The following is a 54,857-nucleotide window of genomic DNA, read 5'->3' as shown; positions in this document are numbered from 1 at the left end:
AACATCGATCGCGACAAACTGGCGATCGCGCTGAAGAGCGCCAACGAAGACGTCCGCGGCTTCTTTCTCGGCAACATGTCGTCACGCGCCGGCAAGATGCTGCTCGACGATATGGGCGCTCTCGGACCTGTCCGGCTGCGCGACGTCGACGAGGCGCAGGCGCTGCTCGTCAACCTCGCCAAGGATCTCGCCGCCAAGGGCGAAATCGTACTCACAAAGAACCGCGCCGACGACGAACTGGTGTATTGATGGCCGCTCCCGCGCAGAAATTCCTGTTCGACAACGATTTCGGGGCGCCCGACAAGGCGCGCGAAAAGGCTGCGGCAGCGGTCGAACTCGCGCAGCAGGTCGCCGCAGCCGAACAGCGCGGCTATCAGGCCGGCTTCGCCCAGGCGCAGCGTGAGGTGCAGGCCGAGGCCGAGCGGCGCAGTGCGGCCGCGCTGGAGCAGATCGCTCGGGCGATGCAGTCGATCTTTGCCGGCATCGGCGCCGTCGAAATTCGGATGGAAACCGAGGCCGTCGAAGTCGCAGTGGCGGCGGCGCGCAAGCTGTGCACCGAACTGATCGCCGCCGAGCCGCTCGCGGAAATCACCGCGCTGGTCGGCGAGTGTTTCCGGCAGTTGGTGTCGACGCCGCATTTGGTGGTTCGGATCAGCGACTCGCTCTACGAGGCCGCGCGTGAGCGCATCGAACTGCTGGCCAAGCAGAGCGGCTTCGCCGGGCGTCTGGTGCTGTTGTCCGATCCGGAAATCGCCGGCGGCGATTGCAAGATCGAATGGGCCGATGGCGGCGTGGTGCTGGAGCGCGCCGCGATCGAAGCCAAGATCGGGGAATTGGTCGGACGCTACATGGCGTCGCGCAACTAACAAGATCGAGGATTGAACATGGGTGAAAACGACGGCCAGGTGCCGCTTCCCGATCTGAACAGCGCCGATGCGCCGTTGCTCGCGGATGTCGGATACAACGAGGAAGAGCAGACGTCGCGCGTCGCCGCTGATCTCGAAGCGGTGTTCGACGTGCCGGTGCAGGTCTCGGCCGTCCTCGGCCGTTCCAAGATGGATGTCGGCGAGCTGCTCAAACTCGGGCCCGGCGCGGTGCTCGAACTGGACCGCCGGGTCGGCGAGGCGATCGACATCTACGTCAACAACCGCCTGGTGGCGCGCGGCGAAGTGGTGCTGGTGGAAGACAAGCTCGGCGTCACCATGACCGAAATCATCAAGGCGGAACGCAACTAATTCGCAGCCCGCGACGGCGCGGCAAGATACGGGATCACAGGAGCAAACCATGCGCCTTCTCATCGTTGGCACCCTGAAGGGCCAGCTCACCACGGCGACCAAGATCGCGATCGACAACGGCGCGGCGGTCACCCACGCCTCCGACAACGAGCAGGCGATGCGGGTGCTGCGAGGCGGCAAGGGTGCCGACCTGCTGCTGGTCGACGTTGCGATCGATATCCGCGATCTGGTGATGCGGCTCGAAGCCGAGCACATCCACGTCCCGATCGTGGCCTGCGGCATCGCCAGCGACGCCCGCGCCGCCGTCGCCGCAATCCATGCCGGCGCCAAGGAGTACATCCCGCTGCCGCCGGATCCGGAGCTGATCGCAGCGGTGCTGGCGGCGGTCGCCAACGATTCCCGCGAGCTGGTGTATCGCGACGAGGCGATGGCGAAGGTCGTCAAGCTGGCGCAGCAGATCGCCGGCTCCGACGCCTCGGTGATGATCACCGGCGAGAGCGGCACCGGCAAGGAAGTGCTGGCGCGCTACGTCCACACCCGCTCGCACCGGGCGAAGAAGCCGTTCATCAGCATCAACTGCGCAGCGATCCCCGAGCATCTGCTCGAATCGGAGTTGTTCGGCCACGAGAAGGGCGCCTTCACGGGAGCGATCGCGCGCCGCATCGGCAAGTTCGAGGAAGCGACCGGCGGCACGCTGCTGCTCGACGAAATTTCCGAGATGGACGTCCGGCTGCAGTCGAAGCTGCTGCGCGCGATCCAGGAGCGGGTGATCGACCGCGTCGGCGGCAGCCGTCCGGTGCCGGTCGATATTCGGATTCTCGCCACCTCGAACCGCAATCTGCAGGACGCCGTGCGCGCCGGCACCTTCCGCGAGGACCTGCTGTTCCGGCTCAACGTCGTCAATCTGAAGATCCCGCCGCTGCGCGAGCGGCCGGCCGACATTCTCGAATTGGCGCAGCATTTCGCCCGCAAATACGCAGAGGCCAACGGCGTGCCTGTCCGGCCGATCTCGGTCGACGCGCGGCGCGTCCTCACCACGAACCGCTGGCAGGGCAATGTCCGCGAGCTCGAGAACACCATTCACCGATCAGTGCTGATGGCGTCGGGCGACGAGATCGGCGCCGACGCGATCCTGACGCCGGACGGCGACCGGCTCGACCAGACCAAGACGCCGCCGGCGGTGGCGCACGCCACCTTCGCCGCCGAGCAGGTCACCCGCGCGCTGGTCGGCCGCACCGTCGCCGACGTCGAGCGCGATTTGATCCTGGAAACGCTGAAGCACTGCCTCGGCAACCGCACCCACGCCGCCAACATCCTCGGCATCTCGATCCGCACGCTGCGCAACAAGCTCAACGAATACGCCGACGGCGGCCTGCCGATCCCCGCCGCTGGCGGTGGCGAGGCGCGGGCCTTTGTGCAAACGGCGTGACGGGCGAGCCGTCACCCAGGTGGGAGCATGTCGTCATGCCCCTTTGCGCATCCTACGACGCCGGTGCCTGCAGCGACCTCATCACGAATATTTCGGCGCGTCGGGATTGCGGAAAATCTTGATCGGCTCGCCGGGCGTGAGCTTCGGCGCGGTCAGCACCGAATAGGCGTACAGCGCGAGATAGGCGCAGGCGAGCGCGCCGACGCAATAGAACAGCCAGATTGCCACACGCCGCATTCCGCCGATCCTTCATCCGCGACAGATGGCGATATCATAGAGGAAATCAAACGCGCATCAGAGTGTTTTCGGGCGGAGTGGGCGCCGGTCCGCGGATCGCAGCATGATCCGAAAAGCGGATACTGGTTGGATCTGCTCTATCGGAAATCGATGCTGCGCAGGATGACTCCGGCGGGATTGCCTTCGAGTTCTGCATGGACGAATTTGTGTTCGGCGCGTTGCTCGATGCTGGCGCGCAGCCGCATGAACTGCTGTTCGCGCTGCGCCGCTGGAGTCCGCTTGGCGCCGTCGAGGAAATCCATCGCGTCGGAGCTGATCGCGCAGGGCACCTCGGTGTAATCGTCCATCATCGAAAACAGCACGACCGACCGGTCGCCGTCATAGCCGCGAAATTTGCCGCTCGTGAATGTCATGCGGATGATCCTCGTGTTGGGCAGGCGCTGCGCCGCGGGTTACGGCTGGTTGGCGCTGGCCTCGGCTTGACGCGCGTCGCGAACGGTTTCGGGGTCGATCGCGACCATTTCGATCGCGTTCTGATGCGGCGGCGCGCAGGGCAGGGTGATCATCGTCGCGACGCGCCGGAACACCGGGAACGACAGGCCTTCGATGAGTTCTTCGTCGGTGACGACGTCATAAGCACCGGCCGGCAATTCGCGGTCGATGCCGCGCAGCCGGAACGGTTGGTGGAAGACGATCGTTTCGCGGCGCGTTCTGGTGGTCATGGACGCCTTCCTGCATCCGGCCTGCACGCTCTTTGATCAGGCGATGATCAGGCGGTCTGTCAGCGCCTGGCTTGCATGGTCTCACGCGGCCGTCGCTACGGCGCGGCCTCACAGCCAGCGCGATCATCCGCGATGCTGCGCCTTTTCACCCACGATAGCCACTGAATTCTCCGCAGCTTTGACAGGGCCGCTCACAACATCTTGTTTTCCGGGTCTCAATCGCCATCTATCAAATGCGGCCGGCGATCACTTCCGATCATGCCCAACGGCGCGATTGCAGAGATCCAGATTCATGAAACTCCGTGTCGGCTACGAGATCACCTACGATTTTCCGCAGCCGACGCCGATGCTGATCGTTTTGGGGACGCATTTCACCCGTGCGTCCGACGTTATCGTGCCGGATTACCTGACCGTGGATCCGCCAGTCCCGATCACGCCGTATCGCGACATGTTCGGCAATTGGTGCAGCCGCCTCGTCGCCCCTGCCGGCCGGACGCGGCTCGCGGCAGACGGTATCGTGCGCGACCTCGGCGTGCCCGACCCGGTAGCGCCGTTGGCGATCCAGCACGCTGTCGAAGATCTGCCCGCTGACACGATCGTCTATTTGCTCGGCAGCCGCTATTGCGAGACTGACCTGTTGTCGGACATCGCCTGGAAGATGTTCGAAACTACGCCGCCGGGCTGGCCGCGGGTGCAGGCGATCTGCGATTTCGTCCACAATCATATCGCGTTCGACTATCAGCACGCCCGCGCCACCCGTACCGCGCATGAAGCGTTCGACGAAGGCCGCGGCGTCTGCCGCGACTATGCGCATCTGGCGATCACGCTGTGTCGCTGCATGAACATTCCGGCGCGCTACTGCACCGGCTATCTCGGCGATATGGGCACGCCGAAGCCTTGGGCCGCGGGCGATTTCGCCGGCTGGTTCGAGGCTTATCTCGGCGGCCATTGGCACACCTTCGATCCGCGCAACAACGTTCCTCGGCTCGGACGGGTTCTGATCGCGCAGGGTCGCGACGCCGCCGACGTGCCGATCACCCAGACCTTCGGTCCCAACACGCTGGTCAGCTTCAAGGTCTGGACCGACGAAATCGACGACAGCGTCGCCGGATTGCGCTGAGCGCGCGAAACGCGAGAGCTTTTCCGGTTCTGATTGAATCCGAACCGGAGCCCTACCGTTTTGTCTGACTCGTTTTCTTCATGCGAACCGGTGCCCACTTCGCTCGAAAACGCTATAGCTTGCCGGCATCGAATCGCCGCGGGCTTCGTCCGCGTGCTGCGCCTGCGAGATCGCATGACCACCTTCACCCCGCATCAGGACGACGCGCTGAAAGCCGTCGGCGCCTGGCTGAAAGCGAAGCCCGGCCGAAACGGCACGCCGCTGGTGTTCCGGCTGTTCGGCTATGCCGGCACCGGCAAGACCACACTTGCGCGCGAGATCGCCGATGGCGTCAGCGGCGAGGTGAAATTCGCGGCCTTCACCGGCAAGGCGGCGCTGGTGATGCGCAACAAGGGTTGCGACGACGCCTCGACGATCCATTCGCTGATCTATCGCACCAAGGAGAGCGGCGTCGAGCAACCGAGTTTTGAGTTGTGGGACGACGCGCCGGCCTCGAAGGCCAAGCTGATCGTGATCGACGAGTGTTCGATGGTCGACGAGGAACTCGGCCGCGACCTGATGTCGTTCGACTGCCCGCTGCTGGTGCTCGGCGATCCGGCGCAATTGCCGCCGATCCAGGGCGGCGGCTTCTTCACCGATTGTGAGCCAGACGTGATGCTGACCGAGGTGCATCGGCAGGCGCAGGACGATCCGATCGTGCGGCTGTCGATGGACGTGCGCGAGGGCCGCGGACTCGAGATCGGCAGCTATGGCGAGACCGAAGTGGTGACGAAGGCCGCGCTCGATCCGCAGCGGGTGATGGACGCCGACCAGGTGCTGGTCGGCCGCAATAACACCCGCCGCGCCTACAATGCCCGCTTCCGCCAGCGTCTCAACATCGAGGACCCGCTGCCGGTCGGCGGCGACAAGCTGGTGTGCCTGCGCAACAACCGCAAGAAGGCGCTGTTCAACGGCGGGCTGTGGCGGGTGAAGTCGCGCGCGCCGACCAAGTCGAAGATCATCACGCTACGGGTGACGCCCGACGAGGATTTCGGCGGCCGGCTCACCAAAGTCTCGGTTCGCAACGAATGCTTCGCCGGCGGGATCGAGGATATTTCGTGGGATCAGCGCAAGCCCTACGATGAATTCGACTACGGCTATGTGCTGACGGTGCACAAGAGCCAGGGCTCGCAATGGGACGACGTCGTGCTGTTCGACGAGAGCTTCGCGTTCCAGGACAGCCGCGCCCGCTGGCTCTACACCGGCATCACCCGGGCGGCGAAACGGCTCAGCATCGTCGTGTGAGCCCGCTGCAGCGCTGCCGAGCGAACCAAGCTGATAGCCCGGTCGATCGAATTGGCCCGTGATTGTATGCCCTCGCCGGCCTGTGCCTACGCGGCGCGGCGATGGGCGACGAAGCTGCGGATGATCTGTTGCTGCGGCTCCGACAGGTCGAACTTCACCAACGTCCGATCGGGGTCGCTGGCGACGATCACACCGTGCAGCTTGCCGGGCAAGCCGTCGATGCCGAGTGTGACGGCGCAATCCGGGCCAAGCGCTTCGATCGCGTCGGCGAGCCGCGCGCCGGCTTCGGAAATATCCCGCACTTGCACGGCGTAAGTTCTGCCTCCGGCCTCGATCGTTCCGGGGCGCTCGATGTCGATCCGGGCGTGCGCGCGGCGATCGACGTCGGCGGTCGAGGTGCGGATCACGCGGGTGAGAACGCCGCGCAGATTGTCAATCCGGCTGGCGATTTCGACCGAACCGTCCTGAATCTCGACAGCGCGCCGTCCCGTTTTCACCGCTTCGCTCGAGACCGTGACGATCTGCGCCGCGACGTTGCGCGCCGCCTGTGAGGTCTCGGCGACGGCGCGAGCGATCTCGCGCGTGACCGTGCTCTGCTGATCGATCGAGGTCGCGATCACCGCCGATACCTGGTCGACATTGCGGATCGCATCGCCGATCGCGTTGATAGATTCGACCGAGTCGGATGTGGCCTGCTGGATCTCGTCGATCTGTTGCGAGATCTCGCCTGTGGCCTTGGCGGTCTGCTCAGCCAGCGACTTCACTTCCGCAGCGACCACGGCGAAACCGCGGCCGGCGTCGCCGGCGCGAGCCGCCTCGATGGTGGCGTTGAGCGCCAGAAGATTGGTCTGACCGGCGATCTCGCTGATCAGATTGGTAACCGCGCCGACCCGCGTCGCCGCTGCGGACAGCTTGGCGATCATCGTCTCGGCCTGGCTGGACGCATTGACGGCCCGGAGCGTCAGATTGCGCGACGACGTGACCTTGGCGGCAATCTCGTTGATCGACGCGCTCAGCTCGGACGAACTGGCGGCGACCATCTGCGATGTCGCCAGCGCCTGCTCGGCGGCTGCGGCGACGCCACTGCTCTGCTGGCCGAGCATTTCCGCGCCGGTGGTCATCAGCACTGCGCCACGGGCCATCAGGTCGGTGCGGCTGGCGACCTGGTCGACCGCAATCGCGGTCTCGCGCTCGACCGTATCGGCCATGTCGCGAAGCGCCTGCCGCTTGGCGTCTTCGGCGATGCGGCGGAGCTCCGCGTCGCGCGCGGTGTCGGCGCGGGCCTTTTCGATCGCCTTGACCTTGAATGCCTCGATCGCGCGCGCCATGTCGCCGAGTTCGTCGGAGCGATCGAGCCCCGGCAGCCTGATCTCGAAATCGCCGTCGCCCAACCGGGTCACCGCGGCCGACATCCCGCCGAGCGCTGACGACATCCGGCGAGCGATGAACAGCGTCACTGCGCCGAGCAGCACGATGATCAGTCCGGCTGCGACCATGACCCGCTCAATGCTGCTCCAGACCTGCGCCTCAAGATCATCAACATAGACGCCGGTGCCGATCACCCAGTTCCAGGGTTGAAAACCGGCGACATAGGAGATCTTCGGCTGCGGCCTGTCGGCGCCGGGCTTCGGCCATCGATAGTCGACGAAGCCGGCGCCGCTCGCTTTCACGGTATCGACGAACGCCACGAACAGGCGCTTGCCGGTCGGATCCTTTTCGTCGGACAGGTCTTTGCCGTTCAGCTCGGGCTTGACCGGATGCATCACCATCTTCGGACCGAGATCATTGATCCAGAAATAGTCGCCATTGCCGTAGCGCATCTTGGCGATCCGTTCCGCCGCGGTGATTTGTGCCTGCTGGTGGGTGACCAGGCCGCGGGTGGCGGCGTCGTGCTCGTCGCGGGCGATGCCGAGGGCGAGCTCAGTCATGTGCACCAACTCATTGTGGCGTTGCTCCCGCAGCGCGTCGTCAAGAGTATTAGCCTGCATGATCGCGAGGCCGATTAGGCCGCAGAAGCTGAGTGCAATAATCGAGTAGATCTGAAAACCGAGCGAAAGCCGGGGCAATTTCATTCGACACATCCTGGGGCGTGACGAGACTTAATCAATGGGGCGGACGATAGTGCCAAGTAGTCGATCGCAGTTGAGATGGTGTTAATCCGTTGCGACCACGGCGTATTCCACGGCGTGGGAAATCGCGCGCCGCCGCTCCACGCTGTCGCCAACTAATCGCGACGGTTCAGTTCGCGGGCCGCGCGATGAAGGTCATCCGCCATGGATTGTGGCCGATATTGACGTCTGCGCGGATCGCGGCGAATCCCGCGGCGGCGAGCTTGGCGAGAATCTCGGCTTCGCTGTAACGCTGAAGGCCGATTTTGGTCCGGAGCTGCCGGTAGTCGGACAGTGCGGTCCGTGCCAGCCCCCACAGCGCGTCCTGCAGGAAGCCGTGCTTTGCTGCGAGGCGCAACAGCGCGATCACGTCTCGGCTCATCCCGACGTGCGGCTGCAGGATGTCGCCGAGCACCAGCTTTCCACCGCGCCGCAATAGCCGGCGGATCAGCGTCAGCGTCTGATCCAACTCGGCCGGCGACATGTATTGCGCGACCGAATTTATCACCACGAGGTCCAGCGAGCCGTTCGGCATCGGCTGCAGATCGTCCAGCGAACGAACCTTGATGTTCGGATGATGAGCGAACCGTACGCTCAGCCGACCGCGCACCCCGGGTGCTGGTTCGGCCAGGATCAGCGTGCCGCAGGCCGCCGCAACCTTGGCGGCGGACAGCGCTTCGCCGCAGGAATAATCCAGTACCGTTGCGTCCGGGGCTCCGATGTAGCCGACGATATCTCGGGCGATCTCGTCGAAATGCACGTCGCGATGGCGCTTGCTGACATAGATCGTGTGCGTGGAGTCGTAATAGTCGATCCAGTCGTCCATCGAGGCCTCGAAGCCGGCGGGAAAGGCTCGAATCCGGGGTGTGTGACGCAGCGGCCGGATCGTCCTTCGGAGCGGAAGTCCGCGCCCGATTTTGTTCCAGCAACGGAACACGGCGGAATTTGGCGCGTTGGTAGGTGGTCTAACGCGTTTTGCGGGGCTGACCAACGAATACAGCCAAAAAATCCAAAAAATCATCGATGCGGGCTACCCGGTTTTCCGGGATTTCGCCGATCGCCCAGCTTAACCGACCATATCTCCATCACTGCAGGGAAAGCCGCCGTGACCAAAGTCAAATCAGCTTCCATCGCCCCCGAACTCGACACCCCGACTGATCTGCCGCAGCAGTCCGTCGACAAGATCTCCGCTACGCTCAACACGCTGCTCGCCGACGCCTTCGCGCTGTATCTGAAGACGAAGAACTTCCACTGGCATGTCAGCGGCCGGCATTTCCGCGACTATCATCTCTTGCTCGACGAGCAGTCCGAACAGATCTTCGCCACGACCGATGCGCTGGCGGAACGAGTCCGCAAGGTCGGCGGCGTGACGCTGCGTTCGATCGGCCACATCGCCAAGCTGCAAACGATCGAAGACAACAACGAGGACTACGTCCCGCCGCGCGAAATGCTGCGCGAGCTCATGAATGACAACAAGAAAATGGCAGCGGCGATGCGCAAGGCGCACAAGATCGTCGACGATTGCGAAGACGCTGCGAGCGCCGGGCTGCTGGAGAATTTTATCGACGAAACCGAGCGCCGGACCTGGTTCCTGTTCGAAGCCAGTCGCCAGGAAAGCAGCAACGAAACATAACTGAGTGATCCCGAAAGCGCTTCACCGCCAGCTCGGCGGTCTCGCGCTTTCGGTCCGTTCGCCCTACCACATCGTCTGGCCGGCGCGTTCCGGCCAGACCCGATCGTACTCGTCTCCACCGACGCGATTGTCTGTCATGGACGCGAGGATCTGGCCGGGCGTCGGCAGGGTCTCCGGATCGACATGCTTGACCGGATTCCACAAATCGGACCTGATAATCGCGCGGCCGCACTGAAAGTAGATTTCCTCGACCGTCATCACCATGACGGTGCGCGGCAATTTCCTCTGGACGCGAAACGATTCCAGCAATTCGGCATCGGCCGAAACAATGGCGCGCCCATTGATCCGCAGCGCATTTATCGAACCGGGGATCAGCAGCATCAGCGCCACGCGCGGATCGCGGACGACGTTGCGCAGCGAGTCGATCCGGTTATTGCCGCGCCGGTCGGGGAGCATCAGCGTTTTGTCGTCATGGATATGGAGGAAGCCGGGCAGGTCTCCGCGCGGCGAACAGTCGAGTCCCTCGGGGCCGCTGGTCGCGAGCGCCGCAAATGGCGACCGTTCGATCAGAATGCGATATTGCGGCGTGATCCGATCCGCGACCTTCTCGGTCGAGGCGTCGTTCGGGATGCCGTAGATCGTCTCGAGGTCCGCGACCGATGTAATCGCCGAAATCGTCAAAGCGCTGCTCACTTCTTGCCTGGCTCTTGATCGCGGATGATCTTCAGAAGCTCGCGGGCGTGATCGTCGCGGCCCGCGACATTCATGATCGTATAATCGGCATCGTTGCTACCGTCGACCGTTCGGCTCACACGGTCCGCAATGGTGCCGTCGCTGCTGCGCGCGCGCATCGCGATCCGGCTGGCGAGGACGTCTGCGGGGGCGGTCACCAGCACCACGATCACGTTCTCATAGGCCTGCCGGGCCTGGGCGATCACGGTGCGCGAGACGTTCGCCACCACGGTGCGGCCTGCGCGAATGTCGCTGTCGATCGTGCGTAGCAGGCCGTAGGAATGGCCGTGCGCCTGCCAGTGCAGCGCAAACTCGTCCGCGGTGACCATGTTCCGGAAAGCCTCGGGCGTGCTCTGCAGATTGTCTTCCGCCAGCGAGGGCTCGCGCGTAACGACGCGACGCGCAAAGGCTATGCCGCTCTCGCCGAGGCTGGCGGCCTTGGCGATGCCGAGCAGCGTGTCCTTGCCGGCGCCGCTCGGGCCGACCACCAGCACCAGCCGGCCTGGTCCAAGCCGGCTCTGCTGGGTGATCACGGTCGCGATCCCGGTCATGCCACGCGATGCCCCTCGCGCCAGACGCTACGCACCGCCGGCACGTCGTGGGCGACGTGGACGCGGATCAGATCGGCCCGCTTGCCGACCGCGATCTCGCCGCGATCGGGGAGCCCGACCGCTTCGGCGGGCGCCTTGGTGACGGTGCGCACCGCAGCGGCAAGATCGATCGCCGGCGCGCGCAGCGGCAATTGCAGCGCCGCCATCAGTAGACTCGAGGGGATGTAGTCCGACGACAGGATGTCCAACAGTCCCTCGCGCGCCAGATCGATCGCGGCGATGTTACCGGAATGCGAGCCGCCGCGCACCACGTTCGGCGCCCCCATCAGGATGTCGATTCCCGCTGCATGGAGTCCACGCGCGGCCTCGATCGTGGTCGGGAATTCGGCCACCGCCACCCGGTCGCGGATGGCGTCAACGACGTTCTCATCGGTGGTGTCGTCGTGGCTTGCCAGCGGAATCTCGTGCTGGTGCGCCAGCGCGACGATCGCCCGCATATTGGCCTCGGCGTAGGTTTCCTTGCAGTACAGCCTTCGCGCGAACATCGCGTCGAGCTCTGCGTCGGTCGTGCCGGCGCCCTTGCCACGGTAGTAGTCGCGCAGCTTCTCCTCATCGCGAAACTGGCGCTGACCCGGGGTATGATCCATCAGCGACATCAGCCGCACGTCGGGGCGGCCGATCAATTCCTTGGCCTCGGCGACCACATTCGGCATCGGGATTTCGCAGCGCAAATGCAGGAAGTGCTCGGTGCGGAGCAGGTTCGCGTCGCGCGCTGCCGAGATCGCTTCCGCCAGCACGCCGGCCTGTCCGTCGACGTCTTCCGCGCCTTCCTCACGCCAGACCCTCAGCGAATCCAGCACCGTGGTAATGCCGCAGGTCGCAAGCTGACTGTCGTAGGACACCACGGCCGCGATCGGATTCCACTGCACCTTCGGGCGAGGCATGTAGTGCGCCTCGAGATGATCGGTATGCAGCTCGATCAGGCCGGGGATCACCAGATCACCGCCCATATCGAGGCTGCCCGCGGGAACGCCGGTTTCGCCGATCTCGGCAATGCGGCCGTTCTCCATGGCGATCCAGCCGCGCTCGATGACGCGGTCGGCCAATACGATGCGGGCGTTGCGCAGAACGAGTTCTGAGTTGGTCGTCATCTACTTCTTCTTTCTTCAGGCCGCCGCGGCGAAGCTAGCGACATCGATCAACCGGTCGGCGATCCGTGCGCGCACCTCGTCGTCGTGGACGATGGCGATCATGGCGACGCCATCGCGCTTCTTTTCGTCGATCAGGCTCATCACCACCTCGCGATTGGCGGCGTCGAGCGACGCAGTCGGTTCGTCGAGCAGCAGGATCGGAAAATGCGCGATGAAGCCGCGGGCGATGTTCACGCGTTGCTGCTCGCCGCCCGAGAATGTCGCGGGCGGAAGCGTCCACAGCCGCTCGGCGATGTTCAGCCGTTTCAGCAGCTCGCCTGCGCGAGCACGCGCCTCGTCCTTGGCGACGCCGTTCGCGACGAGAGGCTCCGCCACCACGTCGACGGCCGCCACCCGCGGCACAGCGCGCAGGAACTGGCTGACATAGCCGATGGTGAAGCGGCGCAGCTCCAGCACCTGCCGGGGTTCGGCGGTGGCGAGATTGATTGTCGCACCGCCATGCAGAATGTCGATGCGGCCGGCGTCGCAGCGATAATTGCCGTAGACCATCTTCAGGATGGACGACTTGCCGGCGCCGGATGGGCCACCCAGCACCACGCATTCGCCAGCGTCGACGTGGAACGACACGCAGCGCACCACGGGAAGCCGCACGCCCCCTTGCAGATGCATGGTGAAGGCTTTTTCGGCATCGGTCAGTTGAATCATAGCGGACATTGGCGTGCTCATGGCGGTAGGATCGATGCGACAAGAAGCTGGGTGTAGGGCTCGCGCGGATCGTCGAGCACCTGATCGGTGAGGCCGGTCTCGATCACGCGACCGCCCTGCATCACCATCACGCGATGCGACAACAGCCGCGCCACTGCGAGGTCGTGGGTGACGACCACGGCGGCAAGGCCGAGGTCGGTGACGAGGCCGCGGAGCAGATCGAGAAGTCTCGCTTGCACCGAGACGTCGAGACCGCCGGTCGGCTCGTCCATGAACATCAGCCGCGGCTCGGTCACCAGATTGCGCGCAATCTGCAGCCGCTGCCTCATGCCGCCGGAATAGGTCCGCGGCGCGTCGTCGATGCGGTCGAGCGCGATCTCCACGCGTTGCAGCCACGACGAGGCGGTATCGCGGATTTGGCCGTAGTGATTCCAGCCCACGGCCATCAGTCGTTCGCCGACATTGGCGCCGGCCGACACCGCCATCCGCAATCCCTGCGCCGGGTCCTGGTGCACGTAGCTCCAGTCGGTGCGAAACAGAAACCGCCGCTCGGCTTCTCCGAGCTCCGCGAGATCGCGGAGCACGCCGTCACGCATCCGGTACGAGACCTGCCCGGTGCTCGGCGTGAGTTGCGCCGACAGCATTTGCAGCAGGGTCGACTTGCCGGACCCGGATTCGCCGACGATCGCCAGCACCTCGCCGGGGTAGAGCTTGAACGAGATGTCGCGGCAGGCTTGCAAACGACCGTAGGATTTCGAGAGGTTGTCCGCGACCAGCAGTGGCTGATCGGTCGGAGTCAAAGAGGTGCCATCAAGCATCGGCGCTCTCCGTTTGCGGCGCGCTCTCGCTGCCGCGATGCCCTTGCGCCTGCCGTGTCTCGCAATAGTCGGTGTCGGAGCAGACGAACATCCGCCCGCCACGATCGTCGGTGACGATCTCGTCGAGATAGGAATCCTCGGCGCCGCACAATGCGCAGGGCGCATCCTGCCGATACCGCGTGAATGGATGATCCTCGAAGTCGAGCGACACCACCTGCGTGTAAGGCGGGATCGCGTAGATCCGCTTCTCGCGGCCGGCGCCGAATAATTGCAGCGCCGGGCAGTCGTTCATCTTAGGATTGTCGAACTTCGGCGTCGGCGACGGATCCATCACATAGCGCGCATTGACCTTCACCGGATAGGCGTAGGACGTCGCGATGTGGCCGAACTTGGCGATGTCCTCGTACAGCTTGACGTGCATCAGCCCGTATTCGGCCAGTGCGTGCATCCTTCGCGTCTCGGTCTCGCGCGGCTCGAGGAAACGCAGCGGCTCCGGGATCGGCACCTGATAGACCAGCACCTGACCTTCGTGCAGCGGCGCTTCCGGAATCCGGTGCCGTGTCTGAATGACGCTGGCGTCCGCAGTGCTGGTGGTGGTGGCGACGCCCGCGGTCTTGGCGAAGAATTTCCGGATCGAGATCGCGTTGGTGGTGTCGTCGGAGCCCTGGTCGATCACCTTCAACACGTCGTCGGGCCCGAGGATCGCCGCCGTGACTTGAACGCCGCCGGTGCCCCAACCATAGGGCATCGGCATTTCGCGGCTGGCGAACGGCACCTGATAGCCGGGGATCGCGATCGCCTTCAGGATCGCGCGACGGATCATCCGCTTGGTCTGTTCGTCGAGATAGGCGAAGTTGTAGTGTGGCGCGTTCATTCCGCGGCCTCCCGTAATGCATCGGGTTGTTCGGCGGCATTGGCAAAGTCCTGCCGCAACCTTCGCACCAGACCGAGTTCGGACTGAAAGTCGACGTAGTGCGGCAGCTTGAGATGCTCGACGAAACCGGTCGCCTGCACATTGTCGGAATGTGACAGCACGAATTCCTCGTCTTGCGCCGGGGCCAACGCTTCCTCGCCGAGTTCGCGCGCGCGCAATGCGCGATCGACCAGCGCCATCGCCATGGTCTTGCGCTCGCTCTGTCCGAAAGCGAGTCCGTAGCCGCGGGTGAAGCAGGGCGGCTCGGTCGCCGAGCCCTTGAACTGATTCACCATCTGGCATTCGGTCAGCGCGATGCTGCCGAGCGGCACCGCGAAGCCGATGTCTTCGGCCACGAACTCCAACTCGACCTCGCCGAAACGGATTTCGCCGGCGAACGGATGGCTGCGGCCATAGCCGCGTTGCGTCGAGTATCCGAGCGCGAGCAGGAAACCTTCGTCTCCGCGCGCGAGATTCTGCAGCCGCAGATCGCGATCGGCCGGGAAATCCAGCGGCTCGCGGGTGAGATCGCCGACCGGCGCTTCAGCGTCCGATTCAGGCGAGGGTTCGATCAGGCCGTCACGGCCGAGGATGTCGGTGACGCGCGGCATCGCTTCCTTCGCAGCCGGCGCATTCGCGGGCTGATCCGGCTCACTGTGTTCGGCAAGTTGCGGATCGAGCAGCCGATGGGTGTAGTCGAAGGTGGGCCCGAGGATCTGTCCTCCGGGAATGTCCTTGAAGGTCGAGGACACCCTCCGCCGCACCGCCATCGCGCCGGTGTCGACCGGCTCGGTCGCGCCGAACCGCGGCAGCGTCGCGCGGAACGCGCGCAACAGAAAGATCGCCTCGATCAGATCGCCGCGCGCCTGCTTGATCGCCAGCGCCGCCAGTTCGCGGTCGTACAGGGAGCCTTCGACCATCACCCGGTCGACGCCGAGTGCGAGCTGTTCGGATATCTGCGCCAGCGTTACTTCCGGCACGGCGCGATCACCGCGCCGCTCATGAGCGAGCAGCCGGTGCGCGTTGTCGATGGCGCGTTCGCCACCCTTGACGGCGACATACATCAATTGCCTCCCTTGGCGAGGAGTCGCGTGGTCCGCGGGATCGCGACGATCCTGTCGCCTGCGACCAGGATCAGATCGATGCCGCACGGAAACAGCGCGTGATTGGTTTCGTGCAGCGACACAAGGTTGTCCGGTAGCGGCGCGCGCAGCATCACGGAGCCGCGGATCCCGGGACCTCTGAGTTCGAACGCCGCGCCTTGATCGAGGCTTTCGAGCTGCAGGATCAGCGTGGTCGAGCGATCCGGATAGTCGTTGCTGCCGAGCGCGAAGCGCTCAGGCGGCGGCATGGCGCGAGGATCTGCAATCAGCGCGAACGCCGCGGCGTCCGGCGCTTCGGTCAACGGCGCCGAGGTGTGAAAACGCAGCCACTGCGTCACGGCCGGCGTGTTTGCAGCGGCGTCGAGCCAGAGTGGGGTGTCATGGTCGAGCAGCGTCAGCGCGATCGCCGCGGTGGCGTGCGCCAGGGGCGCGGGCACAGCGCCAAGCTCGACATCGATCCTTTGAACGATGCCCGGCCGCGCCATCGCCTGCATCACCGAACGAAACGTCGCCTGCGCCGCCGTGACTTGATCGGCAAAGCCCGCCGAGAGTTGGACTGCTGGTGTCATCATCAACCCTCGCCCCGCACCAGCGTGTAGAAGTCGACCTTGGTCGCCGCGGTCTGCTCGGCCTTGCGCTGCCGCTCCGCCGCTTGCTCCGCCCGCAGCGGCGCCAGCACATTGGCCTCGATCGTCGCGGCGTAGTCGGCAGTCTGGATCAGCGCGTCGCACAGAGCGATCAGCCGCGCCTTGTCACGATCGCGGCCGAGCGTGTAGCCGAAGCCGCATTCGCCGCTGGCGAGCCGCACCGCCGCTCGCGTCACTGTCGCTTCGCCGAGATTGAATGCCGAGCCGTCGCCGCCGATTCGGCCGCGCACCATGACCAGGCCGTTCTCCGGCTCACGCAGAGCCATGCTGGCCGGCAGTTCGAGATCCGACAGTCGGGCTGCAATGTCGTCGGCCGCGGCATGAACCAGCACGGCCATGGCCGCCTGGCGGGTTTGCTGGATTGTTTCAGTGGGCATCATCTTGGCTATGGTCTGCCTGAAGTTGTATGTGATATTAGACAACTTCATAACGGTGCGCCATGACCTTTTGATGACGGCGTCACGAAATCCCGATGCTGCGAGTCGACCGGAGCGATAGAACCGATGACGATATTAGAGCCGGATTCAGGCGTCGCGCTGTGGCGAAAGGTGGCAGATTCGATCGAACGAAAGATCGCAGATGGCAGCTATGCGGCCGGCGAGAAACTGCCCGGTGAGGTCGACATCGCGCATTCCCATCGCGTCAATCGCCACACCGTGCGGCGGGCCCTGGCGGCGCTCGCGGAGCGTGGTCTGGTGCGGGCCGAGCGTGGCAGCGGCACCTATGTCGAGGCCTCGCGGATCGCCTATCCGCTACGTTCGCGTACGCGGTTCTCGGAAATCGTCGGCGCCGGCGGGCGCGAACCGCGCGGCCAATTACTGGCGGCGAGCCAAGAAGAGGCGACGCGAGAACTGGCCCGCCAACTCGACCTCAAACCCGGCGCTGCCTTGATCCGTATCGATGCGTTGCGGCTCGCCGACCGCGCGGCCATCTGCGTCGGCACCACCTGGCTTTCAGCCGACAGGTTTCCCGAAGCCGGCGAGCTGTATCGGCGCTTCAGTTCGATGACCAAGGTGTTGGCGCATTATGGCATCCGCGACTATCGCCGCGCTTCCACGCGTATCACCGCGGCGATCGCCGATGCCGGCGACGCGGCGCGGCTCAATCTCGGCATCGGTCGCCCCGTGCTGATCGTCGAGGGGCTCGACGTCGACAGCAAAGGGCGGCCGCTGCTCGCGATCCAGGCCCGCTTTGCCGCGGAACGCGTCGAGTTCGTGGTCGAGACCGAATAGGGCGATCGCCGTCAAGCGATGGCGCGACGGCCGATGATCGCAAAGCGCAGCCGGTTCGAGATCCAGTCGATTGCCGCCACCGCAATCAGGATCATCAGGATCAGGAACGACACCTTCTGCCATTCCAGCACGCGAATCTGCTCGGCGAGCTGCAGTCCGATGCCACCCGCGCCGACGATGCCGATGATCGTCGCTGAACGCGTGTTCGACTCGATGAAGTACAGCACCTGCCCGGCGATCACCGGCAGGACCTGAGGCAGCAACCCGAAGCGGATTTCGTGCAGTGCGCTGCCGCCGGAGGCGCGAACTCCTTCGACCTCCTTGCGATCAGCGGTTTCAATCGCTTCGGAAAACAGCTTTCCGAATGCGCCGAAATCCGCCACGGCGATGGCCAGCACGCCCGCAAATGGGCCGAGACCGACAACGTTGATCCAGACCAGGGCCCAGATCAGCGTGTCGACACCGCGGATTCCATCCAGAAAGCGCCGCACCGGGAATCGGATGAATTGCGTGGGAACGACGTTGCGTGCGGCGAGCAGGCTGACCGGCAGCGCGATCACTGCCGCCAGCGTGGTGCCCAGCAGCGCGATCGACAGCGTCTCGCCCATGGCGGCGAGATAGGCCGGCAAAGAGGAGCCCGGATCCGGCGGGACCATCAGAAGGGTAATCCATCCGAGTTGACTGAGGCCCGCCCAGATCCGCTGCGGTGAAAAGTCCAGCTCGATCAGGCCGAAGATCAGCAGCGCCAGCGCAGCGAGCGCGATTGCCGGAACGCCGAGCCGCGAGGCCGCAGGCGGACCGAAAGTTTCGGGATAGCGGGCTTTTAGTGTCTCCAGGTCGGGCCGCATCTGGTTGGTCATGTCCGTCCTCCGAACAGGCGACCGCGGATCCAGCCGGTCGAAATATCGATCAGGAACACAGTGACCACGATCATCAGCAGGATCGCGCTCACGTCGGAGTAATAGAATTTGCGGATCGCGACGACCAACTCCTGGCCGATGCCGCCGGCGCCGACGAATCCCATCACCGAGGCGCCGCGGACGTTGACCTCGAAGCGCAGCAAGGCGTAGCTGGCGAATCCCGCGATCGCTTGCGGCAGCACCGCAAAGCGCATGCACGCCATCCAGCCGGCGCCGGTCGAGCGGACGCCCTCGACGGGCTTCATGTCGATGTTCTCGACGATCTCCGCGAACAGTTTGCCGAGCGCGCCGGTCGTATGGATCGCGATCGCCAGGACGCCCGCCATCGGGCCGAGCCCGAAGGCGATGACGAACACCAGCGCGAACACGATATCGGGAACGGTGCGGCAAACTTCCATGAAGCGCCGCGTCACGAACAGCAGCCACGGATGTGGCGCTGTATTTTGGGCGGCGAGGAAGTTCAGCAGCAGCGCCAGCACAGCACCGATCAGCGTGCCGACATAGCTGATCAGAATGGTCTCGCCCAGCAGCGACAACCATTTCCGCCAGCCCCAGAACCATTCGGTAGGATCGGTCCACGCCCTGGCGCCGTTCTCGAGCCGGAAGATGCGATCGAAATAGCTGAAGAAGTTGCCGATCTTGCTGACCAACGTGCCGAGATCGACCTCTGCGCCGAACGCGGCTGTCAACAGCGCAAGGAGCCCAATGCCGAAGGCCAAAGCGGACCGTCGTCGGCGCCGAGACTTGGCATTCCGATAGGCCGTGTGCAGCGCGTCGAGTTGTGGATCGGGAAGCAGCGAAACGGCCAGCGCCATGTAATCGGGGCTTTCGGTACGCAAAAAACAGGGCCGGATCCCGAAGGATCCGGCCCGCGGGAAGTGCTGGGACTCAGGAGGCCTTCTTCTTACGCAACGCGTCGACGAACCGGATCAACTCGATGGTGCCGTCCCAATCCTTGGTGGTCGCAGCATGAAAGCCCTGCTTCTGGCCGTCCGAGAGGCGATCGAAAGCCGCCTTACCCTTGGTCGGTGCGTCGAGGAACGCCTTGGCGATCGCCGTCTTCAGGTCTTCCGGCAGATCCGCATTGTAGGCGTAAGGTCCGTTGATGACTGGTGCGGACTTGTGGACGATGCGGAAGTCTTCCTTCTTCATCGCGCTACCGTCGGCGTTCTTCAGCATGCCTTTGTTCAGCATCTGCGCCAGCGTCGAGTCGTTGTCGTTGGTCCACTGGTTGGCGGCGATGTCGACCGTGCCTTGCGCCAGCGCCAGGATTGCGTTTTCGTGGCTGCCGGTGAAGACGACCTTGCCGAAATAGCCCTCGGCATCGGAGATGCCCATCTTGTCGAGCTCGAACCGCGGCACGTTGTTGCCGGAGGTCGAATTCGGATCGACCAGACCGAGGTTCTTGCCCTTCATCTCGTCGATGCTCTTGTACGGGCTGCTCGCCTTGACGAAAAACACCGAATAGTAGCCGGTCGAACCGTCCTTGTTGATGTCGTTGGCGAAGGCTTCGGTCTTGACGCCGGTCAGCCGGGCTCGGGCGAAGGACGCCGAGCCGTAGCTGGCAAGCTGGATATTGCCGGCGCGCTGGCCCTCGATCACGGCAGCGTAGTCATTGGCGATCCGCAGATTGACCTTCACGCCGAGTTCCTTCGACAGGTAGGCGACGAAAGGTGACCATCGTTCCGTCACACCCGAAGCATTCTCGGCCGGCACGACCGCAAAGGTCAGCTCCGGATATTTGGACTTGTAGTCCTGCGCCGTCGCGGCGGACGCCGTGAAGGCCAGCGCGGCGGCGGTAAGAAGAACGGATCGACGGTTGATGGTCATCGTGACATCCCTGCTGTTGAAGAATCATACGGCCGTCTCGCCGCAGGCTGCCACCGCAGGCTGCGCGCGAGCGGGGCGTTTCAATCAGGCTGCGACCGTGCCCAGCTGAGGCACCAGTGCTCCGATCGGCGCATGAACGGGCGCCGATCCCATCACATCGTCGGCCTCGAGGTCGTAGAGTTCGCGCGCGATGCTGTCGGTCAGTTCCGCAGGCGCGCCGTCGAACACGATGCGGCCGTTGGCCATGCCGATCAGCCGGTCGCAATAGCTGCGCGCGAGGTCGAGCGAGTGCAAGTTGCACAGCACGGTGATTCCAAAGTGCTTGTTGATGCGTAGCAGCGCGTCCATCACGACTTTGGTGTTGCGCGGATCGAGCGAGGCGATCGGCTCGTCCGCCAGGATCAGATCGGGCTCCTGCACCAGCGCACGGGCGATGGCGACGCGTTGCTGCTGTCCGCCCGACAATTGGTCGGCGCGCTGCGCCGCGAGCGGCGCGATGTCGAACTGATCGAGCGCCGACATCGCCAGTGCGCGATCCTTCTCCGGCCACACCTGTGCGAGCGATCGCCAGGCGGGAACATGGGCGAGCCGGCCCATCAGCACATTGGTCAGCACGTCGAGCCGGCCGACCAGGTTGAACTGCTGGAAAATCATCGCCGAGCGTGCGCGCCATTGTCGCAATTCGCGACCCTGCAACGCAGTGACGTCGACGCCCTCGAACAGAATGCGGCCTTCGGAAGGTTCGGCGAGACGGTTCAACATCCGCAGCAGCGTCGATTTGCCGGCGCCGGATCGGCCGATGACGCCGACGAAGCTGCCGCGATCAATCGAGAACGATGCAGCGTCGACCGCGGCTTTGCTGCCGAACCGGCATGTGAGACCTTCAATAACCAGCATTCCCGACTCCCGACGCTCAATCGGCTGTATCGCTAACGCCGGTATTTTGCAGGCATATGACAATCGCTTACTTGGCAGTTATGCACAGTGCGCGCTCGTCATCGCGGCGTCACAACACTGTCACCAAGTCCGCCGAAGAACCTCTGCTTCGACAAACTGAACCCGGAAACCTGATAGTGGCGAAAATGCTCTCGGTCGAACCGACCGTCGATCCCACGGCGCAACTGCATGAGGTGAAGCTCGGCGCCTATTGCGAGGTCGGCGCGCGCACCATCCTTCACGAGGTGGCGATGGACGACTACTCCTACGTCGTCAACGATGCGCAAATCACCTACTCGACCATCGGCAAATTCTGCTCGATCGCGGCGATGACACGGATCAACCCCGGCAACCATCCGATGCAGCGGGTCACGCAGGCGCATTTCACCTATCGCGCCAGCGCTTACTTCGAAGGTGAAAGCGACGATGCGGAGTTCTTCGCATGGCGTCGGGCGCATCATGTCCATATCGGCCACGATGTCTGGATCGGGCATGGTGCGATCGTTCTGCCGGGCCGCAATATCGGCACCGGTGCGGTGGTCGCTGCGGGCGCGATCGTCACCCGCGACGTGCCGGCCTACACCATCGTCGCCGGCAACCCGGCGCGCTTGATCAAGCGGCGCTTTCCGGAGTTCGTCGCCAACCGGCTGGCGGATCTGACATGGTGGGATTGGGATCACGAGGCGCTGCGCAAGGCGCTGCCGGATTTTCGCAGATTGCCGGTGGAAGAGTTTCTTGACAAATATGAAGCCGAAGCTCGCACGCAGCCGCGCCGCAAGGAAGTGACGACATGATCGATATCCTGATCGAAGGTGGCCGCACGCTATTGGATGGCGATCTGAGCGAAGCTACGCTCCAGATCTCCGGCGGGGTGATCGAGGCGGCCGGCTCTGCCTTGCGCCCCGCGGCGACTCAGATTGACGCGAGCGGTCTGCTCGTGCTGCCCGGAATCGTCGATCTGCATGGCGACGCCTTTGAGCGGCAGATGATGCCGCGGCCGGGTGTCGATTTCCCGATCGACGTCGCGCTCGCGGAGAGCGATCGTCAGGCGATCGGCAATGGCATCACCACGATGTTCCACGCTGTGACATGGTCTTGGGAGCCGGGGCTGCGCAGTGCCGCCAATGCCCGGCGGATGCTCGATGCGATCGACCTGACCAGACCCATGCTCGCCGTCGACACGCGCATCCATCTTCGCCACGAAACGTTCAATCTCGACGCCGTCGACGAGATCTCGCGATGGATCGCTGAAGGCCGCATCGACCTGTTCGCGTTCAACGATCACATGGATGGGACGATAGCGGATCTTTCGCGTCCGCACCGGCGCGCCCGCATGGTCGAGCGCACCGGACTGTCCGACGAAGAGTTCGACAGGCTGGTCGAGCGCGTGGCGTCGCGCACCGCCGAAGTGCCGGGCGCCAATGCGCGCCTGGCCGCCTGCGCCCGCGCCGCCGGAGTGCCGATGCTGTCTCATGACGACGATACGCCGCAGATGCGTCGGGAATATCGCGCGCTCGGCGTCCGCATCGCCGAGTTCCCGACCACCGAAGACACCGCGCGCGAGGCGGCGGCAGCCGGAGATTTCATCGTTTTCGGCGCGCCCAATGTGGTGCGCGGCGGCAGCCACACCGGCTGGACCAAAGCCGCCGACATGATCGGCAAGGGGCTGTGCTCGGTGCTGGCGTCGGACTATTATTATCCCGCGCCGCTGCTGGCGGTGTTCCGACTGGTGCATGACGGCATTCTGCCGTTGCCGCAGGCCTGGCGGCTGATTTCGGAGTCGCCCGCTTGCGCCGCGGGACTGTCCGATCGTGGCGTGCTCGCCGTCGGCAAGCGCGCCGATATCCTGATCGTCGACGACCGGATCGCATTGCGGCCGCGGCTGGTCGCCGCGATCGCATGCGGGCGGCTCGTCTATCTCGATGAGCCGGAGCGCTTCGTGATGTCGCACAAGGCGGCGCGCCAGACGGTTGCCGTGGCCTGAGACGCGGCTATTCTGTCTGTGATGTCCAGCTTTCCCCGTTACGCCATCTATTTTCTCCCGCCGCCCGGCAGCGCGCTCGACCGGTTCGGGGCGACGCTGCTCGGCTACGACGTTTTCGCCGGTGCGGAGCTGTCGTTTCCGGACGAGATGGTGCGCGCCGTCCCGGATTGGGCCGAGATCACCGGCGATCCGCGCAAATACGGCTTCCATGCCACGATGAAGGCGCCGATGGCGTTGGCCGCCGGCCACAACGAGGCGGAGCTTCTGTGGGCGTGCGCCACCTTTGCGGAAACGCCGCGGGCGATCCCGATCATCGCGCCGGTGGTTCAATCGATCGGCAGCTTCATCGCGTTGGTGCCTTCGTTGCCCTCCGAAGAGCTCCTCCAATTGGCCGCCGACTGCGTGCGCAGCTTCGATCCCTTCCGCGCGCCGCTGACGCCGGAGGATCGGGCGCGCAGAAAACCCGCGCTGTTGACGTCTCGCCAGGTCGAGTATCTCGATGACTGGGGCTATCCCTACGTGATCGAGGAATTCCGCTTTCACATGACGCTGACCGGTTCGCTGGACCGCGCGCGGCACGGCGAACTGCTGGGCGTGCTGCGTGCGCAGTTCGATGCGCTTGGTCTGGAGACTATCGCGATCGACCGGATCGCGGTCTGCCGACAGGACAGCGCCACTGGAAAATTTCACAGCATCGGCCAGTTTCAACTCAGGCCGATGCTGTGAGACGTTTTGTAACGTGAGCCTCAGCTCACGCGGCGTTCGCGGTTTTCCCAATAGGGCTGGCGCAGCTCGCGCTTGAGGATCTTGCCGGCGCCGGACAGCGGCAGCGGCGTCTCCGTGATGTCGACGCTGCGCGGACATTTGTATCCGGCGATCAACGCCTTGCAGTGCGCGATTAGTTCGTCGGCGGTGACCGTCGCGCCCGCCTTGGTGACGACCACGGCGTGGACCTGCTCGCCCCAGGCTTCGTGCGGAATGCCGATCACCGCGCATTGCGCGACCGCAGGGTGCTGCGCCACGGCGTTCTCGACCTCGACCGAGTAGACGTTCTCACCTCCGGAAATGATCATGTCCTTGACGCGGTCGACGACGAAGACGAAGCCGTGCTCGTCCATGTAGCCGCCGTCGCCGGTGTGCATCCAGCCGCCGGCGAGGGCGCGGGCGGTCTCTTCCGGCCGCTCCCAATAGCCCATCATCACGTTGTCGCCGCGGACGCAGATTTCGCCGACCGTTCCGTGTGGCAGCGGGGTGTCGTCGGCATCGACGATCCGCACTTCGCAACCGAGTGCGGCGCGGCCGGCAGCGCGCTGCCGCCCCTTGGCCTTGCCTTCGCCGATATGCTCCTTCCAGTGCAGCAGCGTCGCGATCGGCGACAATTCGGTCATGCCGTAAGCCTGGGTGAACTGCACGTCGGGCAGCGCCGCGCTGGCGCGAGCGAGCACCGCCTCGCTGATCGGGGAGGCGCCGTAGGTGATGTTCTTCAGCGATGACAGGTCATAGGTTTTCAGCGCCGGGTGATCGACGAACATCTGGATCATCGTCGGCACCAGCAGCACGTCGGTGACGCGCTCGTTCTGGATCGTGGCCATCACCCCCTCGGGCGTGAACGCAGGCACCATCACGTTGGAGCCGCCGGACAGCAGCAGCGAATACATCGCCGCGCCGTTGGCGAGGTGGAACATCGGCGCAGCGTGGAGGTAAATCGACGTTCCCGGAAACAGCCCTTCTCCGAGGGCGTTGAGCGCATTGGCCATCAGATTGGTGTGGCTGAGCATCACGCCCTTGGATCGGCCGGTGGTGCCGCCGGTGTAGAAGATGCCGGCGAGATCGTCGCCCTTGCGCATCGCGTCCGGAATCGGCGCGCTCGATGCGATCAGGTCCTCGTAGCCTTGCATCCCCGCGGGCAGATCGCCATCGTCGGCATAGATCAGCGTGAGGCCCGGGATGGCCTGCGCGATCGCCGCGCCGGTCGCCGCGAAGGTCTTGTCGACCACCAGCGTCACCGCCCGGCAGTCGCGCAGCGCGTCCTCGTTCTCCAGCACGCTCCAGCGGATGTTGAGCGGCACGATGACGCCGCCGCACCAGCCGGCGGCGAGATAGAGCTCGAGATATCGGTCGGAATTCAGCGACAGCAAGGCGACTCGCTCGCCTTCCGCGACACCGCTGGCGCGCAGGCCTGCGGCGAGCCGCGCGACGCGCTCGCCGACCTCGCGCCAGTTGCGGCGTCGGCCGTTGAATACGGTCGCCAGTCCGTCCGGGTTGACTTGCAGCGCGCGCCGCAGGCCATGCGTGACATTCATCTATTCTCTCCCTTGGTTGGTTTTCTCGTGCGTGGAGCCGGCGCCGCTTCGGCGCTTGCTTTTTTGACCGATCGCCTGGCGAGGCCATCGGTCAGGCGAATGGCGAATTCATCGGCGATCGCATCCGGCGTCAGCGAGCCGCCGCGCTGATACCAATGGCCGATCCAGTTCAGAGAGCCTGCGATCGCGAAAGCGGCGAGCTTGGGATCACACGGCTTGATCGAGCCGTCAGCGATACCTTCCGCAATATAGCGCCGGAAGGTGAGGTCGATGCCGCGTTTGGCGGCGCGCACTTTCTCGGCGTTGTGCGGCTTCAGGTCGCGGGGGTCGAACCTCACCAGGCTGGCGCCGAAATCCGTCGCCATCGTCTCGGCATAAGCATGGACCAGCGCGCGCAACTTGCCGAGGCCGCTCTGGCGGCTGCGGTTGATCACGGCGATCAGATCGTCGACCTGTTCCTGGCCGAGCGCCCAGCACTCGAACAGGATCTCGTCCTTGCTGCGGAAGTAATTGTACAGCGCAGGCTTGGTGATGTTCAGCCGTTCGGCCACTTCATTCAGTGTGGCGCGATGATAGCCCTGTTCGAGAAACACCTGCACCGCCATTCGCAGCACGGCCTCGCGCTTTTCGTCGCGGGCGCGACGGCGATTCTCGAACGGCATCCAGGGTGATTGATCGTTGGCGGTGCGTTCGTCCGTCATGGTTTCCGTGGAGGCTGTCGATTGACTCGGCCGAATGGCCCATATATTACTCACGGGTAACAAAAAGTCCACTGGGTAAGTTTGGAGAGGAAGATGGCGTCACCTGTTTACGTCGCCGGCGTCGGCATGATTCCGTTCGTGAAGCCTGGCGCCAACGAGCCGTACCACCTGATGGGCGCCGAAGCGGCGCGGCTGGCGCTGCGCGATGCCGGCGTCGGCTATGATGCCATCCAGCAGGCCTTCGTCGGCTACGTCTACGGCGACTCCACCTGCGGCCAGCGTGCGCTGTACCAGGTCGGGATGACCGGCATTCCGATCGTCAACGTCAACAACAACTGCTCGACCGGTTCGACGGCGCTGTTTCTGGCGCGGCAGGCGATCGCCTCGGGCGCCGCTGATTGCGTGCTCGCGCTCGGCTTCGAGCAGATGAAGCCCGGCGCGCTCGGCTCGGTGTTCGACGATCGGCCGAGCCCGTTCGATGATTTCGACGCCGCCGCCGGCCGGCTGATCGACGTGCCCGGCGTGCCGCTGGCACTGCGCTATTTTGGCGGCGCGGGTCTCAGCCACATGCAGAAATACGGCACGCCGCTGTCGTCCTTCGCCAAGGTGCGAGCGAAGGCCAGCCGCCACGCCGCGAAGAATCCGCTGGCGCTGTTCCGAAAGGAAGTGACCGCGGACGACGTGCTGAACGATCAGGTGATCTGGCCGGGCGTGATGACGCGGCTGATGGCGTGTCCGCCGACCTGCGGCGGCGCTGCGGCGGTGCTGGTCTCGGAGAAGTTCGCGCTGCGCAATGGGTTGCGGCAGGACGTCAGGATCGCCGCTCAGGCGATGACCACCGATACGCCGTCGACGTTCGACGCCGGCGATATGATGCGTGTGGTCGGTTACGACATGTCGCGTGCCGCTGCGAACAGTGTCTACGAGGCCGCCGGCGTCGGGCCGAACGACATCGACGTCGTCGAGCTGCACGACTGTTTCGCCCACAACGAGCTGATCACTTACGAGGCGCTCGGCCTTTGTCCGGAGGGCGGCGCTGAAAAGTTCATCGACAATGGCGACAACACCCACGGCGGCAAGGTCGTCACCAACCCGTCCGGCGGATTATTGTCGAAGGGCCATCCGCTCGGCGCAACCGGCCTCGCGCAGTGCTACGAGCTGACCCGGCAACTGCGCGGCGGCGCAGAAGCGACTCAGGTGGAGGGCGCCAAGCGTGCGCTGCAGCACAATCTCGGTCTCGGCGGCGCCTGTGTGGTGACGCTGTACGAACGCGCCTGAGGTCATTCCGATGGTTGATCAGTCTGCGGTCGGTCACCGGTTCACGCCGGTCACCGCCCATGTCGAGCCAGGGCGTCTGCGCTACTTTCTCGATACGCTCGGCGAGCGCAATCCGGTTTATCGTGATGCCGCGGCAGCCAGGACGGACGGTTTCGCGGCGATCCCGGTGCCGCCGACCTATCTGTTCTGTCTCGAGATGCTCGACAACGAGAAGCCGTTCGAGTTTCTCACCGCGCTCGATATCGATCTCGGGCGCGTGCTGCACGGCGAGCAAAGCTTCGTCTATCACACCCCGGTGGTGGTCGGCGATACGCTGACCTTCAGCCCGCGCGTCACCAGCGTCACAGACAAAAAGGGCGGCGCGCTGACGCTGATCGTGGTCGAAACTGCGGTCACCAATCAGAACGGCGTCCACGTCGCTGATACGGCGCGGACCGTCGTGGTGCGGAACGGATGAACGTCATGACCGAAATGAAGACGGAAGTCGCGGTCGGCGACCGCATGGTGCACAAGCAGTTTCCTGCAATCAGCCGGCACCAGCTGGCGCTGTATTGCGGCGCTTCGGGAGACCACAATCCGATCCATGTCGACATCGACTTTGCCAAGGCCTCGGGTTTCCCGGACGTATTCACGCATGGCATGCTGGTGATGGGCTATCTCGGCCAAGCGCTCAGTGACGCGTTCGCGCCGAGCCGGATCCGCGCGTTCTCGACCCGCTTCGCCGCGATCACCCAGCTTGGCGCCGAGTTGACCTGCGAAGGGACCGTCGCCGAAATATTCGAGGCCGGCGGCGAGCGTCGCGCCCGGCTCGCCCTCACAACACGCGACCAGAACGGTGAGGTCAAACTCGCCGGCGAGGCTGTCGTCGCGCTCTAGCATCGTCTTTCATTCTGAGGAATCTACATGTCAAAACTGCAAGGAAAGGTGGCGCTGGTCACCGGATCGGGCCGCGGCATCGGCCGCGCGATCGCACTGAAGCTCGCGTCGGAAGGCGCGCGGGTCGTGATCAACGACCTCGACGACGAGCCGGGTGATGCTGTGGCGGCCGAGATCAAGGCGAGCGGTGGCGAGGCGATCGCGATCAACGGCAGCGTCTCCGAGGCAGGCTTCGCCGACCGCTTCGTCGGCGCGGCGGTCGAAGAATTCGGCGGTCTCGACATCATCGTCAACAACGCCGGCTACACCTGGGACTCGACCATCCAGAAGATGACCGACGAGCAATTCCAGGCGATGCTCGACGTGCATCTGGTGGCGCCGTTCCGCATCCTGCGCGCCGCCGCCGAGCCGATCCGGATCTTCGCCAAGCAGGAGGCCGAGGCCGGGCGCGAGGTGTTCCGCAAGGTGGTGAACATCTCGTCGATCGCCGGACTCTACGGCAATGCCGGCCAGGCGAGCTATTCTTCGGCCAAGGCGTCGCTGGTTGGCCTGACGCGGACGATGTGCAAGGAGTGGGGCCGCTACAAGGTCAACGTCAATTGCGTCGCGTTCGGCCTGATCAACACAAGGCTGACCCAGCCGATCGAAGCGCAACAGAAGACCATCGACGTCGCCGGTCGCGACATCAAGGTCGGTGTCCAGCCCCAGATGCTGGATGCGATGGCGCGGATGATCCCGCTCGGCCGCGGCGGTACGGCCGAAGAGGCCGCGGACGCGGTCTATCTGTTCTGCAGCCCGGAATCCAACTACATCAGTGGTCAGGTCGTCGTCTGCGGCGGCGGGCTCATCATTTAAGCGAGGACACATGCAGTATCGATCGCCCTGGATGACCGAAGAGCTGGACACGTTTCGTGACCAGTTCCGCAAGTTTCTCACCAAGGATCTGGCTCCGCACGCCGACAAATGGCGGAATCAGAAGATGGTGGACCGTTCCGCCTGGCTCAAGCTCGGCGAAATGGGCGCGCTGCTGCCGAGCGTCCCGGAGGCCTATGGCGGTCTCGGCGCCAGCTTCGCTTACGACGCCGCGATCTATGAGGACATGGAGTCGATTGTCCCGGACGCGCTGTCGGGCGTCACCGTGTCGAGCGGCATCGTCGCGCACTACATCCTGAACTACGGCTCGGAAGAGCAGAGGCTGCGTTGGCTTCCCGCAATGGCGCGGGGCGAGCTGATCGGCGCTATCGCGATGACCGAGCCCGGAACCGGCTCCGATCTGCAGAGCGTGCGGACCACTGCGAAGCTCGAGGGCGACACCTACGTCATCAACGGCCAGAAGACCTTTATCACCAATGGCCAGAACGCCGATCTGATCATCGTCGTCGCTCGCACCGGCGGCCCGGGCGCCAAGGGCCTGTCGCTGATCGCGCTGGAGACCGAGGACAATCCCGGTTTCAAGCGCGGCCGCAACCTCGACAAGATCGGTCTGCACGCGTCCGACACCTCCGAACTTTTCTTCGAAAACGCGACGGCGCCGAAGGAGAACGTGCTCGGTGGCGAGGAGGGCAAGGGCTTCGTTCAATTGATGCAGCAATTGCCGCAGGAGCGGCTGATCATCGCGGTCGGCGCCGTGGCGGCGATGGAGCGCGCGGTCAAGCTGACCACGGACTACACCCGCGAGCGCAAGGCGTTCGGCCAGCCGATCATCGAATTCCAGAACACCGCCTTCACGCTCGCCGAGCGCAAGACCGAAGCGTTCATCGGGCGTGTGTTCGTCGACTTCTGCATCGAGCGGCTGATCGCCGGCGACCTCGATGCGGTGACGGCGTCGATGGCGAAGTGGTGGACCACGCAGAAGCAGGTCGAGACCGTCGACGATTGCCTGCAGCTGCATGGCGGTTACGGTTACATGCAGGAGTATCCGATCGGGCGGATGTTCGTGGATTCGCGAATCCAGAAGATCTACGGCGGCACCAACGAGGTGATGAAGCTGCTGATCGCGCGATCGCTGTAACGGCGGCCACCGAACCAGCATCGCAACAGGCAAGGGAGCGCATCATGGCGTGGGTCGTATCGGAGCAGCGCGGCGCGGTCGCGGTGCTTACACTCGATAATCCGGAGCAATACAACGCGATGCGTCCCGGTCTGCTCGGCGATCTGAACGCCGCGCTGACCGCGGCGCTGGCCGATGCCTCCGTACGGGCGATCCTGCTGACCGGCGCCGGCAAGGGCTTCTGCGCCGGCGCCGAACTCGGCGGCGACACGTTCAGTGCCGGCGCGAATGTCGCGCCGTGGATGCGCGCCGAACTCAGCCCGGTGCTCGAGGCGATGCGCAACGCGGACAAGCCGATCGTCGTGGCAGTCAACGGCGCCGCGGCGGGCGCCGGTGTCGGCCTCGCGCTCGCAGGCGACATCGTGCTCGCCGCGCGCTCGGCGAAGTTCGTGCTGAGCTTCGTCCGGCTCGGCGCCGCGCTCGATGCCGGCACCTCGCTGTTTCTGCAGCGCTCGATCGGCGTGGCGCGGGCGCGGGCGTTGGCGTTGCTCGGCCGGCCGCTCAGTGCCGAACAAGCGGCGCAATGGGGCCTGATCTTCCAGGCGGTCGAGGATTCCGAACTGATGAAAGAGGCGATGGCGATCGCACAGCAGCTCGCCGATGGGCCGCCGATCGGTATCGGCCTGATCAAGCGACAGATCGAAATCGCATGGAGCGCGCCGCTCGCCGACACGCTCGACGACGAGGCCGAGCGTCAGGGCAGGGCGTTCGCCACTGCCGATTTGCGTGAGGGCGCGATGGCATTCGTCGAAAAGCGCGCGCCGCGCTTCACCGGACGATAAAGCCGCGGCTCACAGCGTTTCCGGTTCTGATAGAATCAGAACCGGAGCTCTAACTTTTTGTTCTGACGCGTTCTTCACGCGAACCGGTTTCCACTTCGCTCGAAAGCGCTCAGGCGTCGGCGCTTTCGCGCGCGAGGAAGCGCTCACGCAGAGTCGGTTTGTGCACCTTTCCGGTGGCGTTGCGCGGCAGCGCCTCGACGAAAACCACCCGTTGCGGGCATTTGAACCGCGCCAATCGTTCACGGCAATGCGCCAGCAGCTTGGTCTCAGGGAGGTCGTGTCCATTCTTGATCGCGATGATCGCGACGCCGGTCTCGCCCCATTGCGGGTCGGGCGCGCCGATCACCGCGGCTTCGGCGACCTCCGGCAATTGATACAGCACGTCCTCGACCTCGGCCGGATAGACGTTTTCGCCGCCGGAAATGTACATGTCCTTGGTGCGATCGACGATGTAGTAGAAGCCCTCGTCGTCGACTCGCGCGGCGTCGCCGGTGTGCAGCCAGCCATCGGTGAAACTGGTGCGATTGGCGTCGGGCCTATTCCAGTAGCCGGGCGTGATGTTCGGGCCCTTCACCCACAATTCGCCCATGTCGCCGGGATTCACCGGCTCGCCGTCGACCCCGACGATCTTGAGATCGGCGTGCAACACCGGCTTGCCCGCCGATCCGGCTTTCCGCGCGGCGTCGTCTGAATCCAGAATCAACACAGCCGGGCTGGTCTCGGTCATGCCGTAGCCTTGCACCAGGGCGCAGCCGCGATCCTGCCAGATTCGCAGAAGAGGCACTGGCATCGGCGCGCCGCCGACGCCTGCGAGCTGCAGCCGCGACAGATCGGTTTCGGCGAAGGCCGGGTGCTGGCACATGAACTGATAGATCGACGGCACACCGAAAAAGTGCGTCAGGCCGATCGCCGGGTCGCCGATGATCTTCAGCGCCGCGCCGGGATCGAACGCCCGCATCAGGATCACGGTGCCGCCAGCGTGCAACACCGGATTAGTGTAGCAGTTCAGTCCGCCGGTGTGGAACAGCGGCAGCACGCAGAGAAACACCGTCCGCTGCGAAACGAACGCCGGGATGCCCAGATTGACAGCGTTGATGAAGGTCATGCCGTGGGTGATCATGGCTCCCTTCGGTTTGCCGGTGGTGCCCGACGTGTACATGATGGTGGAGACGTCATCGAGCGTCACCGCTTCCGCTGCGCCCAGACGCGGCGAGTTCGCCAGCGCCGCTTCATAGGGCGCGCCAAATGCGAGCAGATGAGCGATGGTGCACTTCGTCTGAAGTTCGTGCGCCATCACGGCGGAATCCTGATCGTGCGTGAGCACCCGCGGCGTGGCGTCGCCGAGAATGAAAGCCAGTTCGTGCACTGTGAGCCGGATGTTCAGCGGCACGAAGATTGCGCCGAGCCGAAAGCAGGCGAATTGCACCTCCAGCGTCTCGGTGATGTTTGCGGCGAGCACCGCGACGCGATCGCCACGGCCGACGCCGAGCGTCGCCAAGTGTGAGGCGAGGCGATCGACCCGATCGTCGAGCGCGCGATAAGTGAGCCGGCGTTGCGTCGCCAGATCGATCAGCGCGGTCCGGTCGGGACGAACTTCGGCGTGATGGTTGATCCAGTCGAAATAAGCGAAGTTCATCCTGTCCTCCCTCATGCTTCCGCCGGCTCTTGTGGCTGGCTGGGCGTTTCTTGAGTGAAAGCGGGGCCTGGGGAGAAGTCAATCGCGCCGGCTTTTGCAGTGCAGCGTGATTCGCCACGCCGCTTTAAGGCGGGCCAGCGACTCGTTCTTCCTGACATTGTGGATAAGTATCGGCTCGCTGGCTTTTGCTGTAGATGCGCAGATACTTTGATTGATTGAGTCGGAGTGCTTGTTGTGTCGGTGCATGTGGCGATCTTGAAGGTCCTGTCGAGTTATCCCGACGGCTTCGCTGCACCTGCGTCCTTGAATGCGGACCTCGCCGTCCTGTCCGGCAGTGACGACTGGACCACCCGTATGCGTAGGCTGGCTGCGCGCGTGCAGGGGCTCGATATCTTCAGTCAGAAGCTCGTTGTTCGTGATGCGCTCGGCTGGCGAATCACGGCTGCCGGCCGCGCCATGCTCGATCGGCTCGAGGATCGGCACGTGCTCGCCGCCGACGTCGTTCGCGAAGACGAGCGCGCCGGGCCGCCCGTACCGGCGGCCGAACAGCTCGATGGTTGGGAATTCCAGTCCGATTTGCTGACGACCTCGCAATCGCGACCGCAGTTGACGCTCATCCAGGGCGGACGGACTCGACCGCGCGAAGGAATCGCCTCGCCGGGCGGAAAGCCGGCGAAAGGCGCGGCGTCCCGCCCCTGAGGAACAGCCATGCGGCTCGGCGCGAAGCCGGCCCGCTAGCGTCAATCTCTGTCTTTCGCCAGATCTGCGCCGAGCTTGTCGATCGTATCGGGCGACGGCGGCACGTTGCGGAATTCTCGAATCGCCAGCGCCAGCTCGTGGTCGGTCATCGGCTTCACCGGATGCTTCAACCGCCCTTTGGCGATGGCATCGGCGAGCGAATCGAAATGTTCGCTGGGCCCTTCGAAGAACCGGCTGATCCGATCGAGAAAATCCTTGGCGGGCAAATAAAAGTCCCCTGAGTGCTGTCCTGTGAGCGTTGGTCTGCCTTGAGAACGCGGTCCGACATTTCGTCGGGAGACCGCCACTCGATTGAAACCCGCTGCCGGTTGGAGAGTTTAGTCGTGTGGAGACACGGTGGTCGTATCATTTGATACGATTTCTCACGGAGGCCGGCTTGGACAGGGTTCACCGCATCTTGATCGACAAGCTCAAAGAGCATTCGCGGATCGGCGTCGACGATGCTTTGGCGGTCCAATCGCTCAGCTTCACGGTTCGCGAGCTTGGCCGCAACGAGGACTTCATCCGGCAGGGCGACACGCCGAAAGTCTCGGCGCTCGTCGTCGAGGGCATGGTCGGCCGCTATCATCTGATGCCGAATGGCCGCAGGCAGTATCTGTCGTTTCACATGGCCGGCGACATGCCGGACTCTCAAACACTGTTTCTCGACCGGATGGATCACGCGGTCTGCGCGATCGGCAGTGCTGTGGTGGCGTCGATCCCGCACAAGCAACTGACGCGGACGTTCGAGGTGCGACCGCAAATCGGTTTTGCCATCTGGCGTGAGACGCTGATCGATGCCGCGATTTTCCGCGAGGCGATCACCAACAACAGCGCGCGCGACATGACCGCACGGATGGCGCATCTGTTCTGCGAGTTGTTCTACCGCGCCGAGGCGTCGCGCCTGACCCGCGGCAGGGTGATGGCGCTGCCGATCGGCCTGGCGCAGCTCGGCGAGACCTTGGGGATGGCGATTGCGACGGTCAATCGGACACTGGCTGATCTGCGCGTCGCACGGATGATCGAATTCCGCGGCGGTGAGCTCGAGATGCTCGACTGGCCCAGGCTCGCCGACATCGGCCAGTTCGACCCGAGCTATCTTCACCTCAAGAAACCTCCGGCAATCGTCGACGGCTGAGCAGTACCGTGTTTCCGAGGTCTGGAAAGCGGCGTTGAATGGGCCGTGAATTCAACCATGACGTGCATAATGCGATACGCTCGGTGGTAGGCTTCCTGGGGCGTCCGCGTCTGCGCCTGTTGGCGCGCCGAACGCCTGCCGCCCGCAATCGGTCCTTTGCTGCGCTGCAACGCGCATCGACGTAATGCGGCAACGCGCCCCCGACCATTGAGGGACCGCCTGATCTCAAGTAAGGCTTCGTCCCTGACGACGATTGCAACGGTCCGTCGCGTCGGGCGCTGAATGCGGTTGCTGGCGCCCGTGACCGGCGACGGACATTTTCACGGATCTCCATCATGCCTGTCTATCGATCCCGAACGACCACTCACGGCCGCAACATGGCCGGCGCGCGCGGCCTGTGGCGCGCCACCGGCATGAAGGATTCCGATTTCGGCAAGCCGATCATCGCCGTCGTCAACTCGTTCACGCAGTTCGTGCCGGGCCACGTTCATCTGAAGGACCTCGGGCAGCTCGTTGCGCGCGAGATCGAGGCCGCCGGCGGTGTCGCCAAGGAGTTCAACACCATCGCGGTCGACGATGGCATCGCGATGGGGCACGGCGGAATGCTGTACAGCCTGCCGTCGCGCGAACTGATCGCCGACAGCGTCGAATACATGGTCAACGCGCACTGCGCCGACGCCATGGTTTGCATTTCGAACTGTGACAAGATCACCCCCGGCATGCTGATGGCCGCGATGCGGCTGAACATCCCCGCGGTGTTCGTCTCCGGCGGCCCGATGGAAGCCGGCAAGGTGGTGCTGAATGGCAAGACACACGCCGTCGACCTGATCGACGCCATGGTCGCGGCCGCCGACAGCAATATGAGCGATGCCGATGTGCAGGTGATGGAGCGCTCGGCGTGCCCGACCTGCGGCTCGTGTTCGGGCATGTTCACCGCCAACTCGATGAACTGCCTCGCCGAGGCGCTGGGTCTCGCGCTGCCCGGCAATGGCTCGGTGCTCGCCACCCATGCCGATCGCAAGCGGCTGTTCGTCGAGGCCGGTCACACCATCGTCGATCTTGCACGTCGCTACTACGAGGGGGACGACGAATCCGTGCTGCCGCGCAACGTCGCCAGCTTCAAAGCGTTCGAGAACGCGATGACGCTCGACATCGCGATGGGCGGTTCGACCAACACGGTGCTGCATCTGCTCGCCGCGGCGCGCGAGGCCGAACTCGACTTCTCGATGAAGGACATCGACCGGCTGTCGCGTAAGGTGCCGTGCCTGAGCAAGATCGCCCCGTCGGTGTCCGACGTTCACATGGAGGACGTGCATCGCGCCGGCGGCATCATGGCGATCCTCGGCGAGCTCGATCGCGCCGGGCTGATCCACAATTCCTGCCCGACGGTGCATTCCGAGACGCTCGGTGCCGCACTGGCGCGTTGGGACATCCGCCAGAGCAACAGCGAAGCGGTCCGCACCTTCTACCGCGCCGCGCCGGGCGGCGTGCCGACCCAGGTCGCGTTCAGCCAGGACCGCCGCTACGACGAGCTCGACCTCGACCGGCAGAAGGGCGTGATCCGCGACGCGGAGCATGCCTTCAGCAAGGACGGCGGTCTCGCCGTGCTGTACGGCAACATCGCCGAAGACGGCTGCATCGTGAAGACCGCGGGCGTCGACGCCTCGATCCTGACCTTCTCCGGTCCGGCGAAAGTGTTCGAGAGTCAGGACGATGCGGTGTCGGCGATCCTCGGCAACAAGATTGTCGCCGGCGACGTCATCGTCATCCGCTACGAAGGACCGCGCGGCGGACCGGGCATGCAGGAGATGCTGTATCCGACCAGCTATCTGAAGTCGAAAGGCCTCGGCAAGGCATGCGCCTTGATCACCGATGGCCGTTTTTCAGGCGGCACCTCGGGGCTTTCGATCGGTCACGTTTCGCCGGAAGCGGCCGAAGGCGGACTGATCGGTCTGGTCCGCGATGGCGATCGCGTCGCGATCGACATCCCCAACCGCAGCATCAACCTCGACGTTTCCGCCGACGAATTGGCGCGACGCAGCGAAGAGGAGCAGGCGCGCGGCGACAAGGCTTGGCAGCCGAAGGACCGCAACCGCGTGGTCTCTGCTGCACTGCAGGCCTACGCTGCGCTGACCACAAGCGCGGCGAACGGCGCAGTACGCGACGTCAATCGCCGGCTGGGAAAAGGCAGATAACACTCGCCGACCGGTGGCCCAATGTCGTGGCTGCCAACGTCGAAACGACAAAACGAGCGCCGCGAGGCGCTCGTTTCATTTCGGGCAATGAGCGACTGCTCGCGGCATCGGGCAACCGACGGCTGGCCACGATGGCCAAAATAAGAAAATCGCTAACCTGATTTCCTCAGTCCGGTCGGCTGATGACGGCGGAGTTGATGCGCGCGCAACGCCTCGCCGAAGGCGAGAAAGATCGCGCGGTTGATCGGGTTGTGCTGCGGGTCGTATTCGGCGTGCCATTGGACGCCGAGTGCGAAGCCGGGCGCGCCTTCGATGCAGATCGCCTCGATCGTGCCGTCCTCGGCGATCCCTTCGATCACGACTCGACCGCCGGGCTCGAGGATGCCCTGGCCGTGGAGCGAGTTGACCCGGATCTGGTCTCGGCCGAACAGCTTGGCGAACACGCCTCCCGGCTTGAGCTGGACGTCGTGACGATCGGCGAACACCACGGTCGCATCGGGATGGATTTCGCCGCTCTCGAGCCGCGGCATGCGATGATTCATCCGGCCGGGAAGCTCGCGGATTTCCGGATGCAATGACCCGCCATAGGCGACGTTCATCTCCTGGAGACCACGGCAGATGCCGAGCAGCGGGATGCCGCGGTCGACGCAGGTGCGCACCAGATTCAGCGCCAGCGAGTCGCGGGCTTCGTCATAGGGCTCGTGGCGCGGATGGGGCTCGGCGTTGAAATGGGCCGGATGCACGTTTGCTCGCCCGCCGGTGAGCAGGATGCCGTCGACGATATCGAGCAGCTCCTCCATATCAGTGATCTCGGAACATCCGGCGAACATCAGCGGCAGCGCGTTGGCCACCTCGGACACCGCGCGGAGATTGCGCTCGCCGACGTGCTGGACCGCAAACCGGTTTTCGACGAGATGGGCGTTGCCGATCACGCCAACAACCGCTCTGCGCGTCATGCGATTCCTCTTTGACATTCCTCGGACCATACATTCAAAGCGAGAAAAATCGAGCGCAAGTATCAACCGGATTCGACTGACAGCCCTGCGCTGACGCCAGCTTTGGCGGTCGGAAGGATCAAACGTCGAGCTCTGCTTCCCGGTCTGGTGTCATTCGGCTGCCCAGCCGCTGCTGTCGAATGCTCCTTGCGCTTCCGCATCTCACCCGGTTGCGGCCAGCTCCGCCATGTAAGCGCGCCAGCCGCCGAAATGCGTGATCTCCCGGGCGCCGTCGAGCGCCGCTGGCTCGACGAGAAAGCCCTTGACCTTTGCGCCGTCCGCCAACGTGACGGTACCGATCGACAGCGGCTGCGGGATCGCGCCGACGAAATGCCCGAATGCGGCGGGCGACAGCGACCACACTTCGACAGCGATCGCGGCGCCCGTGCCGGGGGCGACGCGCAACATGCCAGGTTTCGGCGGCGTGGTGCCCTTCAACGCATAGAGCTTGTAGTCCGGCGCAGTCGTCGTCGCGCGTACGAGCCGGCCGCCGGGCGTGGTGAGTTCGCCGTTCAGCGCCATGCCGGACAGATGCGCGCCGACCACGGCGATCGCAATCGAATCCTTGTCCTCTGGCGAGTCCAGCGGAGTGAGATTGGGCTGCATCCGCCCCGTGGCCCCCATCGGCAGTGCGGTATCGGCGTGGAAGAGCCGTCCGATCCTGGCGAGCTGTGCATCGCGGCCACCCGGCGCCAGCAAAGTGATGCCGAACGGAATCCCGTCGGCGCGAATCGAGGCGGGCAGCGCGAGGCCGCAAAGGTCGAGCAGATTGACGAAGTTGGTGTAGGTGCCGAGCCGGCTGTTGAGTGCGATCGGCTCGGCGAGCACCTCATCGACCGTGTAGGCGGTCGGCGCGGTCGGCAGAACCAGCGCATCGATTGCGGCGAAGGCCGGCTCCGCGATCCTGCGCAGCGCCTGCAGGCGATAGAGCGCGGCGAAGGTGTCGGCCGCGGTGATCCCCTTGCCGCCCAGCGTGATTGCCCGCGTCACCGGATGCACCGCGTCGGGCGTCGTGTCGATCAACTCGCGAATGGCAAGATAGCGCTCGGCGACCCACGGTCCTTCATAGAGCAAACGCGCGGTCTCGTAGAGCGGCTCGATATCGACGTCGATCAATTCCGCGCCGAGCGTCGTCCAGCGCTGCAGCGCGTCGGCATAGGCTTGTTCGGCTTGCTGATCACCGAAGAATTGCCATTGGTCGCGTCGCGGCACGCCGAGCCGCAGCCTGACCGGGGGGGCCGTCATCGTCGCAAGAGCCCGATCGCGTGAATAGGGATCGGCGGCGTCCGGGACGCCCATCACGCGCAGCGCGGTCATCGCGTCGTCGACCGTCAGCGCGAACACCGAAATGCAATCCAGCGTGCGGCAAGCCGGTACGAGGCCTGTGGTCGAGATCAGGCCGAGGCTGGGCTTCAGCCCGACGATGTTGTTGAGCATCGCCGGCACGCGGCCGGAGCCAGCGGTGTCGGTGCCGAGCGACAGCGGCACGAGGCCGGCCGCGACCGCGACGGCCGATCCCGAACTCGAACCGCCGGGCACGAGGTCAGGACGCATTGCGTTGCGTGGAATCCCGTAGGGCGACCGCACGCCGACGAGGCCGGTGGCGAACTGATCGAGATTGGTTTTGCCGATGACGATCGCGCCCGCGGCGCGCAGCCTCGCCACCGCCGTGGAATCCTTCGACGGCCGATAGGCGAAGGCCGGGCAGGCCGCCGTGGTCGGCAGGCCGGCGACGTCGATATTGTCCTTCACCGCAACCGGCACGCCATAGAGCGGCAGCGACGGATCCCTGGCGGCGAGCGCGACGGCTTCGGCAACCGCCTCGGCCTCATCGCGCAGGGTGATGAAGATCGCGGGATCGCTATGTGCGCGGATCCGCTGATAGCAACGCGCCACGGTCTGCGCGGGCGTGCTTGCGCCGGCGCGATGGGCGGCGACGATCTCGGCGATGGTTTCAGTCATGCAGCGCTCCACTCAGATCGACACGGCGTAGATTTCGTATTCGTTGCGCACCAGCTCGATGTGGCGCCGCATGGCGAGCGCTGCGCCGGCGCGATCGCCGCGCATGATCGCGACCACGACGCGGTCATGCTCGGCGTGAGATGTCGCCAGCCGGCCGAGATTGCGGAACTGCGCCCGCCGGAACGGCTGAACCCGCACCCGGGTAGCCAGCGCGAGGTCGGCGATATAGTCGTTGTGCGAACCGGCGTAGATCGCGTTGTGGAAGCGCTCGTTGACGTCGTGAAACCGCTCGGGATTGCCGTCATGGCTGAGCATCCGCAGTTCCTCGTGGATCGCTTCGAGGTCGCGACGCTCCAGCGGCGACATCCGTTCGGCAGCGAAGCCGGCGCACATCGCCTCCAACTCGGCCATCGCCTCGAACATCCCGGTCAGCCGCTCGAACGACGGCTGCGCCACCACCGCACCGCGATGTGGGCGCGACTCGACGAGACCGCTCGCCGCCAGTTGCCGCAACGCCTCCCGCACCGGCGTGCGTGAGACGTTGAAGCGGGTCGCGATCTCGGTCTCGTCGAGCGACGCGCCCGGCGGCAGCCCGCGGCGCAGAATCTCGTCCGCCAGTTGCCTGCGCAGCTGTTCGGCGCGGGTGGTCTTGCCGATCGCAGCTGCGGGCCGGCGCGGCTCTGCAGTGACCGAGCCAGACCTGCGCGGGGTGATACGGCGCTTCACGAAACTGCTCCCGGCACGAGGATGTGCTCGGGACTGAAGGATCGCAATCTTCGTGCCAGACCTGGGTGCGCTCTACGCGGCCACTAACGTATTGTTATTGCTAGTTATTATGGATTAGGGCGCGAATTGCGAGCGATTGGTGCTGGCGCGAATTGCATACAATGCGCCGTCGATTGCCTAAAAAATATACGGACCGGTCAGGCTGCTGGAAGTGCATCGCTCAAGTGATGAGAGCCCGGCATTGACGCGCCAATGTTGCGTCGTATGGCGGTTGGGCTGGAAATGCGAACGGCGGCGGAGAATGCTCCCCGCCGCCGTCGTTGTTCGACCGTTGATGAGTCGCGGGTCAGTTCATTTGGGCCGGTTCGCTCCGCGGCGCCGCGGCGTAAATGACCTTGTCGCCGGCCGGCTTCGACTCGATCGCGACCGTCGGCCGCACCAGCGGGCGTTGGCTGCGATAGACTTCGAATGCGTACCACGCGGCCACGACCAGCGCGATCAGGCCGACCTGGCTTGCCGGCAGGATCAGCGACAGCGCGATCAGGGCCACGGCGATTGTGCCGGCCTTCACGACGCTTTCGCTGTCGCTGAACATTGCGTTGAAGCGCTCCCAGTTTTCACCCTTCCAGAACGGCGCCGTGAAGCGATCGAGACCGAACCGCGTCCACGCGCCGCTGAAGCCGAGCTTGCGTGCCCACATCAGGTACAATGAGCCCGCAAACGCGAGCAGTGAAATCACTGCGCCGACGGGACCGGCTGCATAGCCGATCACCACGACTAGCGCGGCGGTAAATGCAACGATCCAGTACTGCATCGGGTTTCCCATATCACCTGCTTTGCAGGTGCCTTTCCAATTGATTCGTTTGGCGGCATAAGCCGCGCCGATTATGTGCTGAATTCTGTTAATTCGCCGCAAAAATCTTGACTGCTAATCGTTCGCGTGTCTAGCACTTTAGCTAAAGGTAGCTGGATGTGGTAGTCACAGCTATCAGCGTGGAAGGTGCGGCGACCTGTCGCGCGACCGCTGTCAGTGTATTGCAGGACAAGATCCTTTGGACTGGAACTATCACGTTGGATGGCAATCAGCGTTCACCACTCGCCGGGGCTGAATGCGTCCGCATCGGCAGGCTTTCAGCAGCGGCAATCTTGGCGTCGCGCAGCCGCTTGGCGTCTCGGCTCGCCATGAACGGCATACCGAGTTTGCGCGCCTTCACCTGCACGGACGATCGTGCACGTTTCAGCGCCGCCGCGGCCCGCACCGCAGAAGCGCCGCTGGCAATCAGCTCCTTCAATCGCTCGACCTGTTCGTCGTCCCAAGGCCTGCACGCATTGGTTTTCGTGGACATCGGCATCGACGCTCCCCTTCGCTCTGGAGCCCGCCGTGATGACACGTCGACCGTTCAGACGGGCTTTGATCTGGCATTCACGCGTTCAGTCGAGACTGATATTCCCGGACCTGGCGTGAGGGCCACGGCGCACTAGAATATGCGATGGTCGCCTCCGGCGATCTTCAGGTTCACCTAAAGATATTCGCCTAAAGATAATAGTTTCCCGGGAAACCCGTCGTCCGCTTATCAATCGCGTCCTTAAGCGAAAGTTCCGTAGCGGCCGCAAAGTTGTACCACATCGGGCGCAGCCGACGCTTGCTCGGGGCAAAATCGAGCTTCGTCGCAAACCTGTCATCCGCCGCCGATAGGTGGAGCGCGCGCGCTGCGAAAGGTGGCTGAGTTCGCGATGACCGCAGTGCCGATCGAGAAGCGCAATGTCGGCATGGTGTTTCAATCCTACGCGCTGTTCGCGAACATGACTGTCGCCGACAACATCGGCTACGGGCTGAAGATTCGCGGCGTGGCCAAGCATGAGCGCGCGTCGCACGCTGTGGCGATCCGCCCCCGTATCCCGCTGCTCGACGAGCCATTAACCGCGCTCGCCGCCGCGCTGCGTGATCGTTTGTGCGGCGAGCTGAACCGGCTGCTGCCTGATGGTCCATAAGCACTGAAGAGGGAGCGACGATGTCGCAGAAGCCCATCCTGATCGCGCAGATTTCCGATCTGCATATCAAAGCGCCGGGAGACCTCGCTTACGGGAAGGTCGATACCGCGCAGGCGCTCGAGCGTTGCGTCGCGACGTTGAATGCGTTCGCACCGCGGCCCGACCTCGTGGTGATTTCCGGCGATCTCGCCGACACGCCGACCGAGCAGGAATACGCTCACCTCGCGCGGTTGCTGGCGCCGCTGCAGCTTCCGTTCGTCGTCGTGCCGGGAAACCACGATTCTCGCGAATTGATGCGCACGTGTCTTCCGCAGCCGTTGTTTCCCGCCGAAGGTGCGCTCAATCAGCTTCAGCCGGTCGGCGATATTGACATCGTGCTGCTGGATTCCAGCGTGCACGGACAGCCTCACGGAGAGCTGGACGCAGAGACTTTGCAATGGCTCGATGCGGTATTATCGTCGTCGGACCAAAGGCCGGCGCTGTTGTTCCTGCATCATCCGCCGTTCCGGGCCGGCATCTGGCATATGGATCGGCAGAACCTGCGCAACGCGGCCGAGTTCGCGACGATCGTGGAACGCTATCCCTGGGTGCGATTGGTCGGGGCGGGCCACGTCCATCGCGCCACGCTGGCATTGTTCGCCGGCGTGCCCGCTACGATTTGTCCCGCGCCCAACCACGCTGTCGCGCTCGATCTCGGCGAATTGTTGGAGCCGTCGTTCCGGGTCGAGCCCCCGGCGTTTCATCTGCATGCCTGGAACGCTGGAGATGAGTTCGGTGAGCTCGTCACCCATATCGTCCCGATCGGCACGTTTGATGGCCCCCATCCGTTCTTAGGTCCGGACGGCAGGCTGCTGTGAGTTCCATCTCGAGACCCCTCTCGGTTAACGACATTGCTCGATAATTGCACTAATAGGAGTCACAGAGCTGATTGTTTCAGGAACGATGTACCGCCAGAACCTTTGGTTGACTTCTGAACGAGGTCGAAGGATGCCCGATTTGTTGAGCAAGAGGCCGGTCGTTCTTGTCGTCGAAGACGAGCCTCTTCTGCGCATGAACGCCGTCGATATCGTCGAAGAGGCCGGATTCGAGGTGATTGAGGCGGGCAACGCCGACGATGCGATCGCCATTCTCGAAAGCCGCAACGACATTCGCGTGGTGTTCACCGATGTCCAGATTCCTGGGTCGATGGATGGGCTCAAGCTGGCCCGCGCGGTGCGGGGCCGCTGGCCGCCGATCCAGATCATTGCCACATCGGGCCGCGTCAAGGTTTCCGGAGCCGATTTGCCCGACGGCGGGCAGTTTCTGGCCAAGCCGTATACGCCTAGTCAGGTCGCAAGGGTGTTGATCCAACTGATTTCCTGACGGCGCTTGTTGCGCGGTGCGGAAATTCTGCACTGCAGCAAAGATCGGGCTTTCCAAAATTTAATCTATCCTGTTCTAAATCATGGTCTTTCCGGGTTATTCTCACGGCCCAAATAGAGCCTCAGGGCAACTGGGCGCAACGGACCATCGATGAAGCGACCTTTGACAGTGTTTCTGGGGCTGAGCGCGGTGGCCGCCGTGGCGTATTTCACCTTCAGCCATTGGGCGATCAGGCACGAGACGCTGACGTTCTATGATGAGACGCGTAACCGACCGGTCGCGGTCGATCTCGCCGTGCGTCGCGACGCTGAGATGAAGGCCGAGGCTGGCATGTCGATGTTGCCGGTCGCGATCGTCAGCCACGGCAACACCGTCAAGAATTCCGAGTACTCGTTCCTCGCCAACGTGCTCGCCGCGCGCGGCTATCTTGTCGCGTGCATTCAGCACGACCTGCCGACAGATGCGCCGCTGATGACGCATCACGGTTCGCTCTATGTCGGGCGGCTCGCGGTCTACGAGCGCGGCGAGAAGAACATCTTTTTCGCCCTTAACGAACTGAAGAAAGTCGCGCCGAGTGCCGATTACGACCATCTCACGCTGGTCGGCCATTCCAACGGCGGCGACATTTCGATGTTTTTCGCCCAGCAGCATCCTGAACTGGTGCGGCGCGTGGTGACACTCGACAATCTGCGGGTGCCGTTCGTGACCTCGGGCTTTGCCAAGATCCTGTCGTTCCGCTCCAAGGATCCGCAGTTCAAGACCGATCCCGGCGTGCTGCCCGATCCCAAGATCGCCGAACAGGCGGGCATCGCGATCGTCGATACCGGCGCGCAGCACACCGAATTGAGCGATCGTGGTCCGGACAGCGTCAAGGCGCGGATCCAGGCGACGCTCGACCAATTCCTGGCCGAGGACGCCAACAGCAAGATCAGGCCGATCGACAGCAAGACTCTGTACAACGATCCGCGGGCGATGGGGCCGTAGTGTCTCGCTACACCGCCCGGCGATCCAGCGCGAAGTGATCGAGTTGCGACGGCCTCTGGCCGTCGATCAGCCGGCCGATCAGCCGGCTCGCGAGATAGCTGAAGGTGATGCCGTTGCCGCCATAACCATAAGCGGCGAAGATTCGCGATTGTCCGGGCACCGGGCCGATCAGCGGCAATCCATCGCTGGTGGTGCCGAACGCGCCCGACCAGATGTATTCGGCGACCAGGAATGCTTGCGGCCACAGCAGGTGAAGCTTGTCGAGCAGGATTTCAGCCTTTCGCGGCATCAGCGCGTCGCGAGCATCCGGGTCGACGACCTGGTCGTCGTCTTCGCCGCCGATGATGATACGCTGTTCGGCGGTGGTGCGCGCATAGAGATAATCGTTCGACGCCTCCCAGATCAGCGCATTGTCGCGCCACAGCCGATCGGGCGGCTGCGGCGGCGTCGCCACCACCCAGCTCGACGCGGTCTTGTGCAGATCGGACTGTACAATGTCCGGCATCGTGTAGCCGGTGGCGAGAACCACGTGCCCGGCCTCGATGGTGAAACCACGGTCGGTCGCAACAGTCACCCGTTCGCCGCTGTTGTCATACGCGGTGGCTTCGGCATCGAACACCGCGACGCCCCGCGTCGCGGCGGCGCTGAGCAGTGCGTGCGACAGCAGGAGCGGATCGACCTCGGCGGAGCCGGGCGACACGATCGCGGCCTCGCGATCGAAGCCGTATTCGCTGCGCAGCGTCCGATAATCGAGATACGCGCCGGGCAGCCCCGCGCGTTTTCGCAGTTCATGCTCGGCCAGCAATTCGCGCGCGCCGTGATCGCCCGCGGCGAGATAGACAGTGTCGCGCGCGCGCAGCGCGCTGGAGAATTGCAGCGAATGCGCCAACCGGTACAGCCCAGCGACGGCGCCGAGGCTGAGCTGATAGACTTCCGCGGCGCGCTCGAAGCCGTAGAACTCCGACAGCTCGGTCAGCGGTCGATCGATTTCCCATTCCAGCATCGCGGTCGATGCCGCGGTGCTTCCGAACCCGGGGCGCTCGCGATCGATGATGCAGAGGCTGCGCCCCGGGCGCGCCAGATGTTCGGCCATCATCGAACCGGTGATCCCGGCGCCGACGATCAGCACGTCGACAGTGATGTTCTGCGCCAAGGGCTGGCGGATGGGCCGCCGCAGGCCGGCCGCCCAGGGTGCCACGCCGCCACGCAGTTCGCTCTGTCGTGTGGCGTGGAAGTCATCCATCGCAAACATCCCCGCGGTTAAGTAACTCATCGTTCGTGAAAGGGTCTGGCGGCTTCGCCAAGACCTGTTCAGGTCGGTCGTCCGTCCTTCACCGAGGCGTGGGACGACCGGTCAGACCTCTTCAGCCGGCATTAACTGCGCCATCGGAGAAGGGTTCCGGAGATGGACCTCTGTCTTGCCCGCGCGGTCTTGACGGCCGCCACCGGGCAGGCGAGGGATCGCGTCCTGATCAAGGCGTCCTAATCCAAGGCATGGAGTGTGATATGGCTGCGAAGGTAAGCCCACTGGCGGGCAAGACCGTCGATCCGAACAATCTGGTCAACGTGCCGCGCCTCGTGACCGCGTATTTTGCCGGCAAGCCTGATCCGAAAGTCGCAAGCGAACGCGTTGCGTTCGGCACCTCGGGGCATCGCGGCTCGGCCTTCAACAATGCCTTCAACGAGAATCACATTCTGGCGGTGAGCCAGGCGGTGTGCGACCATCGCGCCGGCGCCGGCATCACCGGGCCGCTGTTCGTCGGCATCGACACCCACGCGCTGGCCGAACCGGCGCTTGTCAGCGCGCTCGAGGTGTTCGCCGCCAACGGCGTCGACGTGGTGATTGACGAGCGCGGCGGCTACACACCGACGCCGGTGATCTCGCACGCGATCCTGACCCATAATCGCGGCCGCACCAGTGGCCTCTCGGACGGCGTGGTGGTGACGCCGTCGCATAATCCGCCGGAGGACGGTGGGTTCAAATACAATCCGCCGAACGGCGGCCCGGCTGACACGGACGCCACCTCGGTGATCGAGCGCGCGGCGAACGCGCTGCTCGCCGACGGGCTGAAAGGCGTCAAGCGCATCCCGTATGATCGCGCGCGCAAAGCGGACAACGTGCATCGCCGCGACTACGTCACGCCCTACGTCGCCGATCTCGCGAACGTGGTCGACATGGACGCGATCCGCTCCGCCGGCGTGAAGCTCGGCATCGATCCGCTCGGCGGCGCAGCTGTGCACTACTGGCATCCGATCATCGAGCGATACAAGATCGACGCCAAGGTGGTCAGTGACGTGGTCGATCCCACCTTCCGCTTCATGACTGCGGACTGGGACGGCAAAGTGCGGATGGACTGCTCGTCGCCCTATGCGATGGCGCGGCTGATCGGAATGCGCGATGATTTCGACGTTGCCTTCGCCAACGACACCGACGCCGACCGCCACGGCATCGTCACCCGCTCCAGCGGGTTGATGAATCCGAACCATTACCTCGCCGTGGCGATCGCTTATCTGTTCGCCAACCGACCGGAGTGGAGCGCCAGCGCCGCGATCGGCAAGACCGCGGTGTCGAGCGCGATGATCGATCGCGTCGCCGCGAAGATCGGCCGCCGTGTGGTCGAGACCCCGGTCGGCTTCAAATGGTTCGTCGACGGGCTGATCGGCGGCAGCTTCGGCTTCGCCGGTGAGGAAAGCGCAGGCGCCTCGTTCCTGCGTCGCGACGGTACGGTGTGGACCACCGACAAGGACGGCGTCATCCTCGGTTTGCTGGCTGCGGAGATTACCGCCAGGAGCAAGGCCGATCCGGGCGAAATCTATCAGCGCCTCACCAGGGAGCTCGGCGCACCATTCTATGAGCGGATCGACGCGCCGGCCTCCCCCGCGCAGAAGGCGCTGTTCAAGACGCTGACCGCCGAGAAGCTCGGCATCAAGGAGCTCGCCGGCGAACCGATCAACGCGACGCTGACCAACGCGCCGGGCAACGGCCAGCCGATCGGCGGCGTCAAGGTGACCACCGCGAACGGCTGGTTCGCGGCGCGGCCGTCCGGCACCGAGGACGTCTACAAGATTTACGCGGAGAGCTTCGTCAGCGCCGAGCATCTGAAGCGCATCCAGCAGGAGGCGCAGGCCGCGCTCGGCGCGGTGTTCGCCGCAGGTTGATCTGCGACAACGTCGGAACCGGCCCGGGGCGGTCGTACTCATCCGACCTCGCCATCGGAATGGCCTGGCTCGTCCCGGCCATCCACGCCTTTGACGTTGCAACTGCTTCGAAGACGTGGATGCCCGCGACATGCGCGGGCATGACGGATTGTAGGCGGAGGATGTGACCGCAAGCCTCGAGGCTTCACTTGACCGGCTGGACTGAATTCATCGTCGCCTTCGTCGTGTTCCTGCTCAGCCACGCCATTCCGGCGCGTCCTGCGGTGCGGGCGAGGCTGGTCGGCGCGCTGGGCGAGGGCGGGTTTCTCGCCGCCTACAGCGTCGCGTCGCTGATCGTCCTGACCTGGCTGATCGTCGCGGCGGGCCGCGCGCCTTACGTCGAGCTGTGGCCGTTCGCGCGCTGGCAGATGTGGGTGCCCAATCTGGCGCTGCCGCTGGCCTGCCAACTCGCCGCATTCGGGATCGGCGCCGCCAATCCGCTGTCGTTCGGCGGCGATCCCGGCAAGCGGTTCAATCCGGCGCAGCCCGGCGTCGTCGGCATCGTCCGGCATCCGCTGCTATGGGCGATCGCGCTGTGGGCGGCCGCGCATATGGTGCCGAACGGCGACCTCGCCCATGTCGGGCTGTTCGGTTTCTTCACGCTGATCGCGCTCGCCGGCATGGTGGTGATTGATCGGCGTAAGCGGCGGCAGCTCGGCGGCGAGACCTGGAATGCGCTGGCGGCGCGGACTTCGTTCTGGCCGTTCGCGGCTTCGATGACGGGACGCTTCAAGCCGCAATCGTGGCGGATCAGCCTGCTGCGGTTCGCGATCGGCCTGACCGCCTGGTTGGTGTTGCTGCTGCTGCATCCGATGGTGATCGGCGTCTCGCCGTTGCCCTGAAACGCTTCCAAATGGAACCAGTCGCAAATCGTTCGCGAGTTTGCTCTGGCACAACTTCGCGCGGGCTTGCGGCTCCTACACCCATTGGACGCTGGCGGAGTATCTCCGCGAACATCCGGTGGACACCATGAGCAGCACGACGATTGATCCTTCCGCCCCCGGCCCGGCCAAGCGCAAGCCGGTGCCGCGCTATCGTTCGCAGGGCGGTTGGACCTTGCTGTCCGCCGGCTTCCGGCCGTTCTTCCTGCTCGGCGCCATCTTTTCAGCGATCGCGGTGCTGCTGTGGCTGCCGGTGTATCACGGTGAACTGACGCTGCAGACCGCGTTGGTCCCGCGCGACTGGCACGTCCACGAGATGCTGTACGGCTATCTGCCGGCGGTGATCACCGGATTTCTGCTGACCGCGATCCCGAACTGGACCGGCCGGCTGCCGCTGCAGGGCAAGCCGTTGCTGGTGCTGGTGCTGACCTGGCTCGCCGGGCGGCTTTGCGTGACGTTCTCGGCCGACACCGGCTGGCTGGTCGCGCTGCTGGTCGATGCCAGCTTCATGGTGCTGGTCGCGCTGGCGGCCGCGCGCGAAATCGCCGCGGGGAAGAACTGGGGCAATCTCAACGTCGTGGCGCTGCTGTCGCTGCTGCTCGCCGGCAACATCGCGTTCCATCTCGAGGCGCATTTCAACGGCGGCGCCGATTACGGCATCCGCGCCGGGATCGGCGTGGTGATCCTGCTGATTTCGCTGATTGGCGGACGGATCACGCCCAGTTTCACCCGCAACTGGCTGGTGCGCGAAAATCCCGGCCGACTACCGCAGCCGTTCAACAAGCTCGACATCGCGATCATCGCCTTTAGCGCGGCGACATTGATACTCTGGATCGTGCTGCCGATCAGCATGGCGACCGGCACGGCGCTGGCCTGCGCCGGCGTGCTGCATCTCGTCCGGCTGGCGAGGTGGGCCGGCGACCGCACGCTGCGGGAACCGCTGCTGCTGGTGCTGCATGTCGGCTATCTGTTCGTGCCGCTCGGCTTCCTGCTCACCGCCTGCGCTGCGTTCGGGCTGGTTCCGCCCAGCGCCGGGATACATGCCTGGATGGTCGGCGGCGCCGGCATCATGACGCTCGCGGTGATGACTCGCGCCTCGCTCGGTCACACCGGGCAGGAATTGCGGGCGTCGCTGCCGACTCAGGCGGTCTATCTCGCCGCTCTGGTCGCCGTGACAGCGCGGGTCGGCGCGGCACTTCTGCCTTCGTGGAGCGATCCGCTGCTGCACGTCTCGGTGCTGGGCTGGTCGGCCGCCTTCCTCGGCTTCGCGCTGAGCTACGGCCCGACGCTGCTGGCCCGAGGCAAGCCGCACTGACTCCGCCCGCCTCAACCTGATATCGAAAGAGAGCTGCCATGACCGATGCTGCACCCGCCGCAGAGCGCGTTCTTGACGTGCGTGAGATCCCGCCCCATCAGCGCCACGAGATCATTCCGCGGCTGTTCGACAATCTGCAGCCGGGGCAGGGGATGCAGATCGTCGTCGACCACGACCCACGGCCGCTGCGGCACTTCTTCGAGCAGGTCCACGGCGACGATTGCCAGTGGAGCTATCTGGAGCAGGGCCCCGAGGTGTGGCGGGTTGAGCTGCGGCGGGCTGCGTAGTCGTTCTCGTCGCTCGAGTATTCGTCATGCCCGGGCTTGTGCCGGGCATCCACGCCTCGAGCGTGGCAAGGGAGCAAGGACGTGGATGGCTGGGACGAGCCTGGCCACGACGAATGTCCTCGAAATGCGATGTGTGGTAACTACGGATCCGCCAGCCAGCCCATGCTCAGCGCAAAGCGCACCACTTCGACGCGATTGTGGAAGCCGAGCTTGGCCATGCCGCGCGCCTTGTAAGTCTCGACGCTCTTGGCGCCGATCTGCAGCTTGGCGGCGATCGTCTTGTTGCTGTGGCCGACCGCAGCGAGCCGAAGCACCTCGATCTCGCGGGTCGAGAGTTCGGAGACCGCGCTATGCTCCTCGCTGTCGCTTGCGTGCGGCGCGGCGCGGCCGATCGCCCGGCCGGCGATCGCCGGATCGAGATAGATGCCGCCCGAGCCGACGGCGTGAATGCCGCGGATCAGTTCTTCGGTGGCGGAACGCTTCAGCACGTAGCCGGACACGCCGAGGTCGAGGAGTTGGCGCAGATAGGCGCCGTCCTCGTGCACGGTCAGCACCAGCACCCGGCATTCGGGACAGGCGGCGAGGAATTTCCGCGCCACCTCTATTCCGTTCAGGCCGGGCATCGACAGATCGAGCACTGCGACGTCCGGCTTCAGTTCAATCGCGCGCCGCAGCGCGTTTGGCCCGTCGCTCGCCTCGCCGACGATTTCGATCGCGGGATCGCCGGCGACGAGAGCCTTCATGCCGCTGAGCACGACCGGATGATCGTCGGCGAGGAAGACGCGCAATCGGGTGGGGGTCTGCTGGTCCATGGGATTTTCTTCCATGCGTTACAACGGAATTCGAGCAAACAAAGCGGTGCCCCTGCCGGGCGCCGATTCGATTTCGAGCGAGCCGCCGACCAGCGTCAGCCGCTCACGAATGCCGAGCAGGCCGAGCCGCTCCGGCGGGCGGGCGGCGTCGGGATTGACGAAGCCACGGCCGTCGTCCTCGACCACCATCGTCACCTGCCGATCCGACAGCCGCAAAATGACGCTGACATGGCTCGCGGCGGCGTGGCGGACGATGTTGGTCAGCGCTTCCTGCAGCACGCGATAAAGAGTGGTCTCGATCGCGGGCGGCAGGCGGCGGTCGCCGAGCGTCATGTGCAGATCGAACTGCACTTGCGACTTCTCGCTCCATGCGTCGAGCAGATGCTGGACCGCGGTCTGGATCCCGAGATCGTCGAGCGCGGTCGGCCGGATTTCCCAGGCCAGCCGGTTGACCTGTTGGCCGATCTCGGCCGTGAGGGTCTTGATGCCGGCGATGCGGCGCTGCAATTCGCCATTGTCGGGTGCGACCTGCCCGAGATTCTCGAAGCCGAGCTGCAGCAGCGTCAGCGACTGGCCGAGCGTGTCATGCAGTTCGCGCGCGATTCGCAGCCGCTCGGCTTCCTGATCCTCGACCGTCCGGCGCAGCACCTGCGACAGGTCGGCCTCGACCGAGACCCGCCGGCGGGTCTCTTCCCGCAGCGTCTTGGCGACGTCTTGCGACCGGCGCAGGCCGATCTCGACCTGCCGCATCAGTTGCTCCTGCAGCAGCCGCGCCGATTTGCGCTCGCGGGCGATGCCGTCGATCCGCCGCAGCACCACTTCCAGCAGCGACAGCCTCAGCCGGTGGGCGGCTTCGATGTCGGAGGCGCGCCACGGCTCGGAATGCAGCCGCACCGATTCCTGCCACGCGGCGAAGCTGCGGCGCGGGTTCGTGAAGCCGCCATCGGGACCGACGCCGACCGGCTTGTTTGGATTGCCCGCCCAGGTGACGGTGCGCACCACTTCGGGCCGGAACCACAGCACGTAGTCGCGTGGCGATTTCGACAGCGACAGCGCCATCAGGCCGCTGGCGCAATCGGCAAAGGCTTTTGCCGGCGGATAGATCAGCGGCAGGGCGTCGGTTTGAAATACCCCGTCATTCGCAGTGGCCGTCAGCCAGCCGATCAGTGCTTCGGTTTGCGCGGCATCGGGCGTGACGCCGAGGCCGGTGAATTGACCGTCGACCCACAATCCGACGCCGGTCGCCGGAATGAAGTCGAGCAGGTTGGGATGAAACCTGATCAGGCCCTCGGCGAGGTCGGATTCCTGGCTCATCCGCGTCACCAGCTCTTCGTGAATCCGCGTGCTGCGCAGCCGTGCCTCGAGTTGTTCGGCGGCGACCTTGGCCTCGAGCTGCGATGACGCCATCTCGGCGAAAAGCTCGCACGCCTCCCGCATCCGATAGGGTAGATAGCGCGGCGAGCTGTGATGGCAGGCAATCAGGCCCCACAGCCTGCCATGCTGAATGATCGAAAGCGACATTGAAGCCACCACGCCCATATGGGCGAGATACAGCCGGTGCGCCGGCGATACGCTGCGGATCACGCTCTGGCTTAGATCGAGCGGCAGTCCGGTGCGAGGATCGATCATAGGCACGATCCGCGCCGGCGCGTAGCGGGCGTCGGGGATCGCGCGGATCCAGTTCGCGAGATACAGCGCGCGGGCCTGCTTCGGGATGTCGGACTCCGGATACCGCAGCCCGAGGAAGCTCTCCATTCCGGACGCGCGCGACTCCGCTTTCACCTCGCCACTGCAATCCGGCATGAAGCGATAGATCATCACCCGATCGAAGCCGGTGACGGCGCGAACCTCGGCGACCACCGCGTCGCAAAACGCCTGCACGGTTCCGGCGCGCTGCACGTGACGGATCATCGATTGCACGAGCGCGAGCGAATTGTTTGGAGCTGGCTCGCGGCGTGGCTCGAACTCCAGCACGAGCAGGCCGGAGGCCTGGTGAACCACGACGTCGACCGGTGTCGCATCGGCGGCTTTCAGCGTGAAGGCGTGCAGAGGCCGTTCAATCTTGCGATCGGGGCCCAACAGGGCGCGCAGCCGCGCGATCTGGTCGCCCGAGAAAATCGTGAACGCAGAGACTCCAGCCAGCGATTCGATGGAAACGCCCAACAGCGCTGCAGTTTCGCCGCCGGCATGGACGATCTGCAGATCCTCTGGCGTCACCGCGAGCAAAGCGCCGTGCGGCTGGATCGAGCCGGCGAGATGAATCGCCTCGCGGTCGCACGCGGTCGGCCCGATTGCGCTGAATTTCAACTCGGCTAAATTGTCAACGCCCGAGTGCATCACATTCTACTCAATTCTCCGTGTCCGGGAGTCGGCGGACCGGCTTGAGGATGTCCGGTATGACACGGACAGGTTGGAGTGTCATGCTAAATTGACAAAGATGTGTGTCAGGATAATCTTACAATCACTCGAACGTGATCGATAGGGGGTTTAGCCCTGCGGCACCCGAGACTGGAAGAGCCCCGCATCGGTTCAGCGCCCCAGCTCCAAGTTTCTTGGATTTGACGTCGCGGACGGGTGACGAGGCGAACCGGAATGTTGCTGAGACCAAGCGAACTCTGTTCGGCGTAGCAGCGAAAACTACCTACGTGCAGGTTCAGCACGAATGATCGAAAGTCTCTTAGGAGGTTTTTACTATGGCAGACGATCCGAACAAGGTCTGGCCGACTGGCCTGACGATCGCGGAATCGGAAGAGCTCCACAAGCACGTCATCGACGGCACGCGCATTTTCGGCGCGATCGCCATCGTTGCGCACTTCCTGGCGTATGTTTACTCGCCCTGGCTGCACTAAGGAGTATCGAAGATGAATCAAGGTCGCATTTGGACTGTCGTGAAGCCGACCGTTGGCCTGCCGCTTCTGCTCGGCAGCGTCACCGTGATCGCCATCCTCGTTCACTACGCCGTGCTGTCGCACACCACCTGGTTCCCGAAGTACTGGAACGGTAAGACTGCGGCGATCGAGAGCTCGGTCACCATCGGCTAATTGCAGCTTCGTTGAAGCTGTTGTGGCTGGACCGGGATCCAAGGGTCCCGGTCGCTTGCTTTGTAGTCGGCTGAATCGCGGTGGCGGTTTGATCTGCCGCAGTTCACCTCCGGCCACAAAGTGGTGCTGTTCGTTCGGGTATCGGTGACCAACGTCACTGGCCTCTCGCAAGCTGGATTTGCTGGACGATGAACACAGTCAGCCAAAAGATGATGAGAGTCTGGGCCTCGCTCGGGTCTCGCTTTCTGCCTTTCGCGGATGCGGCGACGCCGGATCTGCCTCTGTCCCGGTTGCTGCGCCTGTCGCTGTTTCAAG

Annotated in this window: 59 protein-coding genes and 1 pseudogene (1 of these 60 running past the window's edge); 30 read left to right on the top strand and 30 right to left on the bottom strand. The window is 64.5% G+C overall.

What is annotated here, in order from left to right:
* The 4 genes in view from fliG to flbD are tightly spaced (at most 49 nt apart) and all read left to right on the top strand, a layout consistent with a single transcriptional unit that may run on beyond the window.
* Positions 1 to 249 carry the 3' portion of a flagellar motor switch protein FliG gene (gene fliG / locus BMY71_RS20885; RefSeq protein WP_092686021.1) on the top strand. The gene continues 840 nt to the left of window position 1, outside the view, so the window shows 249 of its 1,089 coding nt (coding positions 841-1,089); the start codon falls outside the window, past its left edge; its stop codon occupies positions 247 to 249.
* Positions 249 to 866 carry a FliH/SctL family protein gene (locus BMY71_RS20880; protein ID WP_011504228.1) on the top strand — a complete coding sequence of 206 codons (618 nt, stop codon included), beginning with the start codon at positions 249 to 251 and terminating at the stop codon, positions 864 to 866. The genes fliG and BMY71_RS20880 overlap by 1 nt, the downstream gene beginning before the upstream one ends.
* An 18-nt stretch (positions 867 to 884) precedes the next feature.
* A complete protein-coding gene (gene fliN, locus BMY71_RS20875) occupies positions 885 to 1,235 on the top strand; it encodes a flagellar motor switch protein FliN (protein ID WP_011504227.1) in 351 nt (116 codons plus the stop codon).
* Positions 1,236 to 1,284: 49 nt separating this feature from the next.
* Positions 1,285 to 2,664 (top strand): sigma-54-dependent transcriptional regulator FlbD, encoded by a 1,380-nt coding sequence (gene flbD / locus BMY71_RS20870; protein WP_092686020.1) that lies wholly within the window; start codon positions 1,285 to 1,287, stop codon positions 2,662 to 2,664.
* Positions 2,665 to 2,745: 81 nt separating this feature from the next.
* Here the strand turns inward: flbD and BMY71_RS25040 are convergent, their stop codons facing one another.
* From BMY71_RS25040 to BMY71_RS20860, 3 genes are all read right to left on the bottom strand, one after another.
* Positions 2,746 to 2,901 carry a hypothetical protein gene (locus BMY71_RS25040; protein ID WP_011504225.1) on the bottom strand — a complete coding sequence of 52 codons (156 nt, stop codon included), beginning with the start codon at positions 2,899 to 2,901 and terminating at the stop codon, positions 2,746 to 2,748.
* 137 nt (positions 2,902 to 3,038) lie between these two features.
* Entirely contained in the window at positions 3,039 to 3,314 is a 276-nt protein-coding gene (locus tag BMY71_RS20865) for a DUF1488 family protein (protein ID WP_011504224.1), read from the bottom strand.
* A 39-nt stretch (positions 3,315 to 3,353) separates the two neighbouring features.
* Positions 3,354 to 3,623, bottom strand: a complete 270-nt coding sequence (locus tag BMY71_RS20860; RefSeq protein ID WP_092686019.1) for a hypothetical protein — start codon at positions 3,621 to 3,623, stop codon at positions 3,354 to 3,356.
* A 292-nt stretch (positions 3,624 to 3,915) separates the two neighbouring features.
* Here BMY71_RS20860 and BMY71_RS20855 point away from each other — a divergent pair, with 292 nt between their 5' ends.
* Together BMY71_RS20855 and BMY71_RS20850 are read left to right on the top strand one after the other, a co-directional pair.
* Positions 3,916 to 4,743, top strand: coding sequence for a transglutaminase-like domain-containing protein (locus BMY71_RS20855; RefSeq protein ID WP_011504222.1), 828 nt, complete (start codon positions 3,916 to 3,918; stop codon positions 4,741 to 4,743).
* Positions 4,744 to 4,917: 174 nt separating this feature from the next.
* Complete coding sequence (locus tag BMY71_RS20850) at positions 4,918 to 6,027, top strand: ATP-dependent DNA helicase (protein WP_041805447.1); 1,110 nt, start codon at positions 4,918 to 4,920, stop codon at positions 6,025 to 6,027.
* A gap of 86 nt (positions 6,028 to 6,113) precedes the next feature.
* Here BMY71_RS20850 and BMY71_RS20845 read toward each other — a convergent pair whose 3' ends face one another.
* Positions 6,114 to 8,099, bottom strand: a complete 1,986-nt coding sequence (locus tag BMY71_RS20845; RefSeq protein WP_092686018.1) for a cache domain-containing protein — start codon at positions 8,097 to 8,099, stop codon at positions 6,114 to 6,116.
* Positions 8,100 to 8,265: 166 nt separating this feature from the next.
* Entirely contained in the window at positions 8,266 to 8,961 is a 696-nt protein-coding gene (locus BMY71_RS20840; protein WP_092686017.1) for a methyltransferase domain-containing protein, read from the bottom strand.
* Positions 8,962 to 9,240: 279 nt separating this feature from the next.
* Here BMY71_RS20840 and BMY71_RS20835 point away from each other — a divergent pair, with 279 nt between their 5' ends.
* Positions 9,241 to 9,768, top strand: coding sequence for a Dps family protein (locus tag BMY71_RS20835; protein ID WP_092686016.1), 528 nt, complete (start codon positions 9,241 to 9,243; stop codon positions 9,766 to 9,768).
* A gap of 63 nt (positions 9,769 to 9,831) precedes the next feature.
* On the opposite strand, the gene BMY71_RS20830 is transcribed toward BMY71_RS20835, so the two are convergent.
* From BMY71_RS20830 to phnG, 9 genes are read right to left on the bottom strand one after another with little or no spacing between them, the layout of a single operon-like run.
* Complete coding sequence (locus tag BMY71_RS20830) at positions 9,832 to 10,443, bottom strand: pyridoxamine 5'-phosphate oxidase family protein (RefSeq protein WP_092686081.1); 612 nt, start codon at positions 10,441 to 10,443, stop codon at positions 9,832 to 9,834.
* A gap of 14 nt (positions 10,444 to 10,457) precedes the next feature.
* Positions 10,458 to 11,051 (bottom strand): phosphonate metabolism protein/1,5-bisphosphokinase (PRPP-forming) PhnN, encoded by a 594-nt coding sequence (gene phnN, locus BMY71_RS20825; RefSeq protein ID WP_092686015.1) that lies wholly within the window; start codon positions 11,049 to 11,051, stop codon positions 10,458 to 10,460.
* On the bottom strand, positions 11,048 to 12,202 hold the full coding sequence (locus BMY71_RS20820; protein WP_092686014.1) for an alpha-D-ribose 1-methylphosphonate 5-triphosphate diphosphatase: 1,155 nt from the start codon (positions 12,200 to 12,202) through the stop codon (positions 11,048 to 11,050). Before BMY71_RS20820 ends, phnN begins: the two co-directional genes overlap by 4 nt.
* A gap of 15 nt (positions 12,203 to 12,217) precedes the next feature.
* Complete coding sequence (gene phnL / locus BMY71_RS20815) at positions 12,218 to 12,916, bottom strand: phosphonate C-P lyase system protein PhnL (protein WP_041805446.1); 699 nt, start codon at positions 12,914 to 12,916, stop codon at positions 12,218 to 12,220.
* An 8-nt stretch (positions 12,917 to 12,924) separates the two neighbouring features.
* Entirely contained in the window at positions 12,925 to 13,725 is an 801-nt protein-coding gene (gene phnK / locus BMY71_RS20810) for a phosphonate C-P lyase system protein PhnK (protein ID WP_092686013.1), read from the bottom strand.
* On the bottom strand, positions 13,718 to 14,599 hold the full coding sequence (locus BMY71_RS20805; protein WP_092686012.1) for an alpha-D-ribose 1-methylphosphonate 5-phosphate C-P-lyase PhnJ: 882 nt from the start codon (positions 14,597 to 14,599) through the stop codon (positions 13,718 to 13,720). The genes phnK and BMY71_RS20805 overlap by 8 nt, the downstream gene beginning before the upstream one ends.
* Positions 14,596 to 15,702: a carbon-phosphorus lyase complex subunit gene (locus BMY71_RS20800; RefSeq protein ID WP_011504211.1), complete on the bottom strand. Its 1,107-nt coding sequence runs from the start codon at positions 15,700 to 15,702 to the stop codon at positions 14,596 to 14,598. The genes BMY71_RS20805 and BMY71_RS20800 overlap by 4 nt, the downstream gene beginning before the upstream one ends.
* Positions 15,702 to 16,310, bottom strand: a complete 609-nt coding sequence (phnH, locus tag BMY71_RS20795; protein ID WP_092686080.1) for a phosphonate C-P lyase system protein PhnH — start codon at positions 16,308 to 16,310, stop codon at positions 15,702 to 15,704. The genes BMY71_RS20800 and phnH overlap by 1 nt, the downstream gene beginning before the upstream one ends.
* 2 nt (positions 16,311 to 16,312) lie before the next feature.
* Complete coding sequence (phnG, locus tag BMY71_RS20790) at positions 16,313 to 16,765, bottom strand: phosphonate C-P lyase system protein PhnG (RefSeq protein ID WP_139202706.1); 453 nt, start codon at positions 16,763 to 16,765, stop codon at positions 16,313 to 16,315.
* A 126-nt stretch (positions 16,766 to 16,891) separates the two neighbouring features.
* Between phnG and phnF the strand changes: the two genes are divergently transcribed.
* The gene (phnF, locus tag BMY71_RS20785; protein WP_092686011.1) at positions 16,892 to 17,620 is read left to right on the top strand and encodes a phosphonate metabolism transcriptional regulator PhnF; all 729 of its coding nucleotides are present in this window, start codon (positions 16,892 to 16,894) and stop codon (positions 17,618 to 17,620) included.
* Between the two features lie 11 nt (positions 17,621 to 17,631).
* Here phnF and phnE (BMY71_RS20780) read toward each other — a convergent pair whose 3' ends face one another.
* The 4 genes from phnE (BMY71_RS20780) to phnC form a co-directional block, all read right to left on the bottom strand.
* Positions 17,632 to 18,480: a phosphonate ABC transporter, permease protein PhnE gene (phnE, locus tag BMY71_RS20780; RefSeq protein ID WP_011504207.1), complete on the bottom strand. Its 849-nt coding sequence runs from the start codon at positions 18,478 to 18,480 to the stop codon at positions 17,632 to 17,634.
* On the bottom strand, positions 18,477 to 19,355 hold the full coding sequence (gene phnE, locus BMY71_RS20775) for a phosphonate ABC transporter, permease protein PhnE (RefSeq protein WP_041805444.1): 879 nt from the start codon (positions 19,353 to 19,355) through the stop codon (positions 18,477 to 18,479). The genes phnE (BMY71_RS20780) and phnE (BMY71_RS20775) overlap by 4 nt, the downstream gene beginning before the upstream one ends.
* A 73-nt stretch (positions 19,356 to 19,428) precedes the next feature.
* Positions 19,429 to 20,370, bottom strand: coding sequence for a phosphonate ABC transporter substrate-binding protein (gene phnD, locus BMY71_RS20770; protein ID WP_092686010.1), 942 nt, complete (start codon positions 20,368 to 20,370; stop codon positions 19,429 to 19,431).
* 84 nt (positions 20,371 to 20,454) lie between these two features.
* Positions 20,455 to 21,267, bottom strand: coding sequence for a phosphonate ABC transporter ATP-binding protein (phnC, locus tag BMY71_RS20765; RefSeq protein WP_011504204.1), 813 nt, complete (start codon positions 21,265 to 21,267; stop codon positions 20,455 to 20,457).
* 173 nt (positions 21,268 to 21,440) lie between these two features.
* Here phnC and BMY71_RS20760 point away from each other — a divergent pair, with 173 nt between their 5' ends.
* The 3 genes from BMY71_RS20760 to BMY71_RS20750 are packed head-to-tail and all read left to right on the top strand — an operon-like array spanning position 21,441 to position 24,016.
* Complete coding sequence (locus BMY71_RS20760; protein ID WP_092686079.1) at positions 21,441 to 22,100, top strand: transferase hexapeptide repeat family protein; 660 nt, start codon at positions 21,441 to 21,443, stop codon at positions 22,098 to 22,100.
* Positions 22,097 to 23,290, top strand: a complete 1,194-nt coding sequence (locus tag BMY71_RS20755; protein WP_092686009.1) for an alpha-D-ribose 1-methylphosphonate 5-triphosphate diphosphatase — start codon at positions 22,097 to 22,099, stop codon at positions 23,288 to 23,290. Before BMY71_RS20760 ends, BMY71_RS20755 begins: the two co-directional genes overlap by 4 nt.
* Before the next feature lie 21 nt (positions 23,291 to 23,311).
* The gene (locus BMY71_RS20750; protein WP_092686008.1) at positions 23,312 to 24,016 is read left to right on the top strand and encodes a DUF1045 domain-containing protein; all 705 of its coding nucleotides are present in this window, start codon (positions 23,312 to 23,314) and stop codon (positions 24,014 to 24,016) included.
* A gap of 20 nt (positions 24,017 to 24,036) precedes the next feature.
* Here BMY71_RS20750 and BMY71_RS20745 read toward each other — a convergent pair whose 3' ends face one another.
* Both BMY71_RS20745 and BMY71_RS20740 read right to left on the bottom strand, forming a co-directional pair.
* Positions 24,037 to 25,593, bottom strand: a complete 1,557-nt coding sequence (locus BMY71_RS20745) for an acyl-CoA synthetase (protein ID WP_092686007.1) — start codon at positions 25,591 to 25,593, stop codon at positions 24,037 to 24,039.
* Entirely contained in the window at positions 25,590 to 26,294 is a 705-nt protein-coding gene (locus BMY71_RS20740) for a TetR/AcrR family transcriptional regulator (protein WP_139202705.1), read from the bottom strand. The genes BMY71_RS20745 and BMY71_RS20740 overlap by 4 nt, the downstream gene beginning before the upstream one ends.
* 93 nt (positions 26,295 to 26,387) lie before the next feature.
* Between BMY71_RS20740 and BMY71_RS20735 the strand changes: the two genes are divergently transcribed.
* Genes BMY71_RS20735 through BMY71_RS20710 form a run of 6 tightly spaced genes read left to right on the top strand, consistent with a single transcriptional unit; the run spans position 26,388 to position 31,280 of the window.
* A complete protein-coding gene (locus tag BMY71_RS20735; RefSeq protein WP_092686006.1) occupies positions 26,388 to 27,572 on the top strand; it encodes a lipid-transfer protein in 1,185 nt (394 codons plus the stop codon).
* A 10-nt stretch (positions 27,573 to 27,582) separates the two neighbouring features.
* Complete coding sequence (locus tag BMY71_RS20730) at positions 27,583 to 28,029, top strand: MaoC family dehydratase N-terminal domain-containing protein (protein WP_011504197.1); 447 nt, start codon at positions 27,583 to 27,585, stop codon at positions 28,027 to 28,029.
* A 14-nt stretch (positions 28,030 to 28,043) separates the two neighbouring features.
* Positions 28,044 to 28,448, top strand: coding sequence for a MaoC family dehydratase (locus BMY71_RS20725; protein ID WP_092686078.1), 405 nt, complete (start codon positions 28,044 to 28,046; stop codon positions 28,446 to 28,448).
* 27 nt (positions 28,449 to 28,475) lie between these two features.
* The gene (locus BMY71_RS20720; protein ID WP_092686005.1) at positions 28,476 to 29,303 is read left to right on the top strand and encodes an SDR family NAD(P)-dependent oxidoreductase; all 828 of its coding nucleotides are present in this window, start codon (positions 28,476 to 28,478) and stop codon (positions 29,301 to 29,303) included.
* Positions 29,304 to 29,313: 10 nt separating this feature from the next.
* Positions 29,314 to 30,459: an acyl-CoA dehydrogenase family protein gene (locus BMY71_RS20715; protein ID WP_011504194.1), complete on the top strand. Its 1,146-nt coding sequence runs from the start codon at positions 29,314 to 29,316 to the stop codon at positions 30,457 to 30,459.
* A gap of 44 nt (positions 30,460 to 30,503) precedes the next feature.
* Complete coding sequence (locus tag BMY71_RS20710) at positions 30,504 to 31,280, top strand: enoyl-CoA hydratase-related protein (RefSeq protein WP_011504193.1); 777 nt, start codon at positions 30,504 to 30,506, stop codon at positions 31,278 to 31,280.
* A 109-nt stretch (positions 31,281 to 31,389) separates the two neighbouring features.
* Here BMY71_RS20710 and BMY71_RS20705 read toward each other — a convergent pair whose 3' ends face one another.
* Complete coding sequence (locus BMY71_RS20705) at positions 31,390 to 32,916, bottom strand: acyl-CoA synthetase (RefSeq protein WP_092686004.1); 1,527 nt, start codon at positions 32,914 to 32,916, stop codon at positions 31,390 to 31,392.
* A gap of 225 nt (positions 32,917 to 33,141) precedes the next feature.
* On the opposite strand from BMY71_RS20705, the gene BMY71_RS20700 reads away from it, so the two are divergent.
* Positions 33,142 to 33,615, top strand: a complete 474-nt coding sequence (locus BMY71_RS20700) for a hypothetical protein (RefSeq protein WP_244526124.1) — start codon at positions 33,142 to 33,144, stop codon at positions 33,613 to 33,615.
* 41 nt (positions 33,616 to 33,656) lie between these two features.
* Here BMY71_RS20700 and BMY71_RS20695 read toward each other — a convergent pair whose 3' ends face one another.
* Positions 33,657 to 33,962: a hypothetical protein gene (locus BMY71_RS20695; RefSeq protein ID WP_244526123.1), complete on the bottom strand. Its 306-nt coding sequence runs from the start codon at positions 33,960 to 33,962 to the stop codon at positions 33,657 to 33,659.
* An 89-nt stretch (positions 33,963 to 34,051) separates the two neighbouring features.
* On the opposite strand from BMY71_RS20695, the gene BMY71_RS20690 reads away from it, so the two are divergent.
* Both BMY71_RS20690 and ilvD read left to right on the top strand, forming a co-directional pair.
* On the top strand, positions 34,052 to 34,792 hold the full coding sequence (locus tag BMY71_RS20690; protein WP_092686001.1) for a Crp/Fnr family transcriptional regulator: 741 nt from the start codon (positions 34,052 to 34,054) through the stop codon (positions 34,790 to 34,792).
* A 335-nt stretch (positions 34,793 to 35,127) separates the two neighbouring features.
* A complete protein-coding gene (gene ilvD, locus BMY71_RS20685) occupies positions 35,128 to 36,987 on the top strand; it encodes a dihydroxy-acid dehydratase (RefSeq protein ID WP_092686000.1) in 1,860 nt (619 codons plus the stop codon).
* 152 nt (positions 36,988 to 37,139) lie between these two features.
* On the opposite strand, the gene BMY71_RS20680 is transcribed toward ilvD, so the two are convergent.
* The 5 genes from BMY71_RS20680 to BMY71_RS20660 form a co-directional block, all read right to left on the bottom strand.
* Positions 37,140 to 37,943, bottom strand: coding sequence for a gamma-glutamyl-gamma-aminobutyrate hydrolase family protein (locus BMY71_RS20680; RefSeq protein ID WP_092685999.1), 804 nt, complete (start codon positions 37,941 to 37,943; stop codon positions 37,140 to 37,142).
* 201 nt (positions 37,944 to 38,144) lie between these two features.
* Positions 38,145 to 39,944, bottom strand: a complete 1,800-nt coding sequence (gene atzF, locus BMY71_RS20675; protein WP_092685998.1) for an allophanate hydrolase — start codon at positions 39,942 to 39,944, stop codon at positions 38,145 to 38,147.
* Positions 39,945 to 39,956: 12 nt separating this feature from the next.
* Positions 39,957 to 40,601 (bottom strand): GntR family transcriptional regulator, encoded by a 645-nt coding sequence (locus tag BMY71_RS20670; protein ID WP_430715347.1) that lies wholly within the window; start codon positions 40,599 to 40,601, stop codon positions 39,957 to 39,959.
* Between the two features lie 415 nt (positions 40,602 to 41,016).
* Entirely contained in the window at positions 41,017 to 41,484 is a 468-nt protein-coding gene (locus tag BMY71_RS20665; protein ID WP_011504184.1) for a hypothetical protein, read from the bottom strand.
* Between the two features lie 268 nt (positions 41,485 to 41,752).
* Positions 41,753 to 42,022 carry a hypothetical protein gene (locus BMY71_RS20660; RefSeq protein WP_011504183.1) on the bottom strand — a complete coding sequence of 90 codons (270 nt, stop codon included), beginning with the start codon at positions 42,020 to 42,022 and terminating at the stop codon, positions 41,753 to 41,755.
* A 337-nt stretch (positions 42,023 to 42,359) separates the two neighbouring features.
* Between BMY71_RS20660 and BMY71_RS20655 the strand changes: the two are divergent.
* The 4 genes and pseudogenes from BMY71_RS20655 to BMY71_RS20640 all read left to right on the top strand — a co-directional run.
* Positions 42,360 to 42,647 (top strand): annotated as a pseudogene (locus BMY71_RS20655) (ABC transporter ATP-binding protein); the annotation flags it as partial.
* A gap of 35 nt (positions 42,648 to 42,682) precedes the next feature.
* Positions 42,683 to 43,519, top strand: a complete 837-nt coding sequence (locus tag BMY71_RS20650; RefSeq protein ID WP_092685997.1) for a phosphodiesterase — start codon at positions 42,683 to 42,685, stop codon at positions 43,517 to 43,519.
* Between the two features lie 130 nt (positions 43,520 to 43,649).
* Positions 43,650 to 44,024: a response regulator gene (locus BMY71_RS20645; protein WP_011504180.1), complete on the top strand. Its 375-nt coding sequence runs from the start codon at positions 43,650 to 43,652 to the stop codon at positions 44,022 to 44,024.
* 150 nt (positions 44,025 to 44,174) lie between these two features.
* Positions 44,175 to 45,008: an alpha/beta fold hydrolase gene (locus tag BMY71_RS20640; protein WP_092685996.1), complete on the top strand. Its 834-nt coding sequence runs from the start codon at positions 44,175 to 44,177 to the stop codon at positions 45,006 to 45,008.
* 7 nt (positions 45,009 to 45,015) lie between these two features.
* On the opposite strand, the gene BMY71_RS20635 is transcribed toward BMY71_RS20640, so the two are convergent.
* Positions 45,016 to 46,251: an NAD(P)/FAD-dependent oxidoreductase gene (locus tag BMY71_RS20635; RefSeq protein WP_092686076.1), complete on the bottom strand. Its 1,236-nt coding sequence runs from the start codon at positions 46,249 to 46,251 to the stop codon at positions 45,016 to 45,018.
* A gap of 263 nt (positions 46,252 to 46,514) precedes the next feature.
* On the opposite strand from BMY71_RS20635, the gene pgm reads away from it, so the two are divergent.
* The 4 genes from pgm (at position 46,515) to BMY71_RS20615 (ending at position 50,689) form a co-directional block, all read left to right on the top strand.
* Positions 46,515 to 48,167, top strand: a complete 1,653-nt coding sequence (gene pgm / locus BMY71_RS20630; RefSeq protein ID WP_092685995.1) for a phosphoglucomutase (alpha-D-glucose-1,6-bisphosphate-dependent) — start codon at positions 46,515 to 46,517, stop codon at positions 48,165 to 48,167.
* Positions 48,168 to 48,355: 188 nt separating this feature from the next.
* Positions 48,356 to 49,048, top strand: coding sequence for an NnrU family protein (locus BMY71_RS20625; RefSeq protein WP_011504176.1), 693 nt, complete (start codon positions 48,356 to 48,358; stop codon positions 49,046 to 49,048).
* 127 nt (positions 49,049 to 49,175) lie between these two features.
* A complete protein-coding gene (locus tag BMY71_RS20620; protein WP_092686075.1) occupies positions 49,176 to 50,402 on the top strand; it encodes an NnrS family protein in 1,227 nt (408 codons plus the stop codon).
* A 38-nt stretch (positions 50,403 to 50,440) separates the two neighbouring features.
* Positions 50,441 to 50,689, top strand: a complete 249-nt coding sequence (locus BMY71_RS20615; RefSeq protein WP_011504174.1) for a DUF2249 domain-containing protein — start codon at positions 50,441 to 50,443, stop codon at positions 50,687 to 50,689.
* 140 nt (positions 50,690 to 50,829) lie between these two features.
* Here BMY71_RS20615 and BMY71_RS20610 read toward each other — a convergent pair whose 3' ends face one another.
* Both BMY71_RS20610 and BMY71_RS20605 read right to left on the bottom strand, forming a co-directional pair.
* A complete protein-coding gene (locus BMY71_RS20610) occupies positions 50,830 to 51,501 on the bottom strand; it encodes a response regulator (protein WP_041806099.1) in 672 nt (223 codons plus the stop codon).
* Positions 51,502 to 51,519: 18 nt separating this feature from the next.
* Complete coding sequence (locus BMY71_RS20605) at positions 51,520 to 53,838, bottom strand: GAF domain-containing protein (RefSeq protein WP_011504172.1); 2,319 nt, start codon at positions 53,836 to 53,838, stop codon at positions 51,520 to 51,522.
* Between the two features lie 356 nt (positions 53,839 to 54,194).
* On the opposite strand from BMY71_RS20605, the gene pufB reads away from it, so the two are divergent.
* Both pufB and BMY71_RS20595 read left to right on the top strand, forming a co-directional pair.
* Positions 54,195 to 54,350, top strand: coding sequence for a light-harvesting antenna LH1, beta subunit (pufB, locus tag BMY71_RS20600; RefSeq protein ID WP_011157052.1), 156 nt, complete (start codon positions 54,195 to 54,197; stop codon positions 54,348 to 54,350).
* Between the two features lie 12 nt (positions 54,351 to 54,362).
* Positions 54,363 to 54,542, top strand: coding sequence for a light-harvesting protein (locus BMY71_RS20595; protein ID WP_011504171.1), 180 nt, complete (start codon positions 54,363 to 54,365; stop codon positions 54,540 to 54,542).
* Positions 54,543 to 54,857: the final 315 nt, after the last annotated feature.

It is taken from the genome of Rhodopseudomonas pseudopalustris, from assembly GCF_900110435.1.
Lineage (GTDB): Bacteria > Pseudomonadota > Alphaproteobacteria > Rhizobiales > Xanthobacteraceae > Rhodopseudomonas > Rhodopseudomonas pseudopalustris.
Note: the sequence above shows the minus strand (reverse complement) of the source record. Positions and strands in the feature narration are given on the sequence as shown.

Bases quoted from the DNA above. Each gene is read 5' to 3' on its own strand.
- BMY71_RS20820 (WP_092686014.1), bottom strand. From the start codon at position 12,202: ATGACGACCAACTCAGAACTCGTTCTGCGCAACGCCCGCATCGTATTG.
- phnD (WP_092686010.1), bottom strand. From the start codon at position 20,370: ATGACCATCAACCGTCGATCCGTTCTTCTTACCGCCGCCGCGCTGGCC.
- BMY71_RS20845 (WP_092686018.1), bottom strand. From the start codon at position 8,099: ATGAAATTGCCCCGGCTTTCGCTCGGTTTTCAGATCTACTCGATTATT.
- BMY71_RS20640 (WP_092685996.1), top strand. From the start codon at position 44,175: ATGAAGCGACCTTTGACAGTGTTTCTGGGGCTGAGCGCGGTGGCCGCC.
- phnG (WP_139202706.1), bottom strand. From the start codon at position 16,765: ATGCCCACTGAAACAATCCAGCAAACCCGCCAGGCGGCCATGGCCGTG.
- BMY71_RS20860 (WP_092686019.1), bottom strand. From the start codon at position 3,623: ATGACCACCAGAACGCGCCGCGAAACGATCGTCTTCCACCAACCGTTC.
- pgm (WP_092685995.1), top strand. From the start codon at position 46,515: ATGGCTGCGAAGGTAAGCCCACTGGCGGGCAAGACCGTCGATCCGAAC.
- BMY71_RS20850 (WP_041805447.1), top strand. From the start codon at position 4,918: ATGACCACCTTCACCCCGCATCAGGACGACGCGCTGAAAGCCGTCGGC.
- BMY71_RS20660 (WP_011504183.1), bottom strand. From the start codon at position 42,022: ATGCCGATGTCCACGAAAACCAATGCGTGCAGGCCTTGGGACGACGAA.
- BMY71_RS20610 (WP_041806099.1), bottom strand. From the start codon at position 51,501: ATGGACCAGCAGACCCCCACCCGATTGCGCGTCTTCCTCGCCGACGAT.
- BMY71_RS25040 (WP_011504225.1), bottom strand. From the start codon at position 2,901: ATGCGGCGTGTGGCAATCTGGCTGTTCTATTGCGTCGGCGCGCTCGCC.
- BMY71_RS20865 (WP_011504224.1), bottom strand. From the start codon at position 3,314: ATGACATTCACGAGCGGCAAATTTCGCGGCTATGACGGCGACCGGTCG.
- BMY71_RS20620 (WP_092686075.1), top strand. From the start codon at position 49,176: ATGAGCAGCACGACGATTGATCCTTCCGCCCCCGGCCCGGCCAAGCGC.
- BMY71_RS20705 (WP_092686004.1), bottom strand. From the start codon at position 32,916: ATGAACTTCGCTTATTTCGACTGGATCAACCATCACGCCGAAGTTCGT.
- atzF (WP_092685998.1), bottom strand. From the start codon at position 39,944: ATGACTGAAACCATCGCCGAGATCGTCGCCGCCCATCGCGCCGGCGCA.
- BMY71_RS20745 (WP_092686007.1), bottom strand. From the start codon at position 25,593: ATGAATGTCACGCATGGCCTGCGGCGCGCGCTGCAAGTCAACCCGGAC.
- phnC (WP_011504204.1), bottom strand. From the start codon at position 21,267: ATGCTGGTTATTGAAGGTCTCACATGCCGGTTCGGCAGCAAAGCCGCG.
- pufB (WP_011157052.1), top strand. From the start codon at position 54,195: ATGGCAGACGATCCGAACAAGGTCTGGCCGACTGGCCTGACGATCGCG.
- phnK (WP_092686013.1), bottom strand. From the start codon at position 13,725: ATGCTTGATGGCACCTCTTTGACTCCGACCGATCAGCCACTGCTGGTC.
- BMY71_RS20665 (WP_011504184.1), bottom strand. From the start codon at position 41,484: ATGCAGTACTGGATCGTTGCATTTACCGCCGCGCTAGTCGTGGTGATC.
- phnH (WP_092686080.1), bottom strand. From the start codon at position 16,310: ATGACACCAGCAGTCCAACTCTCGGCGGGCTTTGCCGATCAAGTCACG.
- ilvD (WP_092686000.1), top strand. From the start codon at position 35,128: ATGCCTGTCTATCGATCCCGAACGACCACTCACGGCCGCAACATGGCC.
- BMY71_RS20755 (WP_092686009.1), top strand. From the start codon at position 22,097: ATGATCGATATCCTGATCGAAGGTGGCCGCACGCTATTGGATGGCGAT.
- BMY71_RS20805 (WP_092686012.1), bottom strand. From the start codon at position 14,599: ATGAACGCGCCACACTACAACTTCGCCTATCTCGACGAACAGACCAAG.
- BMY71_RS20720 (WP_092686005.1), top strand. From the start codon at position 28,476: ATGTCAAAACTGCAAGGAAAGGTGGCGCTGGTCACCGGATCGGGCCGC.
- BMY71_RS20735 (WP_092686006.1), top strand. From the start codon at position 26,388: ATGGCGTCACCTGTTTACGTCGCCGGCGTCGGCATGATTCCGTTCGTG.
- BMY71_RS20855 (WP_011504222.1), top strand. From the start codon at position 3,916: ATGAAACTCCGTGTCGGCTACGAGATCACCTACGATTTTCCGCAGCCG.
- BMY71_RS20750 (WP_092686008.1), top strand. From the start codon at position 23,312: ATGTCCAGCTTTCCCCGTTACGCCATCTATTTTCTCCCGCCGCCCGGC.
- BMY71_RS20725 (WP_092686078.1), top strand. From the start codon at position 28,044: ATGAAGACGGAAGTCGCGGTCGGCGACCGCATGGTGCACAAGCAGTTT.
- BMY71_RS20730 (WP_011504197.1), top strand. From the start codon at position 27,583: ATGGTTGATCAGTCTGCGGTCGGTCACCGGTTCACGCCGGTCACCGCC.
- phnN (WP_092686015.1), bottom strand. From the start codon at position 11,051: ATGACCGGGATCGCGACCGTGATCACCCAGCAGAGCCGGCTTGGACCA.
- BMY71_RS20800 (WP_011504211.1), bottom strand. From the start codon at position 15,702: ATGTATGTCGCCGTCAAGGGTGGCGAACGCGCCATCGACAACGCGCAC.
- BMY71_RS20635 (WP_092686076.1), bottom strand. From the start codon at position 46,251: ATGGATGACTTCCACGCCACACGACAGAGCGAACTGCGTGGCGGCGTG.
- phnE (WP_041805444.1), bottom strand. From the start codon at position 19,355: ATGGCGCTGGCCGTTTCGCTGCTTCCCGATCCACAACTCGACGCGCTG.
- BMY71_RS20605 (WP_011504172.1), bottom strand. From the start codon at position 53,838: ATGCACTCGGGCGTTGACAATTTAGCCGAGTTGAAATTCAGCGCAATC.
- BMY71_RS20880 (WP_011504228.1), top strand. From the start codon at position 249: ATGGCCGCTCCCGCGCAGAAATTCCTGTTCGACAACGATTTCGGGGCG.
- phnE (WP_011504207.1), bottom strand. From the start codon at position 18,480: ATGACCAACCAGATGCGGCCCGACCTGGAGACACTAAAAGCCCGCTAT.
- BMY71_RS20840 (WP_092686017.1), bottom strand. From the start codon at position 8,961: ATGGACGACTGGATCGACTATTACGACTCCACGCACACGATCTATGTC.
- flbD (WP_092686020.1), top strand. From the start codon at position 1,285: ATGCGCCTTCTCATCGTTGGCACCCTGAAGGGCCAGCTCACCACGGCG.
- BMY71_RS20680 (WP_092685999.1), bottom strand. From the start codon at position 37,943: ATGACGCGCAGAGCGGTTGTTGGCGTGATCGGCAACGCCCATCTCGTC.
- fliN (WP_011504227.1), top strand. From the start codon at position 885: ATGGGTGAAAACGACGGCCAGGTGCCGCTTCCCGATCTGAACAGCGCC.
- BMY71_RS20740 (WP_139202705.1), bottom strand. From the start codon at position 26,294: ATGACGGACGAACGCACCGCCAACGATCAATCACCCTGGATGCCGTTC.
- BMY71_RS20710 (WP_011504193.1), top strand. From the start codon at position 30,504: ATGGCGTGGGTCGTATCGGAGCAGCGCGGCGCGGTCGCGGTGCTTACA.
- BMY71_RS20595 (WP_011504171.1), top strand. From the start codon at position 54,363: ATGAATCAAGGTCGCATTTGGACTGTCGTGAAGCCGACCGTTGGCCTG.
- BMY71_RS20615 (WP_011504174.1), top strand. From the start codon at position 50,441: ATGACCGATGCTGCACCCGCCGCAGAGCGCGTTCTTGACGTGCGTGAG.
- BMY71_RS20645 (WP_011504180.1), top strand. From the start codon at position 43,650: ATGCCCGATTTGTTGAGCAAGAGGCCGGTCGTTCTTGTCGTCGAAGAC.
- BMY71_RS20715 (WP_011504194.1), top strand. From the start codon at position 29,314: ATGCAGTATCGATCGCCCTGGATGACCGAAGAGCTGGACACGTTTCGT.
- phnF (WP_092686011.1), top strand. From the start codon at position 16,892: ATGACGATATTAGAGCCGGATTCAGGCGTCGCGCTGTGGCGAAAGGTG.
- phnL (WP_041805446.1), bottom strand. From the start codon at position 12,916: ATGTCCGCTATGATTCAACTGACCGATGCCGAAAAAGCCTTCACCATG.
- BMY71_RS20650 (WP_092685997.1), top strand. From the start codon at position 42,683: ATGTCGCAGAAGCCCATCCTGATCGCGCAGATTTCCGATCTGCATATC.